At 60.8% G+C, this 57,671-nt stretch carries 48 protein-coding genes (2 of these 48 only partly in view); 28 read left to right on the top strand and 20 right to left on the bottom strand.

Going from position 1 to position 57,671, the window contains the following annotated elements; all coding sequences use genetic code 11:
* The 7 genes from LPB73_RS24275 to LPB73_RS24245 all read left to right on the top strand — a co-directional run.
* Positions 1 to 45, top strand: the 3' portion of a protein-coding gene (locus LPB73_RS24275) for a helix-turn-helix transcriptional regulator (protein WP_231078483.1). Its footprint begins 747 nt before the window's first position; 45 of the gene's 792 nt are visible here — the last part of the coding sequence; the start codon falls outside the window, past its left edge; it ends in the stop codon at positions 43 to 45.
* Positions 46 to 414: 369 nt separating this feature from the next.
* The gene (locus LPB73_RS24270) at positions 415 to 1,635 is read left to right on the top strand and encodes a glycosyltransferase (RefSeq protein ID WP_231078482.1); all 1,221 of its coding nucleotides are present in this window, start codon (positions 415 to 417) and stop codon (positions 1,633 to 1,635) included.
* Positions 1,632 to 2,885 (top strand): O-antigen ligase family protein, encoded by a 1,254-nt coding sequence (locus tag LPB73_RS24265; protein ID WP_231078481.1) that lies wholly within the window; start codon positions 1,632 to 1,634, stop codon positions 2,883 to 2,885. Before LPB73_RS24270 ends, LPB73_RS24265 begins: the two co-directional genes overlap by 4 nt.
* Before the next feature lie 3 nt (positions 2,886 to 2,888).
* Positions 2,889 to 4,874, top strand: a complete 1,986-nt coding sequence (asnB, locus tag LPB73_RS24260) for an asparagine synthase (glutamine-hydrolyzing) (protein ID WP_256461206.1) — start codon at positions 2,889 to 2,891, stop codon at positions 4,872 to 4,874.
* A gap of 11 nt (positions 4,875 to 4,885) precedes the next feature.
* Positions 4,886 to 6,841 carry an AAA family ATPase gene (locus LPB73_RS24255; RefSeq protein ID WP_231078479.1) on the top strand — a complete coding sequence of 652 codons (1,956 nt, stop codon included), beginning with the start codon at positions 4,886 to 4,888 and terminating at the stop codon, positions 6,839 to 6,841.
* 7 nt (positions 6,842 to 6,848) lie between these two features.
* Positions 6,849 to 9,014 carry a polysaccharide biosynthesis C-terminal domain-containing protein gene (locus tag LPB73_RS24250; protein WP_231078478.1) on the top strand — a complete coding sequence of 722 codons (2,166 nt, stop codon included), beginning with the start codon at positions 6,849 to 6,851 and terminating at the stop codon, positions 9,012 to 9,014.
* 112 nt (positions 9,015 to 9,126) lie between these two features.
* Complete coding sequence (locus LPB73_RS24245; protein WP_231078477.1) at positions 9,127 to 11,856, top strand: non-ribosomal peptide synthetase; 2,730 nt, start codon at positions 9,127 to 9,129, stop codon at positions 11,854 to 11,856.
* A 64-nt stretch (positions 11,857 to 11,920) separates the two neighbouring features.
* On the opposite strand, the gene LPB73_RS24240 is transcribed toward LPB73_RS24245, so the two are convergent.
* Complete coding sequence (locus LPB73_RS24240; protein WP_089266626.1) at positions 11,921 to 12,448, bottom strand: hypothetical protein; 528 nt, start codon at positions 12,446 to 12,448, stop codon at positions 11,921 to 11,923.
* A gap of 626 nt (positions 12,449 to 13,074) precedes the next feature.
* On the opposite strand from LPB73_RS24240, the gene LPB73_RS24235 reads away from it, so the two are divergent.
* From LPB73_RS24235 to LPB73_RS24225, 3 genes are read left to right on the top strand one after another with little or no spacing between them, the layout of a single operon-like run.
* Complete coding sequence (locus LPB73_RS24235; RefSeq protein WP_231078476.1) at positions 13,075 to 14,349, top strand: hypothetical protein; 1,275 nt, start codon at positions 13,075 to 13,077, stop codon at positions 14,347 to 14,349.
* A 55-nt stretch (positions 14,350 to 14,404) separates the two neighbouring features.
* Positions 14,405 to 15,427, top strand: coding sequence for a TAXI family TRAP transporter solute-binding subunit (locus LPB73_RS24230; protein WP_231078475.1), 1,023 nt, complete (start codon positions 14,405 to 14,407; stop codon positions 15,425 to 15,427).
* Positions 15,424 to 16,044: a type VI secretion system-associated protein TagO gene (locus LPB73_RS24225; RefSeq protein ID WP_231078474.1), complete on the top strand. Its 621-nt coding sequence runs from the start codon at positions 15,424 to 15,426 to the stop codon at positions 16,042 to 16,044. The genes LPB73_RS24230 and LPB73_RS24225 overlap by 4 nt, the downstream gene beginning before the upstream one ends.
* 229 nt (positions 16,045 to 16,273) lie before the next feature.
* Here the strand turns inward: LPB73_RS24225 and LPB73_RS24220 are convergent, their stop codons facing one another.
* The 4 genes from LPB73_RS24220 to LPB73_RS24205 all read right to left on the bottom strand — a co-directional run bounded on the left by LPB73_RS24220 (position 16,274) and on the right by LPB73_RS24205 (position 22,688).
* Positions 16,274 to 17,767, bottom strand: coding sequence for an HlyD family type I secretion periplasmic adaptor subunit (locus LPB73_RS24220; RefSeq protein WP_231078473.1), 1,494 nt, complete (start codon positions 17,765 to 17,767; stop codon positions 16,274 to 16,276).
* Positions 17,767 to 19,566 (bottom strand): type I secretion system permease/ATPase, encoded by a 1,800-nt coding sequence (locus LPB73_RS24215; RefSeq protein ID WP_231078472.1) that lies wholly within the window; start codon positions 19,564 to 19,566, stop codon positions 17,767 to 17,769. Before LPB73_RS24215 ends, LPB73_RS24220 begins: the two co-directional genes overlap by 1 nt.
* A 240-nt stretch (positions 19,567 to 19,806) precedes the next feature.
* Positions 19,807 to 21,432, bottom strand: coding sequence for a calcium-binding protein (locus tag LPB73_RS24210; protein WP_231078471.1), 1,626 nt, complete (start codon positions 21,430 to 21,432; stop codon positions 19,807 to 19,809).
* 584 nt (positions 21,433 to 22,016) lie between these two features.
* Positions 22,017 to 22,688 (bottom strand): TetR/AcrR family transcriptional regulator, encoded by a 672-nt coding sequence (locus LPB73_RS24205; RefSeq protein ID WP_231078470.1) that lies wholly within the window; start codon positions 22,686 to 22,688, stop codon positions 22,017 to 22,019.
* 150 nt (positions 22,689 to 22,838) lie between these two features.
* Here LPB73_RS24205 and LPB73_RS24200 point away from each other — a divergent pair, with 150 nt between their 5' ends.
* From LPB73_RS24200 to LPB73_RS24160, 9 genes are read left to right on the top strand one after another with little or no spacing between them, the layout of a single operon-like run.
* Entirely contained in the window at positions 22,839 to 23,702 is an 864-nt protein-coding gene (locus LPB73_RS24200) for an FAD binding domain-containing protein (protein WP_231078469.1), read from the top strand.
* Entirely contained in the window at positions 23,699 to 24,211 is a 513-nt protein-coding gene (locus LPB73_RS24195) for a (2Fe-2S)-binding protein (RefSeq protein ID WP_231078468.1), read from the top strand. Before LPB73_RS24200 ends, LPB73_RS24195 begins: the two co-directional genes overlap by 4 nt.
* Positions 24,208 to 26,580, top strand: coding sequence for a xanthine dehydrogenase family protein molybdopterin-binding subunit (locus LPB73_RS24190; protein WP_231078467.1), 2,373 nt, complete (start codon positions 24,208 to 24,210; stop codon positions 26,578 to 26,580). The genes LPB73_RS24195 and LPB73_RS24190 overlap by 4 nt, the downstream gene beginning before the upstream one ends.
* A gap of 29 nt (positions 26,581 to 26,609) precedes the next feature.
* Positions 26,610 to 27,860: an ABC transporter substrate-binding protein gene (locus LPB73_RS24185; RefSeq protein ID WP_231078466.1), complete on the top strand. Its 1,251-nt coding sequence runs from the start codon at positions 26,610 to 26,612 to the stop codon at positions 27,858 to 27,860.
* An 18-nt stretch (positions 27,861 to 27,878) separates the two neighbouring features.
* The gene (locus LPB73_RS24180) at positions 27,879 to 28,745 is read left to right on the top strand and encodes a branched-chain amino acid ABC transporter permease (RefSeq protein ID WP_231078465.1); all 867 of its coding nucleotides are present in this window, start codon (positions 27,879 to 27,881) and stop codon (positions 28,743 to 28,745) included.
* Between the two features lie 11 nt (positions 28,746 to 28,756).
* A complete protein-coding gene (locus LPB73_RS24175; RefSeq protein ID WP_231078464.1) occupies positions 28,757 to 29,749 on the top strand; it encodes a branched-chain amino acid ABC transporter permease in 993 nt (330 codons plus the stop codon).
* Positions 29,746 to 30,501 (top strand): ABC transporter ATP-binding protein, encoded by a 756-nt coding sequence (locus LPB73_RS24170; protein ID WP_231078463.1) that lies wholly within the window; start codon positions 29,746 to 29,748, stop codon positions 30,499 to 30,501. The genes LPB73_RS24175 and LPB73_RS24170 overlap by 4 nt, the downstream gene beginning before the upstream one ends.
* Positions 30,494 to 31,198, top strand: coding sequence for an ABC transporter ATP-binding protein (locus LPB73_RS24165; protein WP_092140474.1), 705 nt, complete (start codon positions 30,494 to 30,496; stop codon positions 31,196 to 31,198). Before LPB73_RS24170 ends, LPB73_RS24165 begins: the two co-directional genes overlap by 8 nt.
* Before the next feature lie 28 nt (positions 31,199 to 31,226).
* Positions 31,227 to 31,673, top strand: coding sequence for an SRPBCC family protein (locus LPB73_RS24160; RefSeq protein ID WP_231078462.1), 447 nt, complete (start codon positions 31,227 to 31,229; stop codon positions 31,671 to 31,673).
* Positions 31,674 to 31,689: 16 nt separating this feature from the next.
* On the opposite strand, the gene LPB73_RS24155 is transcribed toward LPB73_RS24160, so the two are convergent.
* Positions 31,690 to 32,577, bottom strand: coding sequence for a LysR family transcriptional regulator (locus LPB73_RS24155; protein WP_231078461.1), 888 nt, complete (start codon positions 32,575 to 32,577; stop codon positions 31,690 to 31,692).
* A gap of 98 nt (positions 32,578 to 32,675) precedes the next feature.
* On the opposite strand from LPB73_RS24155, the gene LPB73_RS24150 reads away from it, so the two are divergent.
* On the top strand, positions 32,676 to 34,169 hold the full coding sequence (locus LPB73_RS24150) for a CoA-acylating methylmalonate-semialdehyde dehydrogenase (protein ID WP_093757997.1): 1,494 nt from the start codon (positions 32,676 to 32,678) through the stop codon (positions 34,167 to 34,169).
* 63 nt (positions 34,170 to 34,232) lie between these two features.
* Here LPB73_RS24150 and LPB73_RS24145 read toward each other — a convergent pair whose 3' ends face one another.
* The 4 genes from LPB73_RS24145 to LPB73_RS24130 all read right to left on the bottom strand — a co-directional run bounded on the left by LPB73_RS24145 (position 34,233) and on the right by LPB73_RS24130 (position 38,278).
* Positions 34,233 to 35,537 carry a PQQ-dependent sugar dehydrogenase gene (locus LPB73_RS24145; RefSeq protein ID WP_231078460.1) on the bottom strand — a complete coding sequence of 435 codons (1,305 nt, stop codon included), beginning with the start codon at positions 35,535 to 35,537 and terminating at the stop codon, positions 34,233 to 34,235.
* A 136-nt stretch (positions 35,538 to 35,673) separates the two neighbouring features.
* The gene (locus LPB73_RS24140; RefSeq protein ID WP_231078459.1) at positions 35,674 to 36,039 is read right to left on the bottom strand and encodes a response regulator transcription factor; all 366 of its coding nucleotides are present in this window, start codon (positions 36,037 to 36,039) and stop codon (positions 35,674 to 35,676) included.
* A gap of 99 nt (positions 36,040 to 36,138) precedes the next feature.
* Positions 36,139 to 36,780, bottom strand: coding sequence for a response regulator transcription factor (locus tag LPB73_RS24135; protein WP_231078458.1), 642 nt, complete (start codon positions 36,778 to 36,780; stop codon positions 36,139 to 36,141).
* A complete protein-coding gene (locus LPB73_RS24130) occupies positions 36,773 to 38,278 on the bottom strand; it encodes a sensor histidine kinase (RefSeq protein ID WP_231078457.1) in 1,506 nt (501 codons plus the stop codon). Before LPB73_RS24130 ends, LPB73_RS24135 begins: the two co-directional genes overlap by 8 nt.
* 267 nt (positions 38,279 to 38,545) lie before the next feature.
* Between LPB73_RS24130 and LPB73_RS24125 the strand changes: the two genes are divergently transcribed.
* The 3 genes from LPB73_RS24125 to LPB73_RS24115 all read left to right on the top strand — a co-directional run bounded on the left by LPB73_RS24125 (position 38,546) and on the right by LPB73_RS24115 (position 40,758).
* Positions 38,546 to 39,103, top strand: coding sequence for a helix-turn-helix domain-containing protein (locus LPB73_RS24125; protein WP_231078456.1), 558 nt, complete (start codon positions 38,546 to 38,548; stop codon positions 39,101 to 39,103).
* 131 nt (positions 39,104 to 39,234) lie between these two features.
* Positions 39,235 to 39,549, top strand: coding sequence for a hypothetical protein (locus tag LPB73_RS24120; protein WP_231078455.1), 315 nt, complete (start codon positions 39,235 to 39,237; stop codon positions 39,547 to 39,549).
* Positions 39,550 to 39,738: 189 nt separating this feature from the next.
* Entirely contained in the window at positions 39,739 to 40,758 is a 1,020-nt protein-coding gene (locus LPB73_RS24115) for a carbon-nitrogen hydrolase family protein (RefSeq protein WP_231078454.1), read from the top strand.
* On the opposite strand, the gene LPB73_RS24110 is transcribed toward LPB73_RS24115, so the two are convergent.
* The 8 genes from LPB73_RS24110 to LPB73_RS24075 form a co-directional block, all read right to left on the bottom strand.
* Positions 40,755 to 41,702: an acetamidase/formamidase family protein gene (locus LPB73_RS24110; protein WP_231078453.1), complete on the bottom strand. Its 948-nt coding sequence runs from the start codon at positions 41,700 to 41,702 to the stop codon at positions 40,755 to 40,757. The genes LPB73_RS24115 and LPB73_RS24110 overlap by 4 nt on opposite strands.
* 14 nt (positions 41,703 to 41,716) lie before the next feature.
* Positions 41,717 to 42,493, bottom strand: a complete 777-nt coding sequence (locus tag LPB73_RS24105; RefSeq protein ID WP_068737726.1) for an ABC transporter permease — start codon at positions 42,491 to 42,493, stop codon at positions 41,717 to 41,719.
* Positions 42,490 to 43,332: an ABC transporter ATP-binding protein gene (locus tag LPB73_RS24100; RefSeq protein WP_231078452.1), complete on the bottom strand. Its 843-nt coding sequence runs from the start codon at positions 43,330 to 43,332 to the stop codon at positions 42,490 to 42,492. The genes LPB73_RS24105 and LPB73_RS24100 overlap by 4 nt, the downstream gene beginning before the upstream one ends.
* Before the next feature lie 4 nt (positions 43,333 to 43,336).
* A complete protein-coding gene (gene allB, locus LPB73_RS24095) occupies positions 43,337 to 44,764 on the bottom strand; it encodes an allantoinase AllB (protein WP_231078451.1) in 1,428 nt (475 codons plus the stop codon).
* A gap of 14 nt (positions 44,765 to 44,778) precedes the next feature.
* Positions 44,779 to 45,573: an SDR family NAD(P)-dependent oxidoreductase gene (locus LPB73_RS24090; protein WP_231078450.1), complete on the bottom strand. Its 795-nt coding sequence runs from the start codon at positions 45,571 to 45,573 to the stop codon at positions 44,779 to 44,781.
* A gap of 189 nt (positions 45,574 to 45,762) precedes the next feature.
* Positions 45,763 to 46,812: an ABC transporter substrate-binding protein gene (locus LPB73_RS24085; RefSeq protein WP_120287871.1), complete on the bottom strand. Its 1,050-nt coding sequence runs from the start codon at positions 46,810 to 46,812 to the stop codon at positions 45,763 to 45,765.
* Between the two features lie 207 nt (positions 46,813 to 47,019).
* Positions 47,020 to 48,477 carry an amidohydrolase family protein gene (locus LPB73_RS24080; RefSeq protein ID WP_231078449.1) on the bottom strand — a complete coding sequence of 486 codons (1,458 nt, stop codon included), beginning with the start codon at positions 48,475 to 48,477 and terminating at the stop codon, positions 47,020 to 47,022.
* Positions 48,477 to 49,529, bottom strand: a complete 1,053-nt coding sequence (locus tag LPB73_RS24075; protein WP_231078448.1) for an ABC transporter substrate-binding protein — start codon at positions 49,527 to 49,529, stop codon at positions 48,477 to 48,479. Before LPB73_RS24075 ends, LPB73_RS24080 begins: the two co-directional genes overlap by 1 nt.
* A 166-nt stretch (positions 49,530 to 49,695) precedes the next feature.
* Between LPB73_RS24075 and LPB73_RS24070 the strand changes: the two genes are divergently transcribed.
* A complete protein-coding gene (locus LPB73_RS24070) occupies positions 49,696 to 50,604 on the top strand; it encodes a LysR family transcriptional regulator (protein ID WP_093758011.1) in 909 nt (302 codons plus the stop codon).
* Between the two features lie 89 nt (positions 50,605 to 50,693).
* Positions 50,694 to 52,319, top strand: a complete 1,626-nt coding sequence (locus LPB73_RS24065; protein WP_175369548.1) for an ABC-F family ATP-binding cassette domain-containing protein — start codon at positions 50,694 to 50,696, stop codon at positions 52,317 to 52,319.
* A 46-nt stretch (positions 52,320 to 52,365) separates the two neighbouring features.
* On the opposite strand, the gene LPB73_RS24060 is transcribed toward LPB73_RS24065, so the two are convergent.
* Complete coding sequence (locus tag LPB73_RS24060; RefSeq protein WP_068737711.1) at positions 52,366 to 52,842, bottom strand: Lrp/AsnC family transcriptional regulator; 477 nt, start codon at positions 52,840 to 52,842, stop codon at positions 52,366 to 52,368.
* Between the two features lie 153 nt (positions 52,843 to 52,995).
* On the opposite strand from LPB73_RS24060, the gene alr reads away from it, so the two are divergent.
* The 3 genes from alr (at position 52,996) to LPB73_RS24045 (ending at position 57,391) form a co-directional block, all read left to right on the top strand.
* Positions 52,996 to 54,159: an alanine racemase gene (alr, locus tag LPB73_RS24055; protein WP_231078447.1), complete on the top strand. Its 1,164-nt coding sequence runs from the start codon at positions 52,996 to 52,998 to the stop codon at positions 54,157 to 54,159.
* Positions 54,156 to 55,409: a D-amino acid dehydrogenase gene (locus LPB73_RS24050; protein WP_231078446.1), complete on the top strand. Its 1,254-nt coding sequence runs from the start codon at positions 54,156 to 54,158 to the stop codon at positions 55,407 to 55,409. Before alr ends, LPB73_RS24050 begins: the two co-directional genes overlap by 4 nt.
* A 344-nt stretch (positions 55,410 to 55,753) precedes the next feature.
* Entirely contained in the window at positions 55,754 to 57,391 is a 1,638-nt protein-coding gene (locus tag LPB73_RS24045; RefSeq protein WP_231078445.1) for a GMC family oxidoreductase, read from the top strand.
* A gap of 21 nt (positions 57,392 to 57,412) precedes the next feature.
* Here the strand turns inward: LPB73_RS24045 and LPB73_RS24040 are convergent, their stop codons facing one another.
* Positions 57,413 to 57,671, bottom strand: partial view of a helix-turn-helix domain-containing protein gene (locus LPB73_RS24040; RefSeq protein ID WP_231078444.1) — the end only. It continues 659 nt past the right edge of the window; the window shows 259 of its 918 coding nt (coding positions 660-918); its start codon lies off the right edge, out of view — the gene reads right to left on this strand; the stop codon is at positions 57,413 to 57,415.

Here is a 57,671-nt window from a genome sequence, read left to right as displayed (position 1 = left end):
GCATTACTCGGGCGTGTCGCCGTCCTGCCTTCTCCCGGTAATTGAGTCTGACGATAGGCACCCAGGCGAGCCTCCTTGTTCATCCGGGCACAAACACAGCGGCAAGTGAAACGGGTCGCCGACAGGCCTGCTTTGCTCCGACGTTTGAACTGATTCTGGATCTGACGACACGACGCTTCAGCTTGCGTGCATGATGCCAAACGCGCTTCGGAGTAATCCTCTTGGTGTCGATGTCTCAATTCTTCAGGATCGCCGAATACTTCCGACGCGGCCGTCATTCGAACGAATGAAGACACTTTGTGATCGCCTCGTAAGCTCACATCGTCCGCTCATACGCGAGGACATCGAAATTCATCTGTAGCCGATTCTCCGGATCGACTGAGCTGCATTCCGATTGCGACCGAAAGGATTAGCATGACGTTGCATGTGCTTTGTGTGGGAGGCGAGGATCATGCCCTACGGATCCCATTTCTGGCAGCTTTGCGCAGTCGTGGCTTTCGGGTGAGCGCTGCCGGTACTGGCGCCGCACTCCCGTTCTCAAATAGCGGCATCGAGTATCATCGCTATGACTTCAATAGATTCGGTGCACGGGTTGCTGACCGCCTAGCTGTCGGCCAGCTCTCACAGCTTGTGCGTGGCATTCGACCGGACGTTGTTCAAACGTTCGATACCAAACCAAATCTGCTTGCTCCTCTTGCGGTGAGAGGCGCAATCCCCATTGTGCGCACCATCAACGGAATGGGTTGGGTATTCTCCTCGGCACAGCTGAAAGCTCTTGCATTCAGGCCAGCTTACCTAGCGCTGCAGCGGTTGGCCGCCTGCTGGACCTCGGCAACGGTATTTCAAAACAAGGAGGATGGCGACTTTTTCCGCCGCTATCGTCTGCTTGGCAGCAGCCCCGCTGTACTGATCGGAAGTTCGGGAATCGATGTCGATGCTTTCGACACAGCGCGGGCTCAGGCGCCGTCCACCGCACAACTTCGTACAGAACTCGGACTCGGTGACGACGAAGTCGTCATGACTGTGAGCCGACTGACCGTACAAAAGGGCATACCCACGCTTCTGGATGCGGCGGCGATTGTCCGCGAAGCGCGGCCCCGCGTTCGTTTCCTGCTTGTCGGTCCAAGGGAGAGCGAAGGTCCTTTTGCCGTGGATCAGGCTTTGATTGATCGATACGCACCACACGTAATCGCTCTCGGTGCGCGATCCGACGTTCCTGCGCTTCTCGGAATCGCGAATGTCTTTGCCTTCCCGACGGAGTATCGGGAAGGAATCCCCCGTGTTCTGCTGGAAGCAGGATTGGCGGGTGTGCCTATTGTCGCCACGCGTATGCCAGGCTGCGGCGATGTTGTGGTGGAGAACTGCAATGGCCATTTGGTGCCGCCCCGGGACCCGCGTGCGCTCGCCGCAGCCATTCTCGATCTTCTCCAGGATCCTGCCCGCGCAAAGAGCATGGGACAGCGCTCGATCGCGCTCGTGCGCCGTGAGTTCGACCTGAACGTCGTGGCTGACCGCTACGCCGATCTTTACAGGAAGCTGATTTTCACCGGGAGGCGAAGCGAAGATCCGGCTGCTTTGTCTCGCGACGCCCATGAAGATCGAAGGGTTAGCCAGCACAGCGGGAAATCATCATGATCGCCAATGCGCTTCTTTCTTTTGGCATCGTGCTTACGACAGCTTCACAGCTGCGCCTTCCCGGAATTCCGCTGGGTGTTGGCGAGGTCTGTCTTGTCCTGTGGCTAGCCTTCGTCTCATTGCGAGTCATCGTTACCGGCCAGATTTACAACGCGACAGCTTTGCTCCGAATCGGTGCGTTTTGGGCCTGTCTTGCACTCGCCCTGAGCATAGGGACATGCGTGGCCTATCTGAGCGAGGAGCTGGACCTTCCTACGATGTTGCACGACACCTTCGCGTATCTGTTGGTGGCAGCTTTGACCTGCCTCATCGTCGCAACGATGGAAGCCAACGCTGCCCTACGTCAAACCCAATGGTTCCTGCTCGCTTTCTGGAACATCGCACTGGTCCTTCAGATCGCTGCGGGCTGGTCCATCATCAGCCTGCCGTCGGTCGATCCATGGTATTGGGATCGATTTCGAGGCTGGGCGGAGAATCCCAATCAGATCGCTCTCTATTGCGCCGTTTTGACGCCGCTGTCTCTCAGCCTTGCCCTGTCGGCCAAAGGGTTTGGCCGCATAGCGGGATCATTCAGTTGCCTGCTAACCTTCGCCGTCGGGCGCCTGACCAAAAGCGATACATTTCTTGTTGCGATGGTGATTGCCACCGCGATCTTTTCTTTGCTGCGTTTGCGCAGTTGGCTGACCTCGCCACAGCACAGACTAAATTTCCGGTCGGTGGTCGCGGTTCTGGTCATCGCCGCCGCCGTCCCTCTGGCGCTCGCATTAGCACCGTATGCCGTTGCGACCGCCGATGAGTTTGAAGGTCTGGCAATCAGTCTGGCCAAGGACCGTGGCGGCGAGGCAACGAAGCGCACCGCGTCCCTGCGACTGCAACTCTGGGAAGATGCACTCCATCGAGGGCTGGAAACCGGATCGCTCGGGCTGGGGCCAGGCCCGCATCTCGAGAAGCCGAACGTCGCCAATAACAAGGCGCTTCCAACTCCTTTCGAAGCCCATAGCACACTGCTGGATATATTTACGCAAGGTGGCCTGCTCGCTGTGATTGCCGTTTGCGGCCTCTTCGCAGGCACGTTCATGCTTATGTTCCGCGCGAAGCTCGACGCCCTGGCAGCATTGTTCGCTGCGCTGGCCATTTTCAGCATCAGCCATTTCATCTTGCGTCATCCCATCGTGTGGTTCGCGTTTGCTCTCAGCCTGATCCTCGGATCGGCGCGCCCGCCGTCGCCGCACACGCATATCGGAAGCTAGATCATGTGTGGAATCGCCGGAATTCTTCAGATGCCACAAGCTTCCCGATCCGCCGATCTGGATGCGATCGGCCGAATGACGAATCGTTTGCACCATCGCGGACCCGATGCCCACGGTTCGTGGTGCGATCGTGACGCCGGGATTGCATTCGGGCATCGCCGGCTCTCCATCGTTGACCTCACCGACGCGGGGCGACAACCGATGCTTTCCGAGAGCGGCCGATTCGTCATCACATTTAATGGTGAGATCTACAATCATCCGTCGTTGCGACAGGAGCTTCAACGCCTCGGCCAGAACTTCATCGGCAGCAGCGATACCGAGGTCTTGCTCGCGATGATCGAGAGATGGGGATTCGAGGCTGCCCTGGCGCGCTGCAACGGCATGTTCGCAATCGGCCTCTGGGATCGGCAGACCCGTACGCTCCATCTGGCCCGCGATCGAATGGGAAAGAAGCCCCTATACGTCGCCAGAACGAGAAATGCCGTTGTCTTTGCTTCAGAGTTGAAGGCGATCGACGCGTTCCCCGATTTCGTTGCGGAGGTCAATCCGCGCGGGGTCGCTGAATTTCTCGCCCGCGGCTGGCTACCGGATGAACATTGTATATGGAAAGATGTCTTTAAACTTCCGCCCGGCAACATTCTATCTTTCGGCGCCGATGAACTTCTGGCATCTCGGGATGCTGCAGCGCTTCGGGCAAAGACGCGCATTTGGTGGTCGCTGACCGACATCGCAAAGCACGGCCGAAGAAACCCCGTTTCCGCGGACGATGGCGAGCTCGTGTCGCATCTTGATGGCCTACTTCGCGAGGCTGTCGGTGAGCGCATGGTTGCCGACGTGCCAATCGGGCTGTTCCTGTCCGGTGGCATCGACAGTTCAACTGTCGTCGCCCTGATGCAATCCCAATCCACCCGGCCCGTCCGCACGTTCACTATCGGTTTCGGCGAGCCCGCCTTCGACGAAGCGGCCAGTGCCGCGGCCGTGGCTCGTCACCTCGGCACGGACCACACGGAGTTACGTCTCACTCCCTCGGAGGCCATGGATGTCATTCCCGAACTGCCTCGTATTTGGGACGAGCCGTTCGCCGATGAATCGCAGATTCCGACACTGCTGCTATCTCGCCTCGCCCGCCGGGATGTAACTGTTGTCCTCTCCGGTGACGGCGGAGACGAATGTTTTGCTGGATATTCCAGGCATCTTTTGACCGCCCGTCTGGCCCCCCTCCTTAACTCCAATCGAGCACTTCGGCGTACGGCGGCAATGGGTGTGTCATTGCTCGCCCGCGGTTTGCGAGAAGACATCGCTGACGCGTTGCCTCTTCCTGGCCGCCTACGACGGATGATCGGAAGCGACCGGGTTAACCGCCTTGCGCAACTGTTTGCAGGCAATGATGCCGACGACATGTACCGGAAAGTTATGCGGCTTTCCGAGCTGCAATTGACCCCGGAGCGGGTAACCGATTCGGCTAAGGTGCCGCCGCTGAACGATCTTCTATCCGACTTCATTGTGCGGGACATGATCGGTTATCTTCCCGGCGACATTCTGGTGAAGCTCGATCGCGCCAGCATGGCGACAGGCCTGGAAGCGCGCTGTCCAATTCTCGACCATCGCATCGTGGAATTCTCCTGGCGGCTGCCGAACACGGCCAAGGTGCGCGACGGACAGGGCAAGTGGATCTTGCGGCAGGTTCTCAGCCGTTACTTGCCGCGCCACTTGATAGATCGACCCAAGCAGGGCTTCGACGTGCCTGTCGGCGCCTGGTTGAAAGGCCCCCTGCGCTCATGGGCTGCAGACCTGCTCTCCGAATCACGCCTTAACCGCCAGAATTTGCTGGACGTACAACGAGTCCAGAGCTGCTGGCAGGATCATCTGAGTGGCAATCGCGATCACTCGCGAATGCTATGGGCCGTCCTGATGTTGCAATCATGGCTAGGAATGATGGTTGAACAGAGTACGTCCCGATCGACAGATACCCTCGAGCCCGCACAGTAGAGGAGCGAGCTATGGAAGCGTTAGTAGGAAGACGTATTCGATCCCTGCAGGCTCTTTCGCCGGATATGGCAGAGGACGAACTTGGGCGGCGCCTGACGGAACAATCCCTAGCTTCAAATGACGGTCTCCAGTCTTTGAATCGCGTGCTGGATAGCGTGCGGAAGTACAGGCGGCTTATCGTCAGGATGATTGTCGTCGGCGCCTTGCTAGCTGGAGTAGCCGGCCTTCTTATGTCTCCTTCTTATCTGGCGACGGCACAACTTGCTGTTGACGTCCGACAGTCCGGCGCAGTCGATGCCTTGAATGCCGGTGGCGCATCCGCAGCACCTACACCGGCCGCCGAGGAATCCACCATCGACACACATGTCACGGTGCTGCTTTCCGACGCCTATCTGCGGAGACTCCTTCCAACGCTCCGCGCTCTCGAAGATGCGAGGCACGGTGCTGAAACGGGGTCACGAACGTGGATGCAAAGCTTGCGCACGCTCCTTGGTCGTACATGGTCAGCAACCAAGGAGCTACTACTTGGCAAGAACCACGAGCCCGATGACGGGTCGGCTCTCGCTGCGCTAAAGCGCAGCCTGAAGGTTGGCCAGGAGCGGCGCTCCAGAATCATCGCCGTTACTTCTACGGCCGCCAATCCGCAACGAGCGGCGGAAATCGCCAATACGGTGGCACAATCGTATGTCGACGAGGTCGCGCGTCAGAAGCAAAGCGATGTGGAGTATGCTTTGAGCTCCCTTGCGACACAATCATCCAAAGTTCAGCGTGACCTTGCAAAGGCGGAGGAGGAACTAAAAGCCTCCCGTCTTGGCCAGCCCTCTCCCTCACGGGACGCCGCGCTGGAGTGGCAGGTCACCACGCTGGCGCAACAGTTTGAAACGCTCCTGCGGCGGCGGCAGGAGCTCACCGCAAAAGGTCTGACCGCGCAATCAGACGTCAGTATTCTCGCCACGGCCACACCGCCAGAACGACCGACTTCATTACACCCGCTACTTATGATTCCTCCTGCGGCAATTATCTTCGCTCTGCTGGCTTGTGTTCTCGCAGTCGTATTGAATCACTTCGATCGGACCCTGCACACGGAAGCCGACGCCGCTGAAGCTCTGCGTATTCCATGCGCCGGACTGATACCTTCGATTCCACTGGAGCCAGGCAAGCAGCCGCATTATGTTTTGGAGGAGCCTGCGAGCCACTATGCCAGAGCAATCCGCTCCATTCTGGTATCCATACTGGCCTCCGACCCGGCAACCCCACGATCGCAGCGTGTTGTCCTCGTCAGCTCCAGCATCGGTGGGGAAGGCAAGACCACACTTGCATGGAGCCTTGGTCTTTACGCTGCCCGGCTCGGGTGGCGCACTCTACTCCTTGACTTTGGCCAATTCACTCGTCGACCGAGTGGCGAGAGCGCCAACTTACTCAGTGTACTGGCGTATGGCCGTCCACTTGCAGACGCGATCGAACATATCCATGAGTCCGGAATTGACTACCTGCCCGCCACATCGTTTGGGGGACATCGGCTTCGGATTCTCGCCGACCCCAAGATTCCTTCGTTGCTCCGACAGCTGAGCGACACCTATGATTTCGTGATCATCGACGGACCTTCGCTGCTGGAAGCCCCGGAAGCAAGACTTCTGGCGAGTTGGGCTGACCACGTTTTGCTCGCCATTCACTCTGGAAGCACCGATCGTGAGGCGGCGCAGACCGCGCTGCATCAACTTGTTCGGACAGAACATCTCAACCCTGCCCAGAACACGAGATTCTCGTCGGTCTTAACTCGTGTCGAGCCGCTACAGCAGGACCAGTTCGGTGAGCGCGCACAGCAGCTGGTCAAGAGGACTTGGGGCGCACTCTGCCGGCGGTCGAAGAGAGCAATCACGTGGCGAACGTGGCGCGGAGACGCAATCGAGCTGAAACGCTCCGGATCACCCAAACTGAACCCCCGCAATTGGTTGAGAAGCGATTGAGGGCAGCATGATTATCGAGACCTTCGGTCCACCAGGCGCTGGCAAAACAACCTTTAGTCGGGCACTCGCTCAACGCCTGCGTGACCGCGGGTATGAGGTCGACCTCGTACTTACGTTGCCGCATCTATCCAATCATCTTCTGAACTTTGGTGGATTTCTTCCAGCGCTGCAGCGCGTCACTCTCGCGATCTTCGCCACCATCGCAATCTTGTGCCGTCCTGTCGCAAATGCCCGAGGGTTGCGTCTGGCGAAAGACCTGCTCCGACTGATGCCACCCAACAATCCCGTTTGGCGGATCAGGCTTAGCCAATACGTCGTCCGATTCTCCTGCGTGTGGAGAGATTCGCACAAGTCAGATCGCATCGTCTTGTTCGACCAGGGCTTTGTGCAGATCGTTTGCACCTTGGCCCTGTTTAGCCGAGCAGACGAGAAGACGATCGCTCGTGCAATCGGCATGAGGACACAATCCGATCTGCTGATCCGGTTTGATGCTCCGAAGGAGCTGTTGGAAAAGCGCCTCCATGAGCGAGTACACCAAAAAACCTACATGGAGAAATGGTTCGAGCCTGACGTAGCGACCTTTCTCAAGGCAAAGCCGATTACTGACTACGTTGGCTCATTACTCGCGGCCGAGCATCAACGGGTGATCTGCATCAACTCGCTTGATCCCGGCCTGATGTCCAGGGCTCTCGACCGTATCGAAGAAGAGGTCTCGAGTAAGTTCAGGCCCAACGGAGCGGTCAGCTCGTCACCCGACCCAGGGGAGGAAAGTTTTGAACCTTATGCCGAGAAGTTCACGCCACCCCTGTCGACGCCCGAGACAATCGGAGCTTTCACAGCTCCGGCTCAACCCGAGCTCGCTCGGCGCATGGCCAGCGCAAGTCTGTGGGCGTTCGTTATCTATGTTGGCGGCGCCGGGCTGACGTGCGTGGCTCAACTTGTCATTGCCCGTACGATAGGAGCGACGAGTTACGGTATCTATTCATACGTCTTGGCCTGGACGACCCTCCTCTCTTACATCGCGGGACTCGGGTTCAACACGGTTCTGCTGCGATATGTGCCGGCCTATAGCGCGACCGGAAAGTGGCCATTGGCGCGCGGAGTCATTCAATTTGCATTCGGACGATCATTGTTGGTTGGGATGTTGATTGCGATCTGCGGAGTCGCCACCGCACTATTCCTGTCGGAGACGCTTCATCGGGAGCTGACTATCAGTCTGGCGGTTGGCATGGCGACCGTCCCATTGGTCGCGCTTTACGTTCTCGGTTCCGCTACGGTACGCGCGCTGGGTGGCGTCATTTCGGCAATTGCGCCCGAACGCTTCGTTCGGGATGGCCTTATGGTCGTGCTGCTTCTGCTTGCCGTGGCACTCAACGTCACGCCAATTGATGCGACAACGGTTTTGATCGCTTTGATGGCAAGCTCTGCCGTCACAGCGGCCATCGTCGGACTGAGCATGCGGAAGCTTTGGCCGCCACAACTACGCTCGGCGGTGCCGGCTTATGCACCTCGCGACTGGTGGCATCTCGCCTGTCCTGTCATGATCTTGATTGGAGTTGAGGTTCTCATGAGCCGCGCCGGCGTGATTATCCTCGGCTGGACCGGCGATGCCCACGAGGCTGGCATCTTCGCACTGGGGTTGAATTTAGCTCTTTTTCTTGTTCTCCCTCGGATGGCAGTAGGGACTTTCTTTTCGCCGAACGTCTCGAAGCTTCACGCGCATCGGAATGAGGCAGCGCTTCAGAGTCTGTTTGCCCGAGCAACTGTCCTGTCGCTGGCTGGAACAGTCGTGCTGGCACTTCCACTTTTGTTGCTGACGGTACCGCTACTCCGCTTTTTTGGCGAGGAATTCGTTGCAACAGCTCCGGTCGCCCAAATTCTCGTCGTCGGACAGATCTTTGCTGCTGCTACTGGTCCGCAGCAAAATCTTCTGACCATGACTGGGCACGAGCGAGCAGCTGCCGCAATCACAGCGATCGGAGCCATCATGAACGTTGTCGCCTGTGCAATCGGCATTGCTTTCTTTGGAGTGATGGGTGCCGCCGTTGCGACGGCCGTGACGAATGTAGCCTGGAACATGGCAATGGCGATCTACATCTACAAACGCGTGAACATGACGGCCGGCCTGCTCTTTGCCTTTGTAGAGTTTCGTCGGCCCGCCGCCGCTGAATAGCGCGGTAATTGGATAGAGGCCGGAAAATTGGTGCAGCCCTATCATTCACTCGAAGGACGTCAATAGCCGACGTGTGGCCTACGATCTCCATCCCGCAACGGTGAGTACCGTCATGCAACTTCAGAGATTTCCCGATGGATCCTTGGCGAAACGCGCGAAAACGTTCGCTGGCGGGCGCGCACTTTCCGGAGATTCAAGCGAGCCTGCACAAGCCCTCTGGATGGAACCTCCCGAATTGCCTCTCGACCTGGGCGGGCCTGTCGATCGCCCGTTCGATCGTATGGGGGCCGAATTTGCTGGCGTGCCCGCGATCACACATCTGGATGCGGTGGCAAAGAGATTTCCGAACAAGGTAGCCATCAGCGATGACACCCGCCAAATCACATATTCGGATTTTCTGATCAGAGTTTTGACGCTGGCCCAGGCGATTGCAGCGGTGGCTCCCGAGGGGCGGGCCGTCGGCCTGTTGTTGCGCCACTCGATCTGGCATCCGATCGCCATGCTTGCATGTATGGCCGCAGGGCGCCCCCTGGTGCCGCTCAATCCGCGCGATCCCGACCAGCGACTTGCCCACATCGTTGCAAATGCGCAGATTTCTGTACTGATCGGCCAGGGCGACAGTAGCTCAACCAAATGGATCGACGAAGACGGCCTGCGTTGGATCGATATTACGCGCGCCAACGAACTTTTCGGCAACGCCGCATCGCTTGAGCCGATTTCGGTGGATGCTCCTGCCCTCGTGCTCTACACCTCGGGCAGCACCGGACAGCCAAAGGGCGTTGTGAATAGTCAACGCAGCTTGCTCCAGCGCGTCCAGCAATATGCGGATGCATGCCACATCGACGCCACTGACGTCTTCATGCCTCTGAGCGGCCCTACGACCATTGCGGGCACCAGAGAGATGCTCACGGCCTTGCTGACCGGCGCAAGATTGCATATGGCGGATGTCGAGGCCCTTGGCCTTCGCGGCGTGTTGCGTCAGATCCGATCGCAGCAGATAACGATCACCTACATCGTTCCCGCTCTCCTGCGGGCAGTGATTACCGCGAGCGAAACCGGTGATTTCGAATCGCTCCGGGTTGTTCGCATCGGCGGCGAGAAGGTGCTGTGGACGGATGTTGCACTCGTCCGAAAGGTCGTGAAGCCCTCCTGCTTCATCCAGATCAGCTATTCGTCGACCGAGACTACCGGCACGCAGTGGTTTCTTCCCGACGACTGCAAGGAAAGTGATTTCAGCATACCCCCGGTTGGCTATTTGCTTCCCGGAATGTCGTTTGCCGTCGTCGACGACAACGGGGTGCCTGTGCCCACCGACGAGGTTGGGGAGCTGATCATTAAGAGTATGCACGTGCTGCTTGGTTACTGGGAGAACGGTCAGGTGCTCCCTGCATTACCCGACCCGGATGACGACCGTTGCCGCATCTTCCCGACAGGCGACCTTGTTACTGTCGATGCGCGCGGATTGATGCAGATGCTGGGACGAAAGGGGCGTCAGCTCAAAATCAATGGACGGCGTGTCGAACCGGCTGAACTCGAGGTCGTCGTACGCAGAATTCCCTATGTGAGCGACGCCGTCGCCATCGTCACCGATTCAAGCGAGCTGGTTATTTTTGCATCGCCAGGTGTCGAGGCCAAGGCAACATTCACGGCTGACGTTCGGGACGTTATCAGGCAGACGCTTCCGACCGCATTGCATCCCACCAGACTGCATGAAATCGCGGAACTTCCGCGCCTCGCCGGCGGAAAGATAGACGTCGCAAAACTCAAGGCGCTGGATAGCGAGAGCCGAAGAGGTCCGCCCCCGCCTCAGCCTCCAGGGGCGGGCGAAGTGAAGCAGGCCGGAAAAATGGTGGCGCAGGTATGGACGCGGATCCTCGGCACGACTGACGTTGCTGGCCGCTGGGACGAGGCAGGTGGCGATTCCCTCAAGCTTCTGCGATGCGTGATGGAGCTGGAAGAGCTGGTCGGCCAAGAGCTCAATATGGAAGCTTTCACGGTGGACATGAGCGCAGCCGATATGATTCAGATCGTCGCTGCAGGTGGCCGATCGCAGCGGCAACAAGCCGCCGGGGAACTTCTGCCTCATCTGGTGATGTTGCCAGGCTCGATAGGTTACGGTCCGAGTCTGGCGGCGTTCGGGGCGCAGCTGAGCAAGACGGCTCATGTGATCCCGATCCGCTACCCGGATCTGACGTCTGCCCTGACCGGATGCGGCTCGGTCGACCACATGGCGACGTTGGCTCTGGAACAGATTAACGCCGTTCATCCTCGCGGCGACATACGTCTGATCGGCTATTCGCTGGGTGGCGGCGTCGCATTTGAAGTGGCTGCCCGGCTGATTGCGGAAGGCCGGTCGGTGAAATTTTTGGGCATTCTGGATACGAATATCGGCCCCCGCAGGAGTGACTATCGGGAGACCCTGTCACGTACGCTGCAACGAGTTAGATCACACCGGGTTACGATGTACCGAATGCTGTGTCGCGCTATCGCAAAATGTGTTGCTCGACTCCACTGGGAGGTGAAGTTCTGTCGAATTCTCGATGCGAGGATCTGGACGCGTTTGGCCGGCACCCGCTTCATGCTCAAGTTGGAGCTTGAGGAGATTCTCCGGATGCAGGAATTCGGCCGCTGGGTGGCGAGTGCCAAATCTCGCTTGCCAATTACCGGAACGCTATTCCTTTGCAACCGGCGAGGGTCACCAGCACACCTCGGATGGGACTCTCTGTTTGCAAAACTGGAGGTAATTCCGATTGCTGGCGGCCATCTCGATCTCGTGATCGACCCGCATTTGACCGTCAACCGACCGGTCATCGAACGAGCGATCAAGTCGTCCTGTTCCTGATCTTCGACCAACAGATCCAACAGATTGGAACGAGGCGATGCTGATCGCAAAGGCCCCCTTTGGATCAAGGTCGCAAGTAGCTCCAGCCTCGCTCTTGCAGCTCCATGATCCGTACCACTCCGGATTTGGTGACCTTGGCCTGCGGGATGAGAGGAATATCTTTCGCCTCAGCTTTTGCCATGTTCTCGCGGGTGTTCCCGCATGCTGAAAAGGTCAGCTGTGGCATGGTTTCGCTCATGGATTTGATGCGCGCTTTGACGGGAGAAGTGTCATCTCGCAGCATATGCAGTCCGGGTCCAAAAACGACCACTTCGATCCCCACCTTTTGACCGATCTCGCTGTAGTGCTGAGCTACATTGCTGACATTATTGAGAGCGAGATTGATTGTCGCGGGGTCATTGACGTCAACCTGTACAACGAGCCGATGGGGCTGCATTCGGATGGCGGCAGTGGTCACCTTGGCGTTGGCGTTCATTTTGGCAGAAGTCTTGGCAGACGTATTGATTTCTACAGCGCCGCTGGTTTGGGTGCTCAGCATCAAGATACTCCCAACGGCGGCCATGCTGGCGAAGACGACGAGTGATCTGTTCATGTTGTTTCCTTGAGTGTGCTGGGAGTGCGGGCTCAAGTGTGCGCGATAGCGTAATCGCGCGCGAACGGGCGGGTCAAGAATGGTTCAGACAATGCAGGCATGATCTACTTAATTGCCGCGATTGGTGCGCCTACCTCGTTGTGACTACTTCCATTGCTACATCGACAAACGGCCGATGATGGCTGTGTCATCAAAATGGACACACATAAAAGCTCACCTGAGTTGTCACGATGTGGTCACAGGCAGTTGAGGTAGCATCGCATTGGCTACCGCGATCCAAAGCTGTTGAGGGCTCCCGCGCAACAAGCAGAACCGCCGCGCGTGCCTCGTCTGCAGTAGGAGCTTGCATTCTGTGGGTCCTCATTGGGGCTGCGGAGGATGGGCTATGCGGTGAAAGCCAATTCCGCGCGCAGGCCTCCGAATCTTCTCAAACACGGGAGCGGAACAGGGCTGAAGCCCTTGCACCTGTGCTTGTCGCGCCCCCCCGAGCAGAACTCAATGCAGCCCAGTCGACGGCTGAAGCGACCAGCACCACGCTAAGACAGGCGCTTGATCAAGAGCGAGCTAGGGCAGACGCCCTTGCGGGTGAACTTGCGACCCTCCGGGCGGAACTCGAGACGGCGCGGGTGTCAGGCAAGGAATCTGCCCAGGCCATCGAGGTAGGGATCAGGCAAACGCAAGCGCTCGAACAGGAGCGAGACAAAACAATCGACCTTATGCGTGAGCTTGCCTTCCTTCGGACGGAACTCGACGCGGCGCGGATCGTGATTTCGAAAGCTGTGCAAGCCACCGAGGCAGAGATCAAGCAAGAGCAGGCGCTCGAACAGCAGGAGCGGTGGAAGGCAGACGCGCCCGCCTATGACCTTGCTTCCCTTCGGGCGGAACTCGATACGGTGCGGATCGCAGCTTCGGACGCCGCAAAAGCCACCGCGGCAGAGATCGAGCAAAAGCAGGCGCTCGAACAGCAGCTCAAACAGCAGCAAGACGGGACGGAAGCCCTCAAGCGTGAATTGATCTCTCTCCGGACCGAACTCGACGCGGCGCGTGCCGCGACGCCGGAGGCTGCGCGGATCGTCGAGGCTGCGAAGGTCGAACAAGAGCGCGCATCTGCAAAGGAGCGCAGCCGGACCGAGGCAGTCGCCCGCGAGCTCTCCTCGGCGCGTCAGCAGATCGAGGAGCATGCCAGCCGCCTCGCGGCGGCACACGCTGAGGTGCTTCGGGCGACGGAGGCCAGCAACACCACGGCAGCAGAGCAGAAGCGAGCTCTTGCCAGCGAGCGCGAGCGTGCTGACGCACTTGTGCAGGAGCTTGCTCTTGTTAAGAACCAACTGGAGGCTCGAAACCAGCAGCTTGCTGCCGTGAGTGCTTCTCAGACTCTCGCTTCGCGCCAACCCGCCCCTACTGGCCGGAACGAAGGCGCGGCGGAGCCCCATGCGAAGACGACCGAGGGAAAGATCACCTTGCCGCAGTGGGCTTCCACTCAGGCCGTCGCTTCATATGCGGAACGATCGTCCGTGTTGGAAACGCCACCGCAAGCACGGTCGACCGCTCGCGAAGCCGTGCCAAGTGTGGAGCCGAAAGTCCCCGTGGCATCAGAGGCAACCGTGCTGGCGAGTGTCGCTCCCTATTCTGTGGCGGACGAACAGAGACTGCTTGTTCGGGCGAACGCATTGCTCCGGCAAGCTGACATCAGCGGGGCGCGCCCATTGCTTGAACACGCTCTTGGACATGGTAGCGCGCGAGCCGCCTTTATGCTCGCGGAGACCTACGACGCCCGCGTGCTGAAATCGTGGAGCGCACGTGGGGTCCATGGTGATTCCAGAAAGGCACTCGAACTGTATGAAAAGGCACAGGCGGGCGGCATTGAGGATGCGAAGGCGAGGATTGAGTCGCTGAAATAGCAGCCTGCTCCTGACGCGTCAGCCCTAGATGGTCATTCCGAGAATGGAGACTCGCATGTCGCTCATCAAGTTCTCATTTGCTATGGCATTGGCGGCGTTCGGGCTGCAACTGGCTGCCAATGCCCAATCTCTCCCGCCACGCGAGACGCAGGCTATGGCGGCGGTGAAAAGGACCGAAACGGCCGCGAAAGAGCGCATCAATGCATGGACTGTCGGCCTCGCCGGCGGGCTCATTGAAGGGGCTCCGCTTCGCCTAGCGGCGGAGATCGCTCGCGTCGTAAACGAGGAGGATAAGCTTCACGTCCTTCCGATTGTGACGCGCGGAGCAACGGAAAACGTCAATTCGCTGCTGTATCTTAGAGGCGTTGATGCGGCGATCATCAACACGGATGCTCTTGAGGAATATAAAGCTCAAGTTCCGTCTATCGAACGGCGCATCGTTTACGTTCTGAACCTCTTTCCGTCCGAACTGCACATATTCGTCCGCCCGGAGATCCGGTCGCTCGAAGAGCTCAAGGGAAAAAAGGTCAATTTCAATACGCAAGGTACGGCAGCCGCCTATTCCGGTCCGCTGATCTTCAGTCGGTTGGGACTAAACGTGGAAAAGATGTTCATTCCGCACCAGGTCGCATTGGAGCAAATGAAGCGCGGAGAAATCGCGGCCGTTGTGTTTGTGACGTCAAAGCCCGTCGACGCCTTTCTGAAGGGACGCTGGGATCCCGGATTTAAGTTCCTCCCCGTCGAATACGGCGCCAAATTTGAGGACTACTATCTTCCATCGTCTATCGATGCGGCGGACTATCCGAGTCTGGTGCCGAAAGGTGAGCGGATAGCGACGATTGCAGTCCCCACCATTCTTGCGGCCTATAACTGGCCACAACAGTCTGACCGATACCGGCGCGTGGCGCGCCTTGTCGATCACCTGTTTGGTCGCTTCGACCGGTTGCAGTCCCCTGGTTTCGATCCGAAATGGAAAGAGGTCAATCTGCGGGCCAGCGTGCCGAGCCTCGGCCGGTTTAAGCCGGCGCAGGAATGGCTTGATCTTCCGCAAGCCGTAACAGCGGGACAGTCCCCATGAAGGACACGGGTACTCTCGGTCTGGCTGTGCTCTTGGTTATGAGCCAGACCGTGTGTGCTCAAACCGGTGGCGCCATAGATCGCCTGAAGACCTGCTCACAGTTTGAAGGCATGGAGCGCTTGAAGTGCGTCGATGAGCTGTTGGGGGAGATGACCGAAACTCGCGCTACCACGCCGTCTCCAAGTCCGAACTGGATCATCAGCGAGACCACCTCTCCGGTGGATTATCAGCCGCAGATTGAGGCGCTGATGACAGCGCGCACAGCATCGCAAAATGCTGCCTCCGCGCTCGCCATCCATTGTCGCGCCCATCGCACGGAGTTGATAATTTCCACAAAGGGGTCCTGGAAGCCGGTCCCGGATGGTGAGGTGAAGGTCGCGCACCGGATCAACGAAGAGCCGGCTGTTGAACAGCGCTGGAGAGCCATAGAAGTGGGGAAAAGTCTTGCCTTTCCAGGCGACGTCGTCCGCTTGCTCCGTTCAATGCCGGATGGTAGCCAGCTTCTCGTTAAAGTCCACGTTGGGAAAGGTCCGGCATATGAAAGTACGTTTCAATTGGTCGGCTTGAATGCCATCCGACGCAAGATGGCGACGGCATGCAACTGGCCCGCGCCCTGACCGACGCGCGTACGAGTGCAGGACAACGCGACCAGTTCGCTCGCCTCCGTTGCGAAGATACCAGCCCGACATATCTGTCGCCTTGCGGCATGCGCAATTGCCTTCGCGCCCGCTCGTCCATTCAATGCTCCAACATCTTCAATGTCTTGGCATTGCGGCAACGACGGTTGTGCTGAACTGAACCAAGCCGCCGGCGAGGCTTCGGCAAGTCGCGGCGCCGGCTGGTCCCCTAGTCCTCCCGCATGCCACGCCGTATCGCATCGGTCATCGGTTGCATGAGATAGGCAAGAACGGTGCGTTCACCAGTCGCGATCAGGACGTCGGCCATCATGCCGGGCTTGAGCTTCTCGCGAATTTTGTCGGGAAATTTCGTCACTTGCACTGAAACTTTGACTTCGTAGTAAGGCTGGTGCGTGGCTTCGTCGCGAAGCGCATCGGCTGCCACCGAGAGAACCTCACCGATGGCGATCGGCGTCGAGCGAGCCTTGAACGAGGGAAGCCGCACTTCCGTGGGCATGCCGATTTGTACGTGATTGACATCGAGAGAGGATATTTTCGCGGCAACCACGAGGACGTCGTTGTCCGGTACGATTTCCATCAAGACGTCGCCCGGCTTGATCACCGCGCCGACCGTATGGACTTTCAGATTGACGATACGTCCCGAGCGAGATGCACGCACGTCCATCCGACCAAGAACGTCAGCGGCCATGCGCAGCTTCTCGCGCGCGTCGGCGAGCTGAGCGCGGGTGTCGGCAAGCTTACCGGTGGCTTCCTCCAGAACTTTCTGCCCGACCTGATTGATCTGTAACCGTGCTTCGTCAATGATCCGTCCGAAGCGCGCGATGTCGGCGTCGTATGAACCAATTCGGCCCTCAAGGTCGGATTTGGAACGCTCCAGAGTCGCAATCCGCGCGAACGGAACAATCCCCTGGTCGGCGAGCGGCTTGAGCTTGGTATATTCCTGCGCCATGCTGTCAAACTGCGCGCGTGCAGCCTTGCTTTGCGCAGCGTTTCCCTGGATCTGGCGCTGCGCCTGTCCGATCTTTTCTTCAAGGATCGAAACCTCGATCTTTCGCGCGACGCGGCGTTCCTCGAACCGCCGCTTCTGGTCGCCCATGGCACGCTGCGCAGAGGGATCGGAGGCCTTCTGCGTCAGTTCGGATGGAAACGTGATCGTATCGGCCCCATCGGCTTCCGCAAGCAGACGCGCCTCTTCCGCGATTGCCGAATACACGGCCGAACGCGCCATCTCCTCCCGCGCCCGGTCCTGTGTTGGATCGAGTCGCAACAGCACCTGTCCCTGTTCGACATGCGCGTCGCCCCTCACCATCAGGCTTTGGACGATGCCACCTTCCAGGTGCTGAACGGACTTACGGTCGCTCTCGACGACGATCGAGCCTGCAGCCACGACGGCACCATCGATGGAGGCTAGGCCAGCCCAACCACCAAACACTACGAAGGTCAGGAACACGATACCAAAGCCGCGTCTCGCCGGAGTGCGCCAATCGCCCGATGGATCGCCATTTGCGTTCCCGGCGTCTCGATTCGGGAATATCGACAGCCATACCTTTGATAGCCAAATCAGCAACTGCGCCTTGATCTCCACAAATCGTTGCAAGACATCAGGCCTGCGAAACGCGTGGCCACCATCGCTCAAACGTCTGAGGAGTCGCGCCAGTTCGTCCTGAGCAGCAATCTCTGCTCGCAATTTGGGAATCTTCATCATTGCCTCGTGACATGGACAGGCCGAACCGAACTTGGGAACGGCGCGTGGCGCGAGGCCCCATCAACTCGGTGGCTTTCTGTTGCGATCCGCGGTTCGCGGCGCATGGGCGCAACGGTCTCACCAAGAAGCAAGGGAAGAAGCTCTTCGCGCGTACCCGCGCGCCCGATGCGTCCGTCATGCATGAAAACAATCTTGTCGACCAATGAAAGGAGATTTGGTCTGTGATTGATGATCACGATCGTTACACGCTGTTGACGGAGCATTTGGATGGCATCAGCCAGAGCACGATCGCCGTCACCGTCCAGATTGGCGTTCGGTTCATCGAGCACGACAAAGACGGGCCTGCCAAAAAGTGCGCGGGCCAACCCGATGCGTTGTCGCTGGCCGCCGGAAAGACCCGCCCCGTTTTCCCCGATGACAGTGTCGTAGCCCTGCGGCAGCCGCTGGATCATGGCGTGCGCCGAAGCCAGCTGCGCCGCCTCGACAACCTGTTCATCCAACGCGCCGTCACGAAAGCGAGCGATGTTGTCGCGGACGGTCCCGGCGAATAATTCAACATCCTGCGGCAAGTAACCGAAACTTTGTCCAAGGAAACTGGCCTCGAAATGCCGGATGTCATTTCCATCGACGCGTACGCAACCCTGTGCGGCTGGCCAGGCTCCAACCAGCGCGCGCGCTAGGGAAGATTTGCCGGAACCGGACGCACCGACGATCGCAACAACTTCGCCAGGTGACAGCCGGAAACTGACATCGGAAATCGCCGCCAACTGCGATCCCGGTACCATAACGGTCAAAGCCTCGACGGAGATGTTGCCGACCGGGGGCGGCAATCGCGTCGGTTGTCTTTCCGTCGCCCGCGTCCGCAGAGCCTCGTCGAGGCGGGAAAAAGACGTCCGCGCTGACACGAACGCTCTCCATTGTGCGACGGCCGCCTCAACCGGCGCCAGCGCACGCCCCATGATCAGGGAGGCAGCGAAGAGAACGCCTCCCGAGATCTCCTGATGAATTGCCAGGTAGGCCCCGACGCCCATAATCGCCACCTGAATCGCCATCCGCAGAAATTTCGAGATTGCGAGCAGCGTTCCGCCGCGTTCTCCGGCCTTGGCGCTTTCAACGAGCGCCTGTCCATGCGTGGCGCCCCAGGCGGCGCGTATGGCAGGCCCCATTCCGAGACCACGGATCGCTTCCGCGTTACGAAGCGAGGACGTCAATCGGTCCAGAGCGTGGAGATTCTTGAACGAAGCCGCCATCAGCGGCGCTTTGGTGGCGCGCTCATTGAGAAAGGCGAGCGCAAGGATGACCAGCGCGCCTGTCAGAGCAACCATGCCGATCGACGGATGAAGCAGAAAACACATGCCGAGAAAAATCGGAGTCCAGGGTGCGTCCATCAGAGACGTGATCACGCCGCCGGATAGAACGTCGCGCAATGTGTCGACGTCGCGCAACAGCTGAACATGATGCGAGCTTCCTGTGCGCACTGCCTGCGCGAGAGCCGTTTCGAAAGCTTCTCCTGACAGCAAATGGTCGAAGCGAATTCCGGTTTGCACGAGAACACGGCTGCGAAAGTGCTCGAGTGCTGCGTAACTGATGAAAAGTGCGAGCGCGATCAGCGAAAGCAGCAACAGCGTCATCGCGTTTCGGCTCGTCAGCACGCGATCGTAGATCTGCATCGTATAAAGCGGCGAAACGAACACCAGAAGATTTATGAAGATAGACAGCCCGCCAGCGGCAAGCAGGCCTGGACGTATCTGGCGGAAAGCGTCCGCAAGCGCGGGCGGTCTTGCTGAAGTATACATGTGTGCATCCAGGCCGCCCGGATCGGACGGCGCTAACGTTAGAGAAGCCATATGCGAAGAAGCGAGCGCGAATGGGCTCGTACGCAACACATCCCGCACTGCGCGAGACGGCATTCCTCTCGCGACCATACTGGCCGCGATGATCCCCAATGGGGGGCCATGAAGGCCCCCCAAGTCGCTTTCATATGCGCGGATCACCGCGCATATGTCGTTCTTTGTCGCAGACTCAGTTCTGCGGGTTTACCAGTGCCACGAATGGTGATCCACGTGATGGTTGTTGTGGAGGCTGGCGAGATCCAGATGCGGCGCCAGAGTTGCGTCGGTGACGTCGCTCGAAGCCGTATCCGTTGCAGCCGTCGCTGCTGCGGTTGCAGCGGGCGAAGCGGATGCGTGCTGATGATGACCACCCCAGGAAGATTTGTTCCCATCCGTGAGATGAGAGAAGTCCAGCCTGTGATGGTGGTTGTGCCCGGAGTTGCCGACGTCGGTGGCCGGAGCCGTCGGCTCGGTGGTGGCCGCCACAGTCGAGGTGTCGACTGACGCTGTGTCGACAACGCTGCTGGAAGCGGTATCCGCTGCAACGCTCACGGACGCGGTTGCCGTGGATCCGTGGTGATGGTGTCCACCTCCGGATGATGTGCTTCCATCGGTCAGCTGGGAGAAGTCCAGCTTGTGATGGTGGTTATGCCCGGAGTGGCCGGCGTTGGTGGTCGACGCCGTCGTCGTTGGCTCGGTGGTCGTGGGCGCAGTCGAGGTATCAACCGACGCTGTGTCGGTAACGCTGCTGGAAGCGGTATCCGTTGCAGTGCTCACGGACGCGTTTGCCGCGGATCCGTGGTGATGGTGTCCACCTCCGGAACCGGACGATGTGCTTCCATCTGTCGACTGGGAGGAGTCAGCCTTGTGATGGTGGTTGTGCCCGGAGCCGCTGGTATCGGTGGTCGGCGCCGTCGTCGTTGGCTGAGAGGCCGTGGGTGTCGTCGAAGAATCGCTCGAAGACGTCGTATCCGTCGAGGTGCCGCTATGCGACGTATCGACCGGCGTCGTCGGGTTGCTGCTCGACGTGTCAACCGGAGTCGTGCTTCCAGTCGACGTCGAATCCGTCGTCGTGCTCGTATTGTGCTGCAGGAATACGTTCTGGAGCGCTTGCGAGTTTTCCAGCGCCACGTCTCCGTTCTGCGATCCCCAGGCGTAGGCGTAGTCGAAAGCCGGATTGGGAACGACAGATGCCCAATGGTCGAGCATTTGCTGTTCCTGCGCGGCGGTCGGCATCACATAGTGACCACCCTGATCGGTGACCCAGTTACCGCCGCCGAATGTCTGAAATACCGGGACGATGCTGGCCTCCGGAATTCCAGCGGCTTTGGCGGCAGCGACAGCCTTGTCAATCATGCTGTAGTCGACTGTCGAGCTATCCGACCGCACCGGATACGGATCGATTCCGAAGAGGTCGATATGGGTGTTCTCCGGGGTGTACGTATTCGCGAAGCTGGGATTATCCGAAGATCCCATGTTCATCATGGTGATGAACGTCTTCGCACCCGGAACGTTGGCGTGAATCCAATCGGACTCAGCCTTCAGGTTTGCAGCGGTCACGAGGGTATTCCACTGCCCCGTGGGATCTGGCTCGTCCTTAAGGAAGAAACCGTAGACGTTGGGATTACCGATGTAAGGTTTCACAGCGTCGATGAAGCTCTGGGTGACGCCGTCACCCTGATCGAGCCAGACGAGGCCCTTCACGCCTGCCGGCAAAGCGTTCACTTGCTCCACCGACGAAACGTCGGCAAGATTGAAGCCTGCTTGAGCTGGGGTGAAGTTACCTTGTGCGTCGATGTTGTCGCCTGATGCGTAGTGTAATGTTGCCAATACCGTTCCCCTGTATTGTAGTACGTTGACGAGGCCCCCAAGAATCTTCGTAAAAGTAAATGCAGGTATGTAACTACAGTTCTGCGTTAGCTTTGATCGAAGCGCCCATGGATTAACGTTTGTTTACGTTTGAGGCGGGAGTTTGTCGCAGCACCGGACGAAACAGTGAGTTTATTGTGCTAAAACTTGGAGGCTGGTATCAGAGAAGTGTTAGCACGGTGCGTAACGATTCAATCTGTTCGCAGCGGTACTTTTCGATAGTCCCGATGCGGTGAAGGAACTACACAAGCGCGCATAAGTATCGCTGAGAGAAATGATACTCGGTGACGCGCGTTTCGCTTTCCTCTGCTGCAGTTGCACTCGTGACGACGACAGCAAGCTTCTCTCCGACCTCGGGTGCCCATTTCGGGCGTCGCACTTCGGAAAGCCCGTAATGTCGGTGTGGCGCGATCTCACTCTTTCGACGCAAAATGCGTGCGCCGGTGCCGGGTCACATCAATGCCGCGGCAGAACCTGGCTCCGTAGCTGCACTTCATGCGCTCGAGCAGCTTGATCAATCTGCCGGCGTGGCTGTGCTACAAATGTCATGATGCCGATTGTACAAGCTCAGGCATCAGCTGTTTTGAGCCATCAAGAAACACCCTCACTGCGTCGTTGACGATGTCGTCCAGTCGCTCCGGTGTCGGCGTGTCGTAGACGAAACGCCGGATGGCCATATAGAAGATGCGGCCGTGCAAACCCCAGAACATTTCGACTTCGCGCTCCGACAGCGGGACCTGATCGCTTGAAGGCAGCTTCAACTCGTGACGAAGTTCGCAACAGGCGGGCTCGATGATTTGTTCGCGGACGATCTGAAGATACCGTTTGGTGATGTCGAACGATTTCATCCCGGAGAAGACGAAGATTCTCACCCAGTTGTATTCGAAGACCTGCTCGACATATTCGAGATAGAAGCGCGACAGCCGGGCCTGCAGCGACAGCGTGCGATCCTGGATCAGGCCGGCCCAGGACGGCGACCAGCGGCTGAGATAGATCTCTTCATAGACGCGTTCGATCAGCGCCTCTTTGCTCGGGAAGTGGCGATAGATTGCCGAATGGGTGATGCCCATGCGTTTCGCCAGTTCGCGCGTCTGCCCGCCGAAGCCGTGTTCCGCGAAAAATTTCACGGCTTCATCGACGATGAAGCGCTCGCGCTCCGCCGCGCGCATGTTGCGACGCGGTGGCTTTTCGACTGATTTGATGGGCTTTTTTGCCATTTTTGCTTCGCGTTGCGGGAGTTCTGAATAGCTCAATTCGAAAAAGAGACCAAATGGTCATTTTAAGTTGACCCGGGGAAATCGACGTGTTCTAGATTTCCGACCAAATGGTCACAACTGGACGTCCGCGAGACGTTTAGGGAGAAGACGTTGAAGGCGAGGGCGTTCAACTATGTGAGGGCTTCCACGGTGGTGGAGGCTTTGAAAGCGTTCGAGGAAGCCGGCGACGATGCGAGTTACATCGCAGGTGGCCAGAGCCTCGTGCCGGCGCTTGCCTTGCGGTTGCAGGCGCCGCAATTGCTGATCGACATCGCGCATATCTCGACGCTTCGTGGTGTCGACCTGCAGGGTGACTGGTTGCGCATCGGCGCGCTCACCCGCCATCACGAAGTGCTGACCGATCCGTTGATCCGCCGGCACGCGCCGCTCTACAGCGAAGCCGCGCCGCATGTGGCGCATCCGGCTATACGAAACAAAGGCACCCTCGGCGGCAGTATCTCTCATGCCGATCCTGCGTCGGAATTCCCGGCGATGACGTTGGCGCTGGGCGCTGAGCTCGAAATTGCTGGCCGCGACGGCGTACGCCGCGTGCCGGCCGACGATTTCTTCCTCGATCTGTTTCAGACAGCGATCGAACCGGGCGAGCTTCTTGTCGCGATTCATGTGCCGGTGGTTCGACCAAATCATCGCTGGGCTTTTCACGAGCTTGCGCGTCGGCGTGGCGACTTTGCGCTGGCGGGCTGCGGCATTCTCGCCGAATTCGTCGATGACGTCGTCAAACACGTGCGTATCGCGTTCTTCTCCGTTGGCAGCACGCCGATTCGCGCCCGGCAGGCCGAGGACAGTCTGGTCGGCAAGAGGCTGGATCAGGCCGCGATCGCTGCGGCGCAGGCCGTCGTTGGCGACGATCTCGATCCGCCTGAAGACGAGCACGCGCCGCCTGCCATGAAGCACCATCTTGCGCGCGTTCTTCTCGGTCGACTGCTGGGCGAGATCGAGAGGCAGGGCGCATGAGCGATCTCGTCAATGTCACCATGACGGTGAATGGCGCTGAGGTGTCGCGCAGCATCGCGCCGCGCATCACGCTAGCGGATTTCCTGCGCCAGACGCTGGAACTGACCGGCACCCATACCGGCTGCGAGATGGGCGTTTGCGGCGCCTGTCTGGTTATTCTGGATGGCCGCGTCGTACACTCTTGTCTGACCTTCGCGGTGCAGGCGAGCGGGGCGGCCATCGAGACGGTAGAAGGTCTCAGTGATCGGGCGGTGATTGCGGACATCCAGGAGGCGTTCCATCAGCGTAACGCCCTGCAATGTGGCTTCTGTACGCCCGGCATGTTGATGACAGCCCACGCCCTGTTGTCGCAGCCAGGTGTGCCGTCGCGTGAGGACATTCGCGACGCACTGTCGGGCAATTACTGTCGTTGCACCGGTTATGAGGCGATCGTCGATGCGATCGAGAAGGTCGCGCGCGATCGTTATGCGGGCGCGAATGCTTCGGCTCCCGAGGAGGTTGGCGCATGAGCGTGCTAACCCCACTGGATCGTCCGAATTCCTATATCGGCCGCTCGGTGCCGCGCCCGAATGCCAAGCGATTGCTGGCCGGTCGCGGCCGATACGTTACAGATATCACGCTGCCGCGCATGCTCCATGTCGCCTATGTGCGCAGTCCTTATGCGCACGCCCGCATCCTGTCGATCGACACGCAGGCGGCGCGCGAGATGCCCGGCGTGCGACTGGTGGCTACCGGCGAGGATCTCGCAAAACTGTGCGCGCCATGGATCGGCACCATGGATCACTTCAAGGGCATGAAGTCACCGCCGCAGCTGCCGCTGCCGATCGACAAGGTCGTATGGTCCGGCCAGGCGGTTGTCGCGGTCGTGGCCGATACGCGCGCACTCGCTGAAGATGCAGCGGAGGCGGTGTATATCGAGTTCGATGAACTGCCCGCCGTTGTCGATATCGACGCTGCGCGCGCACCGGATGCGCCGGTGATTTCACCGGAACTCGGCAGCAATCTCTGTTTCCATGGCAAGATCGATACCGGCGGTGTTGAGGATGTCTTCGCCGGCGCCGCCCATGTGGTGGAGGAGGAGTTTCACTTCGGCCGCCATACGGCGGTCACCATGGAGCCGCGCGCGATCATCGCTGACTACGATGCCAGCGAAGTGCAACTGACGGTGCATCATGCGACGCAGACGCCGTATCAGTTCCAGGACATCTATGCCCGCCACTACGGCCTCCCTGAATCCCGCGTCCGCGTGATCGCGCCGGATATCGGCGGTTCGTTCGGCATGAAGCTGCACATGTATCATGAGGACATGGCGGTGGTCGGGCTCAGCATGATGCTTGGCCGCCCCGTCAAATATGTCGCTGACCGTATTGAATCCTTTGTGTCGGACATCCATGCGCGCGATCACCGCGTCCGCGCGCGCATGGCGGCCGATGCAGAGGGTAACATCCTGGCGATGGACGTGGAGGACGTCACCGGCATCGGGGCGTTCTCGGCCTATCCGCGCACCAGCGTGGTCGAAGGCAATCAGGTCTATCGCCTGATGGGCGCGCCTTACACGTTCAGGAATTACCGCGCTGATCTCCAAGTGGTGTTCCAGAACAAGGTGCAGATGAGCCAGTACCGCGCCGTTGGGCATCCGGTGGCCTGCACCGTCACCGAGCGTCTGGTGGACATGATCGCCGACAAGACCGCGCAGGATGTGTTCGACATCCGCAGCCGCAACTTGATCCCCGACGATGCCTATCCCTGCACGTCGCCGACCGGATACCAGTTCGAGGCGCTGTCGCATCACGCCTGTCTCGCTAAGCTGCGGGAGATGATGGATTACGACCGGCTGCGCGCCGAACAGGCCGAGCTGCGGACCAAAGGCATTCATCGCGGTATCGGTATCGCCACCTTCGTGGAAATCACCAATCCCGGCCCGGCCTTCTATGGCGTCGGCGGTGCGCGCATCTCGTCGCAGGATGGCGCCATCATCAAGGTCACGCCGTCGGGGGATGTTCATTGCTCGATTTCAGTGACCGAACTCGGGCAGGGTACCGAGACCATCATCGGGCAGATCGTCGCCGAACATCTCGGCGTCGATAGCAATCGCATCAAGGTGATGACAGGTGATACGGACACTACCCCACATGGCGGCGCGACCTACGCCTGTCGCGGCGCCGGCATTGGCGGCGAGACGGCGCTGCAAGCGGCGAAAAAGCTAAAAGCCAATGTTCTCGCGGTGGCTGCGGCGATCCTACAGGACGAGCCGGATAAGCTCGATATTCACAGTGGCTGGATCGTCGACGCTGTGACGGCGCAGCAGCGCATGGAGCTCTCCGAGATCGCGCGCATCGCTTACTTTCGTTCCGATACACTTCCGCCCGACACCCAGGCACAGCTGTCCGTCGCGCATCACTATGCGCCGCAGGGCTATCCCTTCGCATTCACCAATGGTGTTCAGGCCTGTCATCTCGAACTCGATGTCGAGACAGGTCTGGTCAAGATACTCAAGCTATGGGTGGTCGAGGATTGCGGCCGTGTCATCAATCCGCTGCTGGTCGACGAGCAGATCCGCGGCGGCGTCGTGCAGGGGCTCGGCGCGGCGTTCTTCGAAGAATGCGTCTACGGAGACAACGGTCAGCTCACCAATGGCTCGCTTGCAGACTATCTCGTGCCGATGGCGGTGGAGATGCCGGACATCGAAATCGGACATGTCGAGACGCCGACGCTGGACACCCAGCTCGGCGCCAAGGGCGTTGGCGAGGCCGGCACGGCTGCGGCATCGGCAGCAGCGCTTAATGCGATGAATGATGCGATGAAGCCATTCGGAGGCACGCTCGCGCAGGTGCCAATGACACCTGCACGAATACTCAAGGCGCTTGGACACATCTGACTCATAAAAGAAATCAAACGGAGGACATCATGACGAAGGACATTCGAGACACCAAACGCAATCATATTTCGCGCCGCCACGTGCTGGCCGCGCTCGGCACCGGCGCGAGCGTCGTCGCCATGCCGTGGATCGCACGCGCTGCCGATGACACGATCCGCATCGGCTTTCCGACACCGCTGACCGGCCCGTTCGCTGCCGAAGCCAAGGATCAGGTCAAGAGCGCAGAGCTCGCCGTCAAGCAGTTCAACGACAAGGGCGGCGTTAACGGTCGCAAGATCGAGCTGCTGGTGCGCGATGACAAGCTCAATGGCGGCGAGGCGGCAACGCGCACGCTTGAGCTCATCGAAAAAGACAAGGTCCATGCGATCGTCGGATCGCTGTCCAGCGCGGTGCAGCTCGCGGTCAATGAAGTGACGCGCGCCCGCGGCGTGCTTTATGTCTCGATCAGCCAGTCCGACACCATCAATGAGGTGAAGGATTTCAGCAAATATACGTTCCACGAAGCGCTCAATCCGACAATGACCGCAGGCGCGGTGGCGCGGCACGCCTTCAAGAAGGGCACCAAGGTTGCGCATCTCGTGGCCGACTATGCCTATGGCCATGAAATGCTGCGCGGATTCAAGCGTGCGCAGGCCGTGATCGGCGCCGAGACCGTTGGTGAGATCATGCACCCGTTCGGTGCTGCGGATTACTCGACTTTCATGCCGCGTCTGCGCTCGATGCGTGCCGACGTCTTGTGCATCAGCAATTTCGGCCGCGATCAGGCCAACTCCATCAAGCAGGCGGTGGATTTCGGCCTCAAGCAGCAGGCCAAGATCGTCGTGCCCGTGCTGCTGCACAACCAGCGGCTGGCGGTGAGTCCGGAAGTGTTCGAAGGCGTCGTTGGCGGCTCTAACTACTATTGGGGTCTGGAGAGCCAGTTGCCGAGTGCAAAGGCGTTCAACGACGCCTATCGCGCGGCCAATGGCGGCGCGATCCCGACCGACTACGGCGCCTATGGCTATACCGGCGTCTCGTCGCTGCTGCAGGCGATGCAGGTGGTCGGCGGCACCGACACCGACAAGGTGATCGCGGCGCTGGAAGGCCTGAAATACGATGTCGCCAAGGGCCCGCAATATTATCGCAAATGCGATCACCAGTCGGTGCAGTCGGTTCTCGTGCTCGAGTCCAAGAAGAAGGCCGATATGAAGGGTGACAGCGATCTGTTCAGCATCGTGGCCAATGAGCCGGCTTCGGAAAACGTGCTGCGCAGCTGCAATGAACTCGGCTTCCCGGCCTAACGAAAGCATTCGTCGTCCATGGATACGGAACTCATTCTGATGCAACTCTTCTCCGGAGTTGCCCTCGGTGCGATCCTCGTGATCACCGCGCTCGGCCTGTCGATCATTTTCGGCATGCTCGGCGTGGTGAACTTCGCGCATGGCGCGCTGTTCATGGTCGGCGCCTATGCCGGGCTGTGGGTCGCCTCATTGACCGGCAGTTTCTGGTGGGGGCTGCTCGTTGCCCCCATCATGATCGGCGTGTTCGGGATGGCGATCGAATATGTCCTGATACGCCCGCTTTACGGCCGTTCGATCGACGATCCGCTGCTGCTGACCTTCGGTCTCAGTTACGTGCTGGTGGAAGGCGTGCGCATCGTGTTCGGTAGCGACGGCATTCCATTTCCGACACCGACCTCGCTTACGGGCGTGGTCGACCTCGGCGTTGGTTTCTTCCCGATCTATCGCATCTTCGTCGTCGGCGTCGTCTTCCTGGTCGTGCTGCTGCTGTGGCTCGGGCTGGAGAAGACCAAATTCGGCCTGATCGTGCGCGCCGGCGCGCGCGATCCGACCATGATGAAGGTGCTCGGCGTCGATATTAGCAAAGTCTGGTTGCTGGTGTTCGGGCTCGGTGTCGGTCTCGCCTCGCTCGGCGGCGTGCTGTCCGGGCCGATGCGGTCAGTCAATCCGGAAATGGGCGCACTGGTGCTGGCCGAAGCTTTCGTCGTGACGGTCATCGGCGGCCTCGGCTCGCTGGTCGGCTCGATCATCGCGGGTCTTCTGGTCGGCGTCGTGATCAGCATGACCGCGCTGTTCGCACCGGAAATGGCGACCATCGTGATGTTCGCGCTGATGGCCATCGTCCTTCTGATCCGGCCGCAAGGTCTGTTCGGCAAACTCGCGTAACGGAGCGGACCATGACATCCCCAGCGCTCGCCGTTTCTTCTTCCGCCGGTGCGCGAAAGCCTGCGCGCTTCAAATCGCTCGTGACCAAATATCGCGTCCCGCTGTCGATCCTCGCGCTCTGTCTGTTGCCGTGGTTGCTGCCGTCCAAGGCGCTGGCGGTGAACGTCCTGATCTACGGCACGGTCGCCGTCGGCTATAATCTGCTATTCGGCTATACCGGCCTGCTATCATTCGGCCATGCAGCCTTTGTCGGCACCGGGGCTTACGTCACCGGTATCGCCATCGGCCAGTTCGGTGTGCCCTGGTATCTCGCGGTGCTGATGGGCGTTATTGGCGGTGCGCTGCTGGCCTTCGTTATGGGCGCGCTGTCCACGCGCACGCGCGGCATCTACTTCTCGATGGTGACGCTTGCTCTCGCGCAGCTCGTCTATTACGTGGCGCTCCAGACGCCGTCCTGGACAGGTGGCGAGAACGGATTGCGCGGTTTCACCGTCAACAAGATCAATCTGTTCGGCTTCGACATTAACTTCCTCGATCCGGTCAACAAATACTATGTGCTGATGGCGTTCGCCGCCGCAGCACTGTGGCTGGTCTCGCGCATTCTCAATTCACCTTTCGGCGCCGCCATCGAGGCGATCCGCGAGAACGAGCGTCGCGCACGAACCTGCGGTTACAATGTCGAGCGCACCAAGCTGTTGTCATTTACCCTGTCAGGCACGATCTGCGCGCTTGGCGGCACTATGTCGGCGCTGCATCTGGCCTTCGTGCCGCTGGATTCGCTGCACTACCTGTCCTCCGGCATGATCGTGATGATGACTCTGCTGGGCGGCGCCAGCAGCTTCTTCGGCCCGTTCATCGGTGCATTGGTGTTCCTGGTGATGGAAGACGTGTTCTCGCTGTGGACGTCGCACTGGCAGATCATCGTCGGATCCATCTTCGTGCTGTTCGTGCTGTTTCTGCCCAAGGGCATCTGGGGCACATTTCTCACAAAGGTCATGCGATGAACGCGCCGCTTCTCGCCGTCAACGATATCGGAGTGAGGTTCGGCGGCTTCGTCGCGCTGCAAGGCGTGACGACGGAGTTCCGGCCGGGCCGCGTCACCTCTATCATTGGCCCTAATGGCGCCGGCAAGAGTACGTTCTTCAATGTGCTGTCCGGCGTGCTGACGCCCTCCAGCGGATCGATCCGCTTCAAGGGGGACGATCTCAAGGGCACGAAGCAGCACGAATTCGTGCATCGTGGCATCGCACGCTCCTATCAGATTACGAACATCTTCCCGGATCTGAGTGTGCACGAGAACGTGCGTGTCGCAGCGCAAGCCAGCCGATCGCGCTATAATATCTGGACCAACCGGAACAAGTTCACCGAGCTGGATGCCAAAGCCGATGCGGCGCTGGAGGCTGTCGGTCTGGTCGCCAAGCGCGATGAGACCGCGAAGTTTCTCGCCCACGGCCAGCAACGCGCGCTGGAGATTGCCATCGCGCTGATCTCCAATCCGGAGGTGCTGCTGCTGGACGAACCGACCGCGGGCATGGGGCCGGAAGAGACCAAGGAAATGGTGGCGCTGCTGGAGAAGCTGGCGGCGGAACGCACCATCCTCCTGGTCGAACACAAGATGAAGATGATCCTCGGCCTCAGCGACCGGATTCTGGTGCTGCACCATGGCCGGCTGATCGCTGATGGCACGCCGCACGACATTCAGACGGACCCCGAGGTTCGTCGCGTCTATCTGGGACAGAACGATGGCTATGCTTGAAACCAAAGACCTGAACGCCTGGTACGGCGCCAGCCATACGCTGCATGGGGTCTCGATCTCCGTGGCGCAGGGCGAGGTCGTCGCACTGGTCGGCCGCAACGGCGCCGGCAAGACCACCACGATCCGTTCGGTCATGGGGTTGATGTCGAAAACCACGGGCGGCATGACCTTCGACGGCAACGACCTCACGTCGATGCCCGCCCATGATCGTTTCAGGCTAGGGCTTGCTTATGTGCCTGAGGAGCGCCGGATCATTCCAGGCCTGACGGTGCGCGAGAACCTGCAACTCGGTCTCGTCGCCAGCCGCGGTCAGATCAACGAGAAAGACGCGATCGAGGAAATCGCGGAGAGCTTTCCACGCCTCAAGGAGCGCCTCGATCAGGAAGGCGTCACCATGTCCGGCGGCGAGCAGCAGATGCTGGCCATCGCGCGCGCGACCATAGCCAAGCCCAAGATGATCCTGCTCGACGAGCCCTCCGAAGGCATCATGCCGGTGCTGGTCGAGGAGATGGGCGTGCTGTTCCGCAAGCTGCGTGATCAGGGCGTCACGCTGTTACTGGTCGAGCAAAATGTCGAATGGGCGCTGCGCCTTGCTGATCGCGCAATCATCATGGACCAGGGCGAGGTCGTTTATGAGAGCAGCTCAGCGGCATTGCTTGCCGACAAGGAAATTCAGGAACGTTATTGCGCGGTCTGACGCGCATGCTTGCAGACAGGTCACTCCCATGCAGATGAAAGACAGCCAAACCGTTCCGGCCTCGCGCGACAAGGTTTGGGCCGCGCTCAACGATCCCGCTGTGCTGAAGCAGTGTATTCCCGGTTGCCAGGTGCTGGACATGACCTTGCCAACCGAGATGACGGCGACGGTCGTGATCAAGGTCGGACCAGTGAAAGCGACCTTCGGCGGCAAGGTGACGCTGAGCGATCTCGATCCGCCGAACGGCTACAGGATCACCGGTGAAGGCTCTGGCGGTGTCGCCGGTTTCGCCAAAGGCGGCGCTGCGATCAGGCTCGATGCGGTGAGCGACAGTGAAACGATCCTGCACTATGAGGTCGATTCCCAGATCGGCGGCAAGCTGGCGCAGCTCGGTGGGCGCTTGATCGACTCCACCGCCAAGAAATTGGCCGGCGAGTTCTTCACCAAATTCGGCGCGGTCGTTTCCGCAAGCTGAACGCAGCGGCTGTGACCTATTGCACGACGAACTGGCTGCGGGCCTCGCGGACCTTGGCGACGATATAGCGCCGTACCTCGCGGACCCGGCTGGTGTCATGCGTGTCAGGATGTGACACGAGCCAGTAGCTTCGCGTGAAGCGGCTAGCCGGCAGGATACGTCTCAGTTCGGGATAAAGCTGCGCCGCGTAGTCGTGCAGGATGCCGACGCCGTGGCCGGCACGAACCGCTTCAAGCTGGCCGACCACGCTGCCGCATTCGAAGCGGCGGGTGATCAGTTCGCTGAAGGTCGATGCATAGTCCAGCGCACGGCTGTAGATGATATCGTAGATGTAAGTGATCAGCAGGTGGTCGGCGAGATCGCCGGGCTCGCGGATCGGCGTCGACCGAGCCAGATAGTCCTCAGACGCGTAGACGCTGAGCGTGTAGTCGGTGAGCTTGGTGCAGATCAGCTTGCCCTCATCCGGGCGCTCCAGTGTCACCACGATATCGGCCTCACGCTTGGCGAGCGAGAAGGTGCGCGGCAGCGCTACGAGCTGAACGATAAGATCCGGATTGGCTGCGGCAAAGCCGCCAAGCTTGTCGGCCAGAAAATAATTGCCGAGCCCGTCCGGTGCGCCAATCCGTACTGTGCCTGCCACCTTGTCGGCGGCCGATGTCAGCTGCGATCCCACCTTGAGCAGTTCGGACTCAGCGCGCTCGGCGGCGGCGAGCAGCGCAACCCCCGATGGCGTCAGTGACGAGCCCGTCGTCTGCCGGTTCAGCAGCTTTGTCTTCAGGTCTTTTTCGAGGGCGGTGAGCTGGCGCGCGACCGTCGCATGGTTGAGCTTGAGCCGCTTGGCGGCGCCCAGAATCTGGCCAGTACGGGCGACTTCCAGAAAAATCCGAACTTTGTCCCAATCCATCGTTGGACTCTATTTGCTGCACATCGAAGCCGCAATACTTCGCGTTGTCCGGGCCGGGGAAGCGGCGCAAGACCGCCGGAGCATCAAAGGAGAGTTCGATGGCTTCGGAAATCAAGCACTATATCGGCGGACAGCTCGTTGCGGGCCGTAGCGGCCGGACATCGCCGGTTTTCAACCCGGCCACCGGCGAGCAAACTGCTCAGGTGGGCCTCGCCAGCACGTCCGAAGTGGGTGCCGCGGTTGCTGCCGCACTCGCGGCAGCAGAGAGCTGGGCCGATACGCCATCGCTGCGTCGTGCCCGTATTCTCAATAAATTCCTGCGCATCTGCGAAGACCGCATCGACGATCTCGCGGCGGTGATCACCTCGGAGCACGGCAAGACCCTGTCGGACGCCAAGGGCGAAATCCAGCGCGGCCTCGAAGTGGTCGAATTCGCTGTGGGTGCTCCGCAGCTCTTGAAGGGCGAAGTCAGCGAGAATGTCGGCACGCGTGTCGACAGCTACGGCGTCCGTCAGGCGCTGGGTGTGGTCGCGGGCATCACGCCGTTCAACTTTCCGGTCATGGTGCCGATGTGGATGTTCCCGGTGGCACTGGCCTGCGGCAACACCTTCGTACTCAAGCCCTCCGAACGTGACCCTTCGGCATCGCTCTTGATCGCGGAATGGCTCGCCGAAGCCGGCCTGCCGGCTGGCGTCTTCAACGTCGTGCATGGCGACAAGGAAGCCGTCGATGCGCTGCTGCATCATCCCGATGTTGCAGCGATCAGCTTCGTCGGATCGACGCCGATTGCCCGCTACATCTATTCGACCGCGACCAGCACCGGCAAGCGTTGCCAGGCTCTAGGCGGCGCCAAGAACCACATGGTGGTGATGCCCGACGCCGACATCGACCAGGCCGTGGATGCGCTGATGGGCGCCGCCTATGGCTCGGCCGGCGAGCGCTGCATGGCGATTTCGGTGGCTGTGCCCGTCGGCGAGAAGACGGCGGATGCCTTGATCTCGAAGCTTGAGCCAAAGATCCGTGCGTTGAAAGTCGGTTCAGGCTTCAACGCCGAGTCCGAAATGGGCCCGCTGGTGACCCAGCAGCATCTCGACAAGGTGCGCGGCTATGTGGATTCCGGCGTCGAGCAGGGCGCCAAGCTGGTCGTCGATGGGCGGGACTTCCGGTCCAACGAGGGTGGCTACTTCATCGGTGGATCGCTGTTCGATCACGTGACGCCGGACATGAAGATCTACAAGGAAGAGATCTTCGGACCTGTGCTCGCGGTGGTGCGTACGCCGGACTATGCGACGGCAGCGCGCATGATCAACGACAACGAATACGGCAACGGCACGGCCATCTTCACGCAAAACGGCGACGTCGCGCGTGAATTCGCTCATCGCATCCGCGTCGGCATGGTCGGCATCAATGTGCCGATCCCGGTGCCCGTGGCGTTCCATTCCTTCGGTGGATGGAAGGCCTCGCTGTTCGGCGATCACTCGATGCACGGACCGGAAGGCGTTCGCTTCTATACCCGCCTGAAGACCGTCACCAGCCGCTGGCCAACGAGCATTGCGCAAGGTCCGGAATTCGTGATGCCGACAATGAAGTAAGGTCGGAGCGTGGAGCGCGCGACTAACGCGTGCTCCACGAGCCTGCCGGTCTATTCCACGCCCTTAGGCCGCAGCCGTCACACGCCAGATGACGTCGCCCACATCGTCGGCCACCAGCAACGCGCCGTCCGGAGTGAGCGTGACGCCGACAGGGCGTCCATAGGACACCTTCTCGTCGGGTGCGAGGAAACCCGACAGGATATCCCGCGGCGGGCCGGACGGCTTGCCGTTCACGAACGGGATGAAGACGACCTTGTAGCCGCTGAGCGTGCTGCGATTCCATGATCCGTGCTGGCCGATGACCATGCCGTCAGGGAAGCCCGGCAGCGTGCCGGCCGGCAACCAGCACAGTCCGAGCGAGGCGGTATGCCCGCCCAGTGCATAGTCGGGGGTGATCGCGGTGGCGACCAGCGCCGGATCCTGCGGCACGCGGTCGTCCACCGTCTTGCCCCAGTAGCAATAGGGCCAGCCATAGAAGCCGCCGTCGCGCACCGAGGTCAGGTAATCCGGCGGCGTCTCGTCGCCGAGGCCGTCGCGCTCATTGACCACGGTCCACAACGTGCCGGTCGTCGGTTCCCATGCGAGGCCGACGGGGTTGCGCAAGCCGGCGCCGAAGATGCGGCTCTTGCCACTGGCGATATCTAGTTCATAGACAGCCGCGCGGCCTGCTTCGACTTCCATGCCGCTCTCGGCGATATTGCTCAGCGAGCCGACGCCGATATACAGCTTGCTGCCATCCGGGCTCGGCAGGATGCTCCGCGTCCAGTGGCCGCCCGACTTGAAATTGGTCAGTTTCTTGCCCGGCGCGGTGATACTGTCTGCGCCCGCCACATAAGGGAAGGCCACCACGCCATCGACATTGCCGACATAGAATGTGTTGTTCAGCAGCGCCATGCCGAACGGCTGGTTCAGCCCCTCCATGAAGGTCTGGCTGGTCTCGGCGACGCCGTCGCCGTCCCGGTCGCGCAGCAGCGTGATGCGGTTGGCGCTGATGCCGAGCGCGGCGGCCCGCCGCATCGTCGCCTGCATCGCATAGCCGAACATGTTGCGGACGGGACCGGCAACCTGCGTCGCCTCGGCGATGAGGACGTCGCCATTGGGCAGCACGTTGATCCAGCGCGGATGTTTCAGGCCGGTCGCAAAGGCGTTGACCTTGAGCCCGGGCGCCACCACCGGCTTCTGTCCCGCGGCCCATCCCTGGGCCGTCGGCATCTTCAGCGTGGGGATGGCGCCTTGTGGCTTGGCCTCCGGCACCACTGGCGCGCTGCCCCAGGCGGGCGCGTGCGTATTGCCCTGCAGACGGCGCCATTGCAGCGCAGCGCCACCGATCACCGCGACGACGCGCGCAAATATTCCGGACAAGCTCATATCATTCCCCCATGTAAGTGCGCGCACACTATCCGACACCTACGCGCGTTAAAACCTTCGCGTGACGGTGCGCTGGGCATGTGAGCCCATCGCTATTGGGGGATCGGCGCCATGAATCTTCGGAAGAGCAGTGCGGCTATGGCGCCGCGATGGACTGGTTGATGCAGGCGGCGAGTTCGTCGACTTCGAACGGCTTGTTGAGGACGCAGGGCATGCTGCCCAGTCGCGCGCGCACTTTCTCTTCGGAATTGGCCGTGATGAAAATGACCGGCGTCTGGTTCTTGTCCGAGCGCATGCGCTCATAGAGGTCGATGCCGGTGAGGCCGGGCATTTCGACGTCGGTCACCACGCATGACGTCTCGCGGACCACGGGCGAGGTCAGAAACGCTTCGGCGGATTCGAAGCTGAGGACGACAAAGCCCAGCGATCGCAGCAGGCTTTCAAGCGCGCGGCGAACCGACGAGGAATCGTCGATGATGGCAATGGCATGTTCAGAGTTCAACGCAATCTCCACACGGCAGCTTTGACAGCGACCCCAGTGTTGAGCCGTTTCGCCCAGAATATTGTCAAATATCGCCGTGCAGCGAAATCATACTGAGGTTTATCGGGAGGTACCCGGGGCTGGTTTCATGCCGATGGCCTCGGCCATGCGCACCAGAGAGGCGAAGGATTTTGCATCCATCTTCTTCATCATCTTGCCGCGATGGATCTTAACCGTAATTTCGCTGAGGTTCAGCTTTGCGGCGATCTGCTTGTTCAGCAATCCTGCGGTGGCCAGCTCCATGACCTCACGCTCGCGTGCGCTCAATGTGCCGAAGCGCGCCTTGATATCGGCCAGTCCATCGCGCTCCTGCCGCGCCTTGCGGTCGCGCTCCACCGCGCCGGCGACGGCATCGAGCATTTCCTGATCGCGAAACGGCTTGGCGAGAAAATCGACGGCTCCGGCCTTCATAGCGCGGACCGTCATCGGCACATCGGCATGGCCGGTCATGAAGACGATAGGCGTATTACCGCCGAGATCCGCGAGACGCTTCTGAAAATCGAGGCCGCTGACGATCGGCAGCCGGATATCGAGGACAAGGCAGCTGGCCCTGGTGAGAATGTCGCTCTCGAGGAGCTCGACCGCCGAGGAGGCGAAGCTGACTTCATATCCGACCGAGCGCAGCAGACTGCCAACCGCAGTGCGGATGGCGGCTTCGTCGTCCACGACGACGACCAAAGGTGCTTCTGCGTCGTTAGGCAAGGTTGCCGGATCCTTCTGCGGTGGCCGTCGGTATCACGAAATGAAAGGTGGTTCCACCACTCTCGTTTCGTTCCGCCCAGATGCGCCCGTGATGCGACTCGATGATAGAACGGGAGATCGACAGGCCGATGCCCATCCCCTCGGCCTTTGTCGTGAAGAACGGCGCGAACAGGCGTTGCATATGGTCGTCCGGGATACCTGATCCTGAATCGCGCACCGAGACGAGAATTCCTCGTGCCGCGTCGAATGCCGACCACACCCTCAGCTCTTTCTTCTCGGTCGCCTTCATGGCGTGGACGGCGTTGTTGACGAGATTCATCAGCACCTGCTGAAGCTGTACTTCGTCGCCGGCGATGGTGGGCAGATCGGGTGTCAGGTCGAGGACTGCTGAAATCTGGTGCTGTGCCAGATCGCGCTGAACCATCGCCAGTACCTGCGTGACTATAGCGTTGACGTCGACCGGGCCGCGCGCCAACTCGCCCTTCACGGCGAGCGACCTCAGCCGGTGAATGATGTCGCCGGCCCTGCGCCCCTCCTGCACGACTTCCTTGAGGCAGGCCGTGGTTTCGCCGAGATCGGGCCGTTCCCGCGACAGCCAGCGCAAGGCCGCCTCCGCATTGGTCACTACGGCGGCAAGCGGCTGGTTGACCTCATGGCCGATCGATGCCGTCAGGGCCCCCAATGTCGCGATGCGCGAGACGCGGGTGAGTTCTGCGATGCTCTGCTGGAGTGCTTGCTCGGCTGCGATCTTGGCGGTGACATCGAGCGAATTGATCAGGACGGAGCGAGACCGATCGGTGGGGAAGGTTGCCGTGACGATGGTGGTGCGCAACTCGCCGTTGACGGCACGGATGGCCGCTTCAATCGTGAATGAGCTTTTTCCCGCAAGAAATGCGAGCAGGATTTCGCGAAAGGCGACCAAAGTCTCCGGCTCAAGTGCCGCATCCCAGGACTGCCGAACGTTCTTCTGGTCGAGATCGCCGATCAATTGCTTTGCGGCGTCATTCGCGTCGAGGGTCCGCACCAGAAACAGGCAATGTTTGAGGAAGCCCTCATTGGCGATGAAGTAATCGCGCAACCGGGGAATGCCTTGTTGCAGGATCGGCGCGCAGGCATTGGCCGCTTCCGTGAAGTCCTGCTCCCAGATGGCAACACTCGTGCCCTGAAAGATGTTGCGATAGCGCTCTTCGCTCTGCCGAAGCCTTGCGTCCGACATCCTGATCTGGACGCAGAGCACGGCGGCGATGGCAATGGCGAGCGCACTGACGGCGCCGCGCAGCATTGCTCCCTCATTGGGGTCGTTCGCGTGGCCGATCAGATAACCGAGGATTGTCAGGCCGATGCAGCCCAGAGCGATCAGGATGATGCCAGTGACATTGGTGAAACGGAGCGCCATCAGCAGCACGACGATATAAAGCGCCGCGACGGCGATCTCGAACGTGCTGAAGGCGTCGAACGCGAAAATGCCTGCGGCAAGGATAGCTGTCGCAATGGCCATGGGCAGCTGTGAGGGGCGGTGCACCCGATCAGAATTGGTCATTTGATCCGCAAAATAGGAAGCAGGGCATGCGTCCTGCCGGGGAATGGTGAAGTCGTCCGAAGTCGGTGGCGTCTCGCCCGGGATAAACCTTGGTATAGGGCGGGATTACCTTCGTTTCTTGAATCTCTATCCTCGTAGAATGGTTAGCGCGGCCGGAATCCCTCATCCTTGGATCGTCGAAGTCATCGCGATGTCGATGTCATTCACCACCCAAAGGAGACCGATATGCTGCTCGATTCACAGTCCCAGAATTCTGACTCGTTTGCCGGTGTATTGTCTGACGCAAGTTCTACGACGGTCGCCCAACTCCTGCTAGATGCACGGCAGGCGATTGGATCGGATGTCGGTGCGGCTCTTCGCTGCATCAAGCAGGCTGCATCGCTGCTCGAGGCGCCCTCCCAACCGTTGCCCGTCAGCCCCGCAAGGGGCGGCCTCGCACGCTGGCAGGCGGAGCGGATCAAGCGCCACATTGATTCTAATCTGGATGAGGCCATCCAAGTATCGGATCTCGCGAGTCTCGCTCGCCTGAGTTGCGGTTACTTCTCAAATGCGTTCAAGACCACCTTTGGCCAGTCTCCCCATGCCTATATCGTCTCCCGCCGTCTGACGCGTGCGATGGAGCTGATGACATCCAGCAGCAAGTCACTCTGCGAGATCGCCATCGATTGTGGCTTCTCCGATCAGGCCCACATGTGCCGCCAGTTTCGCCGCGCGACCGGGGCCAGCCCCAACGTCTGGCGCCGCGACAACATGATGATGTCCGCACTCGCAACACAGCAGTGATGCTCCTCGGGGAGTATCCAGAAGCGGGCCACGGACGCTTGCATGATCGCCCCGCCTTTGACGAATAGTTCGCATCAATGCTCCACCCCAAAATATCTCGCTATCTCAACCACTATGAAAGGATCGCTCAAATGTCTGCGCGCAACACGATGATGAAATCGGCCCGGCGGTGGCTCCTGGTGCCCGCATCCGTGGCTTTCGTGATGTTGACCTCCATGGCGGAGAGCTCGGCGGCGTCCGACAAGGCCTATCGCTGGATCGGAGATCCCCGGCTCTCCACCGACATCAGCGCAGCCCGCCGTGTACAGCAGCGACGTGTCCATGCTCCCGCCCGCGTGACGGTTCCTTCCGTTGCTCCGCCGGTGCGGCCGATGGATTCCTATGCGAGTGCGCCGACAAGCTATGGCTACGGCATCGGCGACAACTCCCGAAACCAGACGTGGTGAAGCGAGGCGCCCAGCCTGGCCCGGTCGATCCTCGAAGCATGGTGGTCCGTGCACCCCGGGTTGCAGAAATGCCCCGTGGTCCCGCGGCCCCGAATGGATAGGTTCCTCCTCGAACATGGTTCAGCGACATTTCCGGGCCTTCCGACGAGCCTGAGACATCGCTGCATCGATGCAAGAGGAAGAATGACGATGTCGTCACAGGTTAAAGTCGCTGCGGTCCATGCTACGCCGGTATTTCTCGATCGCGCAGCCACCACGGCGAAGGCGATTTCGATCATTCGCGAGGCTGCTGCCGCAGGAGCGCAGCTGATCGCATTTCCTGAAACCTATATCCCGGCGTTTCCGGTCTGGGCGGCGCTGTGGGCGCCGATCGAGAATCACGATCTGTTCGTGACGATGGCCGAACAGTCGGTCTCGATTGCAGGTCCGGAAATGGCCGCCTTGCGCAACGAGGCGCGGGCGCTTGGCGTGACGGTTTCGATGGGGATCAGCGAGAGCTCGCCGGTCAGCGTCGGCCTGATCTGGAACAGCAATGTCCTCATCGGGCCCGACGGCAGCATTCTCAATCATCACCGCAAACTGGTGCCGACGTTCTATGAGAAGCTGGTCTGGGCTGCCGGCGATGGCGCAGGCCTCCGTGTCGCCGATACGCCTGTGGGGCGTGTCGGCAATCTCATCTGTGGCGAGAACACCAATCCGCTGGCCCGCTATACGCTGATGGCGCAGGCCGAGCAGATCCACATTTCGAGCTGGCCGCCGATGTGGCCGACGCGCCGCCCGAGCAGCGGCGGCAATTTCAACAATGTCGCCGCCAATCGCATTCGTGCCAGCGCGCATTCGTTCGAGGCCAAGGCCTTCGGCATCGTCACCGCCGGCTATATGGACAAGGCGATGCGTGACTTTTTGATCGCGCGGGATCCCGATGTGGTCGATGTGATCGATAGCACGCAGCGCGCCGCCAGCTTCTTCGTCGATCCAACCGGCGAAGTACTTGGCGACGTGCTGCAGGACGAGGAGGGCATCGCCTATGCCGAATTCGACCTGCGCCGCTGCATCGAGCCGAAGCAGTTTCACGACGTGGTCGGTTACTACAATCGCTTCGACGTGTTCGATCTGACCATCAATCGCAAGCGCCTGGTGCCGGCAACCTTCGTCGACAAGATCGACGACGAAGGGGTCGCGTTTGAGCCGGCCGAACGCGCGGTTTAGCGCGTCGACTGGTTCAGAACCGCATGCGGCATCATCACATGGATGCCCTTGTCGAGATTGACCAGCTGGGTGACGCGGACATCGGCCGCAAGACTGCAGAGCATATAGGCATCGTCGGGCGTCAGCGTTGTGCGTGCGACGATCATGCTAACCATCCGGCGGAGCGCGATACGCGCGGCTTCGTCTAGGTCGGGATCGAAGGCCATCGAGATGAGATGATCCTTCGTCTCGGCATAAGGTGCCTCCAACTGCGTATTCTTGACGAGATCGATCTTGAACGTACCGGTGAGGCCGGTTTCGACGGCGGTCACACAGACTTCGCCGTCGCCCTGCACGGCGTGACCGTCACCGCAGGAGAACAGGCCACCCTCGGTCCAGACAGGAAGATAGAGAACGCAGCCTGCGCCGAGCTCCTTGTTGTCGATATTGCCGCCGAAATGCGAGGGCATCGTCGTACTGACCCGGCCGACCGCGGGTTTCGGCGCGGTGCCCATCACGCCGAAGAACGGCAGCGCCTTTAGCGTGATGCCCCATGGCGTCTTCACCACGCCATTGGCCCGATCAAGTCCGATATGGACGCGGCGGAAATAGTCGAAGTCGTCGGGCAGCGTGCCCATGCCGGGCTTGAAGAGCGTGTAGCCCCAGTCATCCGCGAGCTGGACATCAAGGATCTCGACACGCAATGCGTCACCCGGTTGGGCGCCGCGCACGGCGACAGGCCCGGTGAGGATATGCGGCCCGAGTTCTGGCGTGACGGCATCCAGGATGGCGACAAGTTCGGGGCGGATGGTCATGCCCGCTTCTGTCGGGAGGTTCTCGCGCGTGCCGCTGACGCTTGTGATCGTGACCGTCTCGCCGGGATCGATGGTGGCGATCGGCTTCAGCGTGGCGTCGAAATAACCCCAATGAACGGTCGTTGGGCTCGGAAGCAGTGTCTGCGTCATGGAATGTCCTGTGTTCAGCCGCCGGCGGCGAAACTGTCGCTGCGCACGGCCCAGCCGGTGACGCGCGCCTCGATCAGCGAGAACACAATATACAAACCGACGCCCAATGCAGCCAGAATGAACAGGCCGGCGAACACCAGCGGCACATCGAAGCTGGACGACGCGATCATCATCAGATTGCCGATGCCGCGATTGGAGGCCACGGTCTCTGAAATCACCGTGCCGACGAAAGCCAGCGTCGCAGCCACCTTCAGTGAGGCGAAGAAGTACGGCATGGTGCGCGGCAGCCCCACATTCCACAGAATTTCCAGCTTGGTCGCGCGCAGCGTCTTCATGACATCCTGCAATTCGGGCTCTGTGGCCGCAAGGCCGGTGGCGACGTTCACGACGATCGGAAAGATGCACATGATCATCGCGGTGAGGATCGCCGGCACGGTGCCCGCGCCGAACCACAGTACGAAGATCGGCACCACCGCGACTTTCGGGATCGACGAGAATCCCACCAGCATCGGATAGGCGACGTCATAGGCCAGCTTCGACGAGCCGATCAGCATGCCCAGGAGAATGCCGATCGCGATGCCGAAGCCGAACCCAACCATGGTTGTGTACAGCGTCTGCAGCGCATGCGGCCAGATCGCGGGGAAGCGCGTCCAGAGCGTCGCAAGCACCTGGCTCGGCCGCGGCAGCACGATGTCCGAGACATGGAACATCAGGCACAACAATTCCCACAGTACGAAGAAGCCGATGATACAGGCGGTGGACATGACCTGGCGGCGGACGCGTTCGCTCATGACACGATCTCCTGAACGGCGCGAGCCGCGACGATGCGCTGGCGCAGGCGCTGGGTCAGCGTGACGAAATCCGGCTCGAACGACACGTCGATGGTGCGCGGCCGCGCGAACGGCACCGCGCTGTCATCGACGATGCGGCCGGGCCGCGCCTGCATCACGCAGATGCGCGACGCCAGATAGGCGGCTTCCTTGAGGTCGTGAGTGACCAGCAGCACCGTCGGACGCTTCTCGATCCACAGGTTCTGCATGATCTCCCACAACTCCTCGCGGGTGAACTGGTCGAGCGCGCCGAATGGCTCGTCCAGCAGCAGCAGCGTGGGATCGTGGATCAGCGCGCGGCACAGCGAGGCGCGCTGCTGCATGCCGCCGGAGAGCTGCCAGGGAAATTTGTCGCCGAAGCCGCCGAGACCGACCTGCGTCAGAGAGGCCTCAACGCGGTCGCGATATTCGGTCTTGCGCTTGGCGCTGAAGCTTTCCTTGAACGGCGGCACGATCTTCAGTGGCAGCATGACATTGTCGCGGATATTCAGCCACGGCAGCAGCGTGGGGTTCTGGAACGCCATGCCGATCCGTGCCGCGCCCGCGCCGATTTCGCGGCCGGCAACGAACACGTTGCCCTGGGTCGCATGCAGCGTGCCGGCCACCAGTTTCAGAATCGTCGACTTGCCGCAGCCGGACGGACCGACCAGGGCGACGAATTCGCCCTTGTCTATGCGTAGCGACGTCTCGGCCAGCGCGGTCACGGCGTTCTTCGCCGTGCCGAAGGTGACGCGCACCTTTTCGAGCTCGATCACATTGTCCACAGCGCGGGGCTTTGGGTGGGCGAGCGGTGCGTTCATCGGGTCAGGCTTTCTGCACGGAGGTGATCGCGGCCATGGTCGAGTCGGTGTTGGCCGGCATCGCCGGCGGCATCTGCTGGATCGCATGCACCGATTGCCCGGTGCCGCGGGCTTCCTCTTGCAAGATCCGGTCCTTCATCACGAAGCGGCCGCGCACGATGGTATGGATCGGCAGTGCCGAGGCCTTGCGGCCATGCCACGGCGAAATCTTCGCGCGCGACTGGATCATCGCGTCGTCGACAGTCCATTCGCGCTTGAGGTCGACGATGGCAATATCGGCATCGGACCCCACCGTCAGCGTACCCTTGCGTGGATACAAGCCCCAGATTTTGGCGGGGCTCTCGGCGCTCCAGCGCACGTAGTCGTTGATGGTGGCGCGGCCCTTGTTGATCTCGGTCAGCATCAGCGGCATCTGGGTCTCGACGCCGGGAAAGCCGCAGTCGACCGTCCAGATGTCCGGCCGGGTCTTCTCGTCCGGTGCATGTGGCGCATGGTCGGTGGCGATCATGTCGATCGTGCCATCCATCAGCGCGTTCCACAGCGGCTGCTGGTTGGGCTTCTCGCGCACCGGCGGGTTGACGCGCACGACGCCGCCGAATTTTTCGTAATCTGTCTCCGACAGCAGCAGATATTGCGGGCAGGTCTCGCCGGTAATGTCGACACCCCGCACCTTGGCTTCGGCCAGCGGCTGCAGTTCGGCAGCGGAGGAAATGTGCAGCACGTGGATGCGCGCACCGGTCCATTCGGCGAGGATCGCCGCGCGAGCGACGGCCTCGACGGCGACGACGGCGGGCCGTGCTGCCAGATGCGCGATCGGTTCGATGCGTCCGCTGGCACGCAGCCGTGCTTCGCGGCGCTCCATGATGGAATTGGTCTCGGCATGCAGCGAGATGCGCTTACCGGTCGGGGCCACCACTTCGAAGGCTTCGAGCATCGCGCCGGTGGTCGGTGAGGGGATGCGGCCGAAAGTGTTGCCCATATAGAGCTTGAAGCCGATCACGCCGCCATCGATCAGCGCGTCGACATGTTCGATGCTGTCTTCGCCCAGCACCGCATAGAGCCCGTAGTCGACGTAAGCCTTCGACGACGCGATCTTGTGCTTGTCGGCCAATGATTCAGCATTGTTGATGGTCGGCAGCGTGTTGGGCATGTCGAACACGGTGGTGACGCCGCCAAAGGCCGCGGCGGCGGTGCCGCTGGCAAAGTCTTCCTTCTGCGGATAGCCGGGATCGCGGAAATGCACGTGCACGTCAATGGCGCCGGGCAGAACATGAAGGCCCGTGGCGTCGAGTATCTGCGTCGCCGGCGGCATCGCCTCCGGCGCGCCGATGGCGTGGATCACGCCGTCCTTGATGGCGATGCTAGCCCTGTAACTTGCATCGGGCGATACGATGGTGCCGCCATTGATGACCAGATCGACCTTGTCGCTCATGTTAGCCCCCTCGCTCACAGCATGGCCCAACCGCCATCGACCGGCAGGTCGACGCCGGTAATCTGGCGCGAGACGTCGCTGGCCAGAAACAGACAGGCATTGGCGACGTCGGCATCGACGGTGACGCGGCGCAGCGCGTAGTCCATGGCGTGACGCTCGGCGGCTTCCTGTTCGGTGATGCCGAGCTTCAGCGCCATGTCGCGGCAGACCTTGTCGCGAAAGCGCGGGCCATCGACCATGCCAGGCGCCACGCAATTGACGTTGATGTTGTGCGGGCCGACCTCGAGCGCGAAGCTCTTGGTGATGCCGCGCAGACCCCATTTCGAGGCCGAGTAGGCCATCCGACCGGCGCGGCCGCGCATGCCGAAGGTGCCGCCAACATTGACGATCTTGCCGTAGCGCTGATCGATCATGGTCGGCAGTGCCGCGCGCATGGAGTGGAAGCAACCGTTCATATTGAGCGTGACGATCTCGTCGAATTCCTCCGGCGTGGTCTGCACCCCCGTTTTGCCGATCGGGCCGGAGCCGCCGGCGACATTGACAAGAATGTCGATGCGCCCACCGAACGCCGCCTTGGTCTTCTCGGCCGCGGTCTCGCATTGCTCGGACTTCGTGAGATCGCAGGGAATGACGATCACCTCGCCGCCCTTGGCTTTCACCTCGGCGGCAACCGGCTCAATCGCCGAGATATCGCGGCCCAGCAGCGCCAGCTTGCAGCCTTGTTCGGCAAAGGCGTGGGTGATGGAGGCGCCCATACCCTTGGCGGGGCCTGTGATCATGACGACGCGATTTTCGAGGGAGAGTTTCATGGTGCTGTCTTTCTTGGGTCGTTTGCTCTGGCCCCTCCACGTCATTGCAAGGAGCAAAGGCGACGCGGCAATCCAGAAGCCATGAGCGCAGGAAGATTGGATTGTTTCGCCCAACGAATTGGCTTCGCCCATTCGCCAGGGCTCGCAATGACGGTTGAGAGGCGATGATGCTGAGGGGCCGGTTCGTCGTTACATCGCGGCCTTGATGGCCGTTGGGCGATCGGCCAGCGGCGGCATGAAGCTGCGGTCGAATACGTCGCCGACCTTCGGCGTGCGTGGCAGCTCCTTGGCGCTGACGAGGATGTCGATCGCCTTGCTCATGCGTTCGTCGCTGATGTCGCCATGGCCGATCTTTGAAATTTCCGGCGAAGTCATTTCGTCGGACAGCGTGGCTTCCAGGCGCGCGCGTTCGATGTCCGGCTTGATCAGCGGTTCGCGCTTCTGCACCGCCTCGATGGCGACTTTGGGATCGGCCATGGCATCCTTGACGCCACGGTTGAGCGCCTTGAGGAAGCCCTTCACGGCGTCGGGGTTCTCCTTGGCAAACTTGCGCGAGACAATGATGGCGTTGGAATACAGATCCATGCCGTAGTCCCCGAACTTGATGAAGCGAATCTCTTTTTCAGGATCGATGCCGATCAGCCTGGCGCTGAAGCGGATGGTGGTGATGTAGCCGAACACGCCATCGACCTGATCCTTCATCAGCATCTGTTCGCGCAGATTCGGCTGCATGTTGGTCACCTCGACCTTGCTGCAGTCGATCTTGGTCGCCGCGCAGAGCGCCGGGAATAGCTTCAGCGCGCCGTCGTTGGCCGCACCGCCGAGCTTGCGTCCGACGAAATCGGCGGGGGTCTTGATTGGACTATCGGCTTTCACGGCCACGGTGAAAGGCGGGCGGTTGTACATCTGGTAGACGCCGATCGGCGCTTCGTCCGGCTTCCTGGCGGCAAGTTCGATCAGCGCATTGATGTCGCCGAAGCCCATGTCATAGGCCCCGTTGGCGACCTGCGGCACCGCCGCACCAGAGCCGTTACCCTGGTCGAAACTGACGTCGAGGCCTTCAGCTTTGAAGTAGCCGCGATCCTGCGCCAGGAAGAACATGCCCTGCGGACCTTCATACTTCCAGTTCAGGACCATCTTGATCTTGGTGTCGGCCTGCGCGGCGACAAACGATCCGGCCGTCACGATCAGTGTCAGGGCAAGCGTCTGCAATCCACGAAATGCATGGCGTCCGGTCATCGGTGTGTTCCTGTTGAGAAGAGTGACACGATCGGCCGGTGGGGTGTCTCTGCCTGCGGCCGCCCTCAGGAACAAGTTAAGCCTATCCGAGTGCGCTTATCTGCTGCTATCTTTTTGCTTAAGCGGTGCAAAAAAGGCCTCACTTGGAGCTGTCCAGATAACGCGTTGTTCGGGCCGGCGCTTGCAGAGCCGCGAGGCGCAGGCGCGTCAGCAGCATCCGCAAAGGCTTGCCGCAATCACGCCGTCGAGCGCGGCGAGGGCCCCAGCCAGGTTCTGGCCAGAGGGCATGCCGGCGCGCATTTGCGCCAGAATCTCCTGCCGCGCTGCCGTGAAGTCGATCCCGGCGACATGCCCATCGCGCACGATCGTGTGGCCGGCGACGATCACCTCCCGGATATGGCGCGCGGTTGCCCGCGAGAACAGGAGATTGATCGGGTCGAGATCGCTACGCAGCGCGTCGTCGTTGAGCGCGTTCCAGTCCAGCAGCAGCATGTCCGCATCGGCGCGGTCGCGCAGGCCGCCGTCGTTGGCGATATTGGTGACGGCGAAGCGGCCGTTGCTTACGCTTTCATGCAGCGCCCGGTGGCGGGTCACGACTTGATCGAAACCGCTGCCGGCATGAAGCAGATGTGACAGTCGGAGCTCGCGCAGTGCATCGTTGTCGTCGTCGAATGCTTTGCCGTCGATGCCGAGGGCGACCCGGCATCCGGCGGTCCACATCCGGGTCATGGGGGCCAGCCCCGAATGCAGATGCAGGTTGGAGCTGGTATTGACCGAAATGACGACGCCCCGTTCGGCCAGGAGTTCGAGTTCATCGGGCCGGGCCCAGACGCAATGTGCCAGCGTCAGCCGCGGGGACAGCAGACCGATCTCGTCCAGCATGCGGACTACGCCGCCAGGATAATTGGCGTCGCACCACTGGCGTTGATACTTGGTCTCGAGCAGATGCATGTGGACACGGCGGCCGGTGCGTGCCGAGGCGTCGGCGGTCGCCTGCAACAGCGCGTCGCTGCACCACTGCACGCCATTGGGACCATATTGCACATCGAATGTCGGGCCATCGGCGGCGGAGATAATCTCGTCCACTAGCGTCATGTAATCGCGCGGTGACAGCGGCGGACGCGTGAAGCGCTGCGCGATCTCCGCCCGAACGTCCGGCGGCAGCGCTGCCAGCACAGGTTCCGAGGGACCGTAGACCAAAGGATTGCGATCTCTCATTGCCACGGCGAGGCCGGTGCGCACGCCGACATCGCGTGCCGCGCGCGATACCTCGGCCAGTTCGGTCGGCAGATCAGTGAAGCCCTGCACGCGGGTGTAATGGTTCATGACGATACCGGCACCGCCCAGCGCGCTGCTGGCGAACGCGACGCAGGCCGCTACATAGGGATCGACCGCAGGAAACAATGCGAGATAGTGGATCCAGGACTCCAGCGGCTTGGCGTCGGCGCCGATGGAGCTGGTGCGGACCGCGCGGCCGTGGTCGTGGGCATTGACCAAAGCGGGCAGCGCCATGATCGACTCTGCTGCTTCAGTTGTCCGCGCGATCGACTGGATCTTGCCGTCGTGCAGCGCGATCACCTGTGCGCCGGGCATCGGCCCGTCCGGGCCAAGCACATGAGCGCAGGTGATGCGACGCGGCGCGCCGGTGGAGCGAGCCGTTGTCATTACGGCGCGATGGTCGGGGGCATCCGGTCGGGCTTGGCCGGCAGGAACGTATCGTTGAACACGTCGTCGGGCTTCGGTGTTCGCGGCAGTTCGAACGAGGTGACGATGGTGGAGATCGCTGAAGTCAGGCGCTTCTGATCGAGCTCGCCGAGGCCCAGATCCCCGACCTCTGGCGTGTTGATGAAGTTGTTGTAAACGTAGGTCAGGCGCCGCTTCTCGATATCCTTCTTGATCAGCGGTTCCTCGGTGGCGAGCAGGTCGATGGCGGCGTCCGGTGCCTGGACGGTTTCCTTGATCGAGCGGTTAATGGCGCGCAGCAGACCTTTCACCGCCTCCGGATGTTCCTTCAGCAGCTTCTGCGACACCATTACGCCGTTGGAATAGAGGTCGAGGCCGGCGTCAGAATAAAAATTCCAGCGGAAGTCCTTGTCGGGATCGACCTTGAGCGACACCAGGTTGAGATAGCTGGTGGCCGCGAACACCGCGATTGAATCCACTTGGCCCTGCAGCAGCATTTGTTCCTGCAAGGCCGGCGAAACCTGCAGAATGCTGATCTTGCTGTAATCGATGCCGTTCTGCTTGGCGAGCAGCGGCAGTAATTTCAGCGACGCACTGCCGGAAGGCGAGGCAAGCTTGGATCCCTCGAGATTCTTGAGAGTTTTGATCGGTCCATCCGCCTTGCTGAGCAGCGCGAACGGCGTCTTGTTATAGATCATGTAGACCATCACCGGTGCATCGTCCGGCTTGGTGGCAGCATTCTGAATGATGGCGTTGATATCGCCGAAGCCGGCATCATAAGCGCCCGACATGATCCGCGTGACGGTCGCCGCCGAGCCTTCGCCCTGATCGATCGTCACGTCGAGATTTTCATCTTTGAAGTACCCTTTGGCCTTCGCCCAGTAGTACCACGCATGCAGACCTTGGATTTTCCAGTCGAGGGTAAACTTGATCTTGGTTGGCCCGGCAGCCTGGGCAAGAGTGAGTGTTCCTGCGGCTACGCCCAAGGCTAATACGAGCGTCAGTAATTCACGAAGTGCCCGGCGTTCGGTCATCGATGCTTTCCTGTTGCGAAACGTGACATGATTGGTCGGTGGGCGACGTCGCTCTCGCGACTATCTTCCTGTGTGAATCAGGATAGACCTATTCGAGTGGTCACATCTGCTGCTATCTTTTCCAGTGACCGGTGTGAAAAAGGCATCACTTGAGAGGCGAGGGGCAATGAGGCATCTGCGGTTGCTGACCCATGTGGTCGAAGTGGCCCGCACCGGCTCGATCCGCCGCGCCGCGGAACTGCTCAACTTGACGCCTTCCGCGATGAACCGGCGCATTCAGGACCTCGAAGCCGAAATCGGCACGCCTTTGTTCGAGCGCCGGCCACGGGGCGTGAAGCTGACTACTGCCGGCGAAATGTTCGTGCGCTACGCGCGCAGCCAGATTGCCGATGCCGACCGGATGAGATCGCAGGTCGAGGATCTCAGAGGTCTGCGGCGCGGTCCGATCCAGATCGCCTGCAGCCAGGCGCTGGCGCTGGATTTTCTGGCGCTGCGCGTCGCTGCGTTCCAGAAGAAGCATCCGAAAGTGGTGTTCGACCTCAAGGTGATGGATCACGAGCGCGCGCTGGCCGCGCTGGCGGCTTACGACGTCGATCTCGCTCTGGTGCATCGTCCGGCGATGTGGCCGTCACTGCGCGTCATCGCCAGCCTTCCCCAGCGTCTTGTGGTGATCACCCGCTCGGATCATCCGCTGGCAGCCAAGAAGATGCTGCGCCTCTCCGATTGTGTCGATTATCCCGCAGCCCTGCCAGATCGGACTTTGAGCGGTCGCCAGATTCTCGATGAAGTCACGACCCGGCGCGATCTGCGCCTCAACATGCTCGCGGAATCAAACTCCTTCGAGATGCTGCGCGGGCTGGTGTTCCGCTGCAACATGATCTCGTTCCAGATCGAGATCGGAGCCCCCACCGGGAACCTCGGAATGGGGCTGGTCGGCCGCCCGATCGATACCCGCGATGTGCCCACCGCCGATCTGGTGCTGTGCCAGCTGCGCGGTCGTACGCTACCGGTAGCCGCGGCGACTTTCGCGGAAATCCTGATGAAGAGCCTGGGCGAGATGCGGGCGGGCACTTAGCTCTTTTGCAGCGCAAAATATCCTTCCTTGGGCGGGCCGGATGCCTTATTGGCAGGCCTCAATCCCTGTCTCGTGAGCCCGTAGTTCCCATGATCCGCCTCGACAATATCAGCAAGCAGAACGGTCATCAGATCGTCTTCATCGAAGCCGCCGGCGCGCTGCTGAAGGGTGAGAAGATCGGTCTGGTTGGGCCCAACGGTTCCGGCAAGACGACCCTGTTCCGCATGGTCACCGGCCGCGAACTGCCCGACGAGGGGCAAGTGGTGGTCGAGCGCGGCGTCACCATCGGCTATTTCAGCCAGGATGTCGGCGAAATGGCGGGCCATAGCGCCGTCGCCGAGGTGATGGAGGGCGCCGGCCCCGTCAGCGTGGTCGCGACCGAGCTGAAGGAACTGGAAACGGCCATGGCCGATCCGGACCAGGCCGACAATATGGACACAATCATCGAGCGCTACGGTGAGGTCCAGGCCCGCTTCGAGGAACTCGATGGTTACGCGCTGGAAGGTCGTGCCCGCGAAGTGCTCGCTGGTCTCTCATTCACACAGGAAATGATGGACGGCGATGTCGGCAAGCTGTCCGGCGGTTGGAAGATGCGCGTCGCGCTGGCACGCATTCTGTTGATGCGTCCCGATGTGATGCTGCTCGACGAACCCTCGAACCATCTCGATCTCGAAAGCCTGATCTGGCTCGAAGGGTTCCTGAAGGGCTACGAGGGCGCGCTACTCATGACCTCGCATGACCGCGAATTCATGAACCGCATTGTCACCAAGATCATGGAGATCGATGCGGGCTCGCTGACGTCCTATTCCGGCGATTACGAATTCTACGAAGCGCAGCGCGCCATGAACGAGAAGCAGCAGCAGGCGCAGTTCGAGCGCCAGCAGGCGATGCTGGCCAAGGAGATCAAGTTCATCGAGCGTTTCAAGGCCCGCGCCTCGCATGCCGCGCAGGTGCAGAGCCGCGTCAAGAAGCTCGACAAGATCGAGCGCGTCGAGCCGCCGAAACGCCGCGAGGTCGTGTCATTCGACTTCCTGCCGGCGCCGCGTTCGGGCGAAGACGTCGTCAGCCTGAAGAACATCCACAAGGCCTATGGCAGCCGTACCATCTATGAAGGGCTGGACTTCTCGGTGCGTCGTAAAGAACGCTGGGCGGTGATGGGTATCAACGGCGCCGGCAAGTCGACACTGTTGAAGCTCGTGACCGGCGCGGCCGAGCCGGACAACGGCAACGTCACCATCGGCGGCAGCGTCAAGCTCGGTTACTTCGCGCAGCACGCGATGGATCTGCTGGATGGCGAGCGCACGATCTTCCAGAATCTCGAAGACTCATTCCCGCAGGCCGGGCAGGGTACGCTGCGTGCGCTCGCCGGCTGCTTCGGCTTCTCCGGTGACGATGTCGAGAAGCGCTGCCGCGTGTTGTCAGGCGGCGAGAAGGCGCGTCTGGTGATGGCCAAGATGCTGTTCGATCCGCCGAATTTTCTGGTGCTCGACGAGCCGACCAACCATCTGGACATGGCCACCAAGGAAATGCTGATCAAGGCGCTCGGCGATTACGAAGGCACCATGCTGTTCGTGTCCCATGACCGCCACTTCCTCGCGGCGCTGTCGAACCGCGTGCTCGAACTGACCCCGGACGGCATCCAGCAATATGGCGGCGGCTATACTGAATATGTCGAACGTACCGGCCAGGAAGCGCCGGGTTTGCATCCGAATTAAGCGCGCCTGTTTCCTTCGCCCCGCAAGCGGGAGAGGTTAAGCAAGTTCAGCCCGTCAGCGCGGACACCGAGACGCCGCGCTTCACCACGCTGCGCATCGCGAAGCTTGAATGCAGCCGCGCCACGCCGGGCATCCGCGAGAGGTGCTGCTTGTGGATGCGCTCATAGTCTTCCATGTCGCGCGCCTGCACATGGACGAGATAGTCGTCATTGCCCGACATCAGGTAGCACGACACGACATCCGGGCATTTGGCGATCTCGCGCTCGAAGGCGGACAGCGCATCCTCGCTCTGCTTGTCGAGCGTGATGTGGACGTGGACCGTCATCATGTAGCCGAGCTCGGATGCGTCGATCTCGGCGGCATAGCCTTTGATCACGCCCTTCTTTTCCAGGGCCGTGAGACGCCGGGTACAGGCGGTGGGTGACAGGCCGACTTTCTCTGCCAGTGCCATCTGGCTGATCCGGGCATCCCGGACAACCTCGCGAAGGATCTTCCGGTCGGTCGAATCGAGGTCGCTTGCCATGGTTCTCGCCAAAGTTTTGCAGGATTTCTCTACAGGGACGTAAATTTACGCCGATAATCACCATTTATGACCGTAGCAGCGGCCGGAATCGCCGTAAAGCGCCATGCGGAAGGTGAGATACTGCCGTTGCGATCATTCGTAGCGGGGGATGTGATGCTGGCACCTTGGACAGGCGGAACGGGCACGCGGCATGCGAGCGCGGTGCTGACCATCGATCTCGAAGCCATCTCACGCAATTACCGGCTATTGGCCGAGCGGGTCGGCCCCGGCGTCACCTGCGCCGGCGTAGTGAAGGCCGACGCCTATGGCCTCGGCGCTGATCGTGTCGCGCCGGCACTCTATCGGGCCGGCTGCCGCACCTTCTTCGTGGCGCATCTCGACGAAGGGCTGGATCTCCAGACCCATCTGGCCCGCGACGTTACGATCTACGTGCTCAACGGTCTGCCCTCGGGCAGCGAGCGTGACTGCGCGGAAGCCGGCATCATTCCGGTGCTCAATTCGCGCGAACAGCTTGAGGCCTGGTCGGATCAGGCGCGGCAACGCGGCCGGATTCTGCCCGCGGTCGTTCAGGTCGATAGCGGCATGTCGCGACTGGGCATGTCGCCGCGTGAGGTCGCCGAACTCTCGGGAAAGGACACCTCAGTTCTCGATATCCAGATGGTGATGAGCCATCTCGCTTGTGCCGACACGCCGGAGCATCCGGCCAATGCGCACCAGCTCGCCGCGTTTCAGGCGCTCGCGAAACGCTTCCCTGCTGCGCGACAATCTCTGGCCAATTCGTCCGGCATTTTCCTTGGGCGCAACTATCATCATGACCTCGTCCGCCCCGGCGCCGCGCTCTACGGGCTCAATCCCCATCCCGCGCAAAGCAATCCGATGCTGCCAGTGGTTCGGCTCACCGCGCAGGTGATCCAGACGCGCGAGGTCGAAGCCGATGCCCATGTCGGCTATGGCTGGACTTTCCGGGCGACGAAGCCGACACGGCTGGCGACACTGGCCATTGGCTACGCCGACGGTTTGCAGCGCGCCTTCGGCAATGGCGGCGCGGTCTATTTCCGTGGGCGGGGGCTGGCGGTTGCCGGCCGCGTCTCGATGGACTCGCTCACCGTCGATCTCGGCGATCTGCCGCCCGGTATGTTGGCACGGGGCTCGCAAGTGGAGATCATCGGCGGGCATCAGTCGCTCGACGCGTTGGCCGCAACCGCGGGCACCATTGGCTACGAAATGCTGACCTCGCTGGGTCAGCGCTATGAACGAATTTACTCGGATGAGATCGATGTGCGGTGGACCGCCCGGTCTGGAGGCACGGTGCGATGAAGGTTCTGGTTCTTGGCGCGGGCGTGATCGGCGTTACCACGTCCTATTATCTGGCCAAGGCAGGCCATGAGGTGACGGTGATCGACCGTCAGCCCGGCGCCGCGCTGGAGACCTCGTTCGGTAATGCTGGCGAAGTCTCGCCCGGCTACGCCTCGCCCTGGGCTGGCCCCGGCGTGCCGAAGAAGGCGCTCGGCTGGATCATGGACAAATACGGCCCGCTGGTGGTGCGACCGCAGGCCGATCCGCACCAGTGGCGCTGGATGCTGCAGATGCTGCGCAACTGCACGAGCGCGCGCTATGCGCTGAACAAGTCGCGCATGGTGGGAATCGCCGAATACAGCCGCGATTGCCTGCGTGCGCTGCGCGCGGAGACCGGCATCACCTATGACGATCGCAGCCAGGGCACGCTGCAACTGTTCCGCAAGCAGTCGCAGCTCGATGCGACCGGCGGCGATATCGACGTACTCAAGCAATATGCCGTGCCCTATGAGGTGCTCGATCGTGCCGGCTGCGTGAAGTATGAACCGGGCCTCGCCGGCGTGCAGGATCTGCTCGTCGGTGGCCTGCGTCTGCCGGAGGACGAAACCGGCGACTGCCATCTGTTCACCCAGCGGCTAGAAAAGATCGCGGCCGGACTTGGGGTGAAATTCGTCTATGAGACCACGATCAAGTCGGTGGATATCACCGGCGGCCGGGTCGCACAGATCACAACCGACAGGGGTGTCTTCACCGCGGATAGTTACGTGATGGCGCTCGGCAGCTTCTCGCCGCTGCTGCTGCGGCCGCTCGGTATCGATGCGCCGGTCTATCCGGTGAAGGGTTATTCGCTCACCGTGCCGATCACCGACGAGAGCGTTGCGCCGCAATCGACGATCATGGACGAAAGCTACAAAGTGGCCATCACGCGCCTTGGTGACCGCATCCGCGTCGGCGGCACCGCTGAAGTCGGCAATTATCACCCGGTGCCCACCGCCCCGCGCCGTATGCCGCTCGACAAGTCGGTGACCGATCTGTTTCCGACCGCCGGCGATCTCTCGCGCTCGACCTTCTGGAGCGGCTTGCGGCCGATGACGCCCGATGGCCCGCCCATCGTCGGCCCGACGCATCTCGGCAATCTGCATCTCAATACGGGCCATGGCACGCTCGGCTGGACCATGGCTTGCGGCACCGCCCGCGTGCTGTCCGACCAGATCTCCGGCAAGGCACCGGAGCTGGACGTCAAGGATCTGGCGATCTCGCGATACAGCTGACGTCAGCCTGAGGCCGTTCGCTTGCTTAACCTCTCTCCGCCCATTGCGGGGAGAGGTCGCTGCGTTTTCGCGGCGGGTGAGGGGCATCCACGGACAGTGCGGCAGTCAAACAACCATCGGATCGTACATGTTCCGATTCGATGGCGTTTCGCTGGAGAGGCTGTGTGCCTCGCCCCTCACCCCAACCCTCTCCCCGCGCAGAGCGGGGAGAGGGAGCTTACCTCACGCAGTCGCTCGCTTTCGCATTGCGACGATTCTAGCCGCATGCGTGCCATGCTTCAGGGCACGCCCATTTACATCCCCGCCATTTCCGTTTTCAGTTGTTGAAAACAATTGGGGGAAACATGAGCGGTCAAACTGCGCAGGCGCATCGCGCGTCGGCTGATGCCATTGAGGCTGATTACATTATCGTCGGTGCCGGCTCGGCCGGTTGCGTGCTGGCCAATCGCCTATCGGCATCCGGTAAATATTCGGTGCTGCTGCTGGAAGCCGGCCCGAAGGACCGCAATATCTGGATTCACGTGCCGCTCGGCTACGGCAAGCTCTTCAAGGAGAAGTCCGTCAACTGGATGTATCAGACCGAGCCCGAACCGGGCCTCAATGGACGCTCAGTGTTTCAGCCGCGCGGAAAAGTGCTCGGTGGCTCCAGCTCCATCAACGGCTTGCTCTATGTACGCGGTCAGCACGAGGATTACGATCGCTGGCGCCAGCTCGGCAATACCGGCTGGGGCTATGACGACGTGCTGCCCTATTTCAAGAAGGCGGAAAATCAGACGCGTGGGCCGAGCGAGTATCACGGCGTCGGTGGCCCGCTGCCGGTGTCGGATTCGCGCTGCCCCGATCCGTTGTCGGAGGCCTTCATCGCCGCTGCTGCCGAGACCGGCATTCCCGTGAACAACGACTTCAACGGTGCCACGCAGGAAGGCGCTGGCTGGTTCCAGACCACGACAAAGGGCGGCCGCCGCGCCTCGACCGCGCGGGCCTATCTGCGCCCGGCATTGAAGCAGGGCAAGGTCCGTGTCGAGACCGAAGCGCTGGCACAGCGTATTCTGTTCGAAGGCAAACGTGCCATCGGCATCGAATTCAAGCAGCATGGCGTGGTGCGCAAGGCGCGCGCCCGCAAGGAAGTGCTGGTGTCGAGCGGGGCCTATAATTCACCGCAGCTGTTGCAGCTGTCCGGCGTCGGTCCCGCCGATCTGCTCAAGGAACACGGCATCGAGGTCCTCCTCGATGCACCCGGCGTCGGCAGCGATTTGCAGGATCACATGCAGGTCCGGATGGTGATGGAGTGTCCGCAGAAGATCACGCTCAATGACTTCGTCAATCATCCGGTGCGCAGGGCGATGATGGGTCTGCAATATGCGGCGTTCCGCACCGGTCCGCTGACCTATGCTGCCGGCACCACCGGCGCCTTCTTCAAGACCGATCCGCGCATGGCGTCGCCAGATATCCAGATCCACTTCCTGCCGTTCTCCACCGACAAGATGGGCGAGAAACTGCATCCGTTCTCGGGCTTCTCCGCCTCAGTCTGTCAGCTGCGCCCGGAAAGCCGCGGCTCGCTGCGCATCAAGAGCGCGGATCCTTCGGTGCCGCCGGCGATCCGGATCAATTATCTCGCGACCGAAACGGATCGTACGGCGAATGTCGAAGGGCTCAAGATCCTGCGCAAGATGCTGAACGCGCCGGCGATGAAGCCCTTCGTGACGAAAGAGGTCGAGCCCGGCCCGGGCACGGTGACCGATGAGCAATGGCTCGCTTATTGCCGCCAGCGCGGCAGCACGGTCTATCACCCGACCTCGACGTGCCGGATGGGCAATGATACGAAAGCGGTGGTCGATCAGCGCCTGCGCGTGTGTGGGTTGGAAGGTCTGCGCGTGATCGATGCATCCATCATGCCGGACCTGATGTCGGGCAACACCAACGCGCCGGTGATCATGATTGCCGAAAAGGCGTCGGATATGATCCTGGAGGATGCGCGGTAGCTCCAGTTGCGAGCTCCAGCGCTACAGTTCGTCGGACATCCGATAGGCGGCTGTCTGGCCGCGGAACTGGCCGGGCGTCATGTTGGTCGCCCGGCGGAAGGCGCGGGTAAAATTGGCTTGAGATGAAAAGCCCGCGGTATAGGCGACATCGACGATTGGTCGATACAGATCCGCCAGCATTTGTTTCGCCAGTGTCAGCCGCCGTTCGCTGACGAACTGATGCGGTGTGAGACCGGTTCGGACCTTGAACACCCGCGCGAAATGCGCCGGGCTGAGACAG

Source organism: Tardiphaga sp. 37S4, from assembly GCF_021044645.1.
Taxonomy (GTDB): Bacteria; Pseudomonadota; Alphaproteobacteria; order Rhizobiales; family Xanthobacteraceae; genus Tardiphaga; species Tardiphaga robiniae.
This window is presented reverse-complemented; position numbering and strand designations above follow the sequence as displayed.

What these genes read in the sequence shown, in the direction of transcription:
- LPB73_RS24270 (WP_231078482.1), top strand. Translation starts at nt 415, where the DNA reads ATGACGTTGCATGTGCTTTGTGTGGGAGGCGAGGATCATGCCCTACGG.
- LPB73_RS24265 (WP_231078481.1), top strand. Translation starts at nt 1,632, where the DNA reads ATGATCGCCAATGCGCTTCTTTCTTTTGGCATCGTGCTTACGACAGCT.
- asnB (WP_256461206.1), top strand. Translation starts at nt 2,889, where the DNA reads ATGTGTGGAATCGCCGGAATTCTTCAGATGCCACAAGCTTCCCGATCC.
- LPB73_RS24255 (WP_231078479.1), top strand. Translation starts at nt 4,886, where the DNA reads ATGGAAGCGTTAGTAGGAAGACGTATTCGATCCCTGCAGGCTCTTTCG.
- LPB73_RS24250 (WP_231078478.1), top strand. Translation starts at nt 6,849, where the DNA reads ATGATTATCGAGACCTTCGGTCCACCAGGCGCTGGCAAAACAACCTTT.
- LPB73_RS24245 (WP_231078477.1), top strand. Translation starts at nt 9,127, where the DNA reads ATGCAACTTCAGAGATTTCCCGATGGATCCTTGGCGAAACGCGCGAAA.
- LPB73_RS24240 (WP_089266626.1), bottom strand. Translation starts at nt 12,448, where the DNA reads ATGAACAGATCACTCGTCGTCTTCGCCAGCATGGCCGCCGTTGGGAGT.
- LPB73_RS24230 (WP_231078475.1), top strand. Translation starts at nt 14,405, where the DNA reads ATGTCGCTCATCAAGTTCTCATTTGCTATGGCATTGGCGGCGTTCGGG.
- LPB73_RS24225 (WP_231078474.1), top strand. Translation starts at nt 15,424, where the DNA reads ATGAAGGACACGGGTACTCTCGGTCTGGCTGTGCTCTTGGTTATGAGC.
- LPB73_RS24220 (WP_231078473.1), bottom strand. Translation starts at nt 17,767, where the DNA reads ATGAAGATTCCCAAATTGCGAGCAGAGATTGCTGCTCAGGACGAACTG.
- LPB73_RS24215 (WP_231078472.1), bottom strand. Translation starts at nt 19,566, where the DNA reads ATGTATACTTCAGCAAGACCGCCCGCGCTTGCGGACGCTTTCCGCCAG.
- LPB73_RS24205 (WP_231078470.1), bottom strand. Translation starts at nt 22,688, where the DNA reads ATGGCAAAAAAGCCCATCAAATCAGTCGAAAAGCCACCGCGTCGCAAC.
- LPB73_RS24195 (WP_231078468.1), top strand. Translation starts at nt 23,699, where the DNA reads ATGAGCGATCTCGTCAATGTCACCATGACGGTGAATGGCGCTGAGGTG.
- LPB73_RS24190 (WP_231078467.1), top strand. Translation starts at nt 24,208, where the DNA reads ATGAGCGTGCTAACCCCACTGGATCGTCCGAATTCCTATATCGGCCGC.
- LPB73_RS24185 (WP_231078466.1), top strand. Translation starts at nt 26,610, where the DNA reads ATGACGAAGGACATTCGAGACACCAAACGCAATCATATTTCGCGCCGC.
- LPB73_RS24180 (WP_231078465.1), top strand. Translation starts at nt 27,879, where the DNA reads ATGGATACGGAACTCATTCTGATGCAACTCTTCTCCGGAGTTGCCCTC.
- LPB73_RS24175 (WP_231078464.1), top strand. Translation starts at nt 28,757, where the DNA reads ATGACATCCCCAGCGCTCGCCGTTTCTTCTTCCGCCGGTGCGCGAAAG.
- LPB73_RS24170 (WP_231078463.1), top strand. Translation starts at nt 29,746, where the DNA reads ATGAACGCGCCGCTTCTCGCCGTCAACGATATCGGAGTGAGGTTCGGC.
- LPB73_RS24165 (WP_092140474.1), top strand. Translation starts at nt 30,494, where the DNA reads ATGCTTGAAACCAAAGACCTGAACGCCTGGTACGGCGCCAGCCATACG.
- LPB73_RS24160 (WP_231078462.1), top strand. Translation starts at nt 31,227, where the DNA reads ATGCAGATGAAAGACAGCCAAACCGTTCCGGCCTCGCGCGACAAGGTT.
- LPB73_RS24155 (WP_231078461.1), bottom strand. Translation starts at nt 32,577, where the DNA reads ATGGATTGGGACAAAGTTCGGATTTTTCTGGAAGTCGCCCGTACTGGC.
- LPB73_RS24150 (WP_093757997.1), top strand. Translation starts at nt 32,676, where the DNA reads ATGGCTTCGGAAATCAAGCACTATATCGGCGGACAGCTCGTTGCGGGC.
- LPB73_RS24145 (WP_231078460.1), bottom strand. Translation starts at nt 35,537, where the DNA reads ATGAGCTTGTCCGGAATATTTGCGCGCGTCGTCGCGGTGATCGGTGGC.
- LPB73_RS24130 (WP_231078457.1), bottom strand. Translation starts at nt 38,278, where the DNA reads ATGGCCATTGCGACAGCTATCCTTGCCGCAGGCATTTTCGCGTTCGAC.
- LPB73_RS24125 (WP_231078456.1), top strand. Translation starts at nt 38,546, where the DNA reads ATGCTGCTCGATTCACAGTCCCAGAATTCTGACTCGTTTGCCGGTGTA.
- LPB73_RS24120 (WP_231078455.1), top strand. Translation starts at nt 39,235, where the DNA reads ATGTCTGCGCGCAACACGATGATGAAATCGGCCCGGCGGTGGCTCCTG.
- LPB73_RS24115 (WP_231078454.1), top strand. Translation starts at nt 39,739, where the DNA reads ATGTCGTCACAGGTTAAAGTCGCTGCGGTCCATGCTACGCCGGTATTT.
- LPB73_RS24110 (WP_231078453.1), bottom strand. Translation starts at nt 41,702, where the DNA reads ATGACGCAGACACTGCTTCCGAGCCCAACGACCGTTCATTGGGGTTAT.
- LPB73_RS24105 (WP_068737726.1), bottom strand. Translation starts at nt 42,493, where the DNA reads ATGAGCGAACGCGTCCGCCGCCAGGTCATGTCCACCGCCTGTATCATC.
- LPB73_RS24100 (WP_231078452.1), bottom strand. Translation starts at nt 43,332, where the DNA reads ATGAACGCACCGCTCGCCCACCCAAAGCCCCGCGCTGTGGACAATGTG.
- allB (WP_231078451.1), bottom strand. Translation starts at nt 44,764, where the DNA reads ATGAGCGACAAGGTCGATCTGGTCATCAATGGCGGCACCATCGTATCG.
- LPB73_RS24090 (WP_231078450.1), bottom strand. Translation starts at nt 45,573, where the DNA reads ATGAAACTCTCCCTCGAAAATCGCGTCGTCATGATCACAGGCCCCGCC.
- LPB73_RS24085 (WP_120287871.1), bottom strand. Translation starts at nt 46,812, where the DNA reads ATGACCGGACGCCATGCATTTCGTGGATTGCAGACGCTTGCCCTGACA.
- LPB73_RS24080 (WP_231078449.1), bottom strand. Translation starts at nt 48,477, where the DNA reads ATGACAACGGCTCGCTCCACCGGCGCGCCGCGTCGCATCACCTGCGCT.
- LPB73_RS24075 (WP_231078448.1), bottom strand. Translation starts at nt 49,529, where the DNA reads ATGACCGAACGCCGGGCACTTCGTGAATTACTGACGCTCGTATTAGCC.
- LPB73_RS24070 (WP_093758011.1), top strand. Translation starts at nt 49,696, where the DNA reads ATGAGGCATCTGCGGTTGCTGACCCATGTGGTCGAAGTGGCCCGCACC.
- LPB73_RS24065 (WP_175369548.1), top strand. Translation starts at nt 50,694, where the DNA reads ATGATCCGCCTCGACAATATCAGCAAGCAGAACGGTCATCAGATCGTC.
- LPB73_RS24060 (WP_068737711.1), bottom strand. Translation starts at nt 52,842, where the DNA reads ATGGCAAGCGACCTCGATTCGACCGACCGGAAGATCCTTCGCGAGGTT.
- alr (WP_231078447.1), top strand. Translation starts at nt 52,996, where the DNA reads ATGCTGGCACCTTGGACAGGCGGAACGGGCACGCGGCATGCGAGCGCG.
- LPB73_RS24050 (WP_231078446.1), top strand. Translation starts at nt 54,156, where the DNA reads ATGAAGGTTCTGGTTCTTGGCGCGGGCGTGATCGGCGTTACCACGTCC.
- LPB73_RS24045 (WP_231078445.1), top strand. Translation starts at nt 55,754, where the DNA reads ATGAGCGGTCAAACTGCGCAGGCGCATCGCGCGTCGGCTGATGCCATT.